The sequence below is a fragment of the Nocardioides dokdonensis FR1436 genome, assembly GCF_001653335.1.
GTDB lineage: Bacteria > Actinomycetota > Actinomycetes > Propionibacteriales > Nocardioidaceae > Nocardioides > Nocardioides dokdonensis.
On record NZ_CP015079.1, the window covers coordinates 1,760,801 to 1,815,757 of the forward strand.

Below are 54,957 nucleotides of genomic sequence, written 5' to 3' on the forward strand. Positions count from 1 at the left end.
CAGGCTGTCCAGGCACGCCGGGAGGTAGTCGGCGACGTCGTAGACGGGCACGACCACGCTCAGCAGCGGCGCTCGCCGCCCGAACTTCATGGGTGCCACGCTATCCAGGACGGGCGCTGCGGCGTGGGCGGGGATAGCATCGCCTCCCGTGAGTGACCAGCCCGCAGCCCAGTCCGCCACCCCGGCCGCAGCCCAGGCCGACGCCTTCGCCGTGCCCGCCGACCCGGATCCGGCGAGCTACCCCCGCAAGGTCCTCTTCGTCGCCGGGGCGGGTCGCTCCGGCACCAGCACGATGGCCGGGCTGATGAAGATCCTGGGCCTGCACGTCCCGCAGCCCGAGGTCGAGCCCGACGAGACGAACCCCAAGGGCTTCGCCGAGCCGGCCTGGGCCGTCGAGCACCACACCCGCCTGCTGCGCGAGGCGATGGTGCAGGTCAGCGACTCGCGTCCCGACGCCTGGTTCGAGACCGGCCGCGTCTCGGCCCGGGAGCCGGAGCGGATCGCCACCGCCGAGTGGCTCGAGGGCCACTTCGCGGTCAACCCCGAGCTCGTCGTCAAGGACCCGCGGCTGAGCTGGTTCCTCTCGCTGTGGCGGGTCGCGGCCATCCGCTGCGACGCCACGCCCGTCTTCGCGACCATGCTGCGCCCGCCCTCGGAGGTCGTCGGCAGCAAGCAGAAGTACTACGCCAACCGCCTCGGCTCCGCGCACCTCGCGGCCTCATGGCTCAACATGCTGCTGCACACCGAGCGCGCCACCCGGGAGTCCGTGGCCGACGGCGGGCGCGTCTTCGTGCGCTACGGCGACCTGCTCGACGACTGGGTCAGGGCGACCAGCCACGTCGGGGAGACGCTCGGCCTGCAGCACATCGTCAACGCCAAGTCGGAGCGGATCCGCGACGGCCACCGGTTCGTCGACCCCGGCCTGCGCCGGGTCAGCGGCTCGCTGGAGGACCTCGGCCTGCCGAAGCGGCTGCACGACCTGACCGCGGAGACCTGGAACGAGCTCAACAAGCTCGCCGAGCCCGGCGGCGACCAGCCCGAGGTGCACCAGGCGCTCGACCAGATCCGCGAGACCTACGTCGACCTCTACGAGGAGTCGGAGGCGATCTCGCGCTCCTCGGTGGTGGCCGCCGAGCAGAAGTCCCGCCGCGGCCGCGACAAGAACGGACCGGCGCCGGCCGCATCGACCGCCGACCCGGCCCCCGAGGCGGGCTCCGCCGCCGACCGGATCCCGCACGGGCTGCGCGCCGCGATCCCGCCGAGCGTGCGGCGCGGGCTGCGCAAGGTCGCCGGGCGCGAGCGCTGAGCGCGCCGTGAACGCGATCCGCAACGCCGAGGGCCTCACGAACATCGAGGGCCACCACGACTTCGACATCACCTGGCCCTGGAACCGGCCCGGCGGGCTGCGCCCGGGCAGCACCGCGGTGCTGCGGGTCAAGGACGAGGCGCCGTCGCTGCCGTTCGTGCTGCCGCCGCTGCTGCGCGCGACCGACCACGTGATCGTGGTCGACAACGGCTCCACCGACGGCACCGCCGAGGTGGCGGCCCGCACCGCCGCCGACCTGGGGCTGTCGGCGAAGCTCACCCAGGCGTCGTACCCGTTCGAGGTGGCGCGCGCCGGTGCCGAGCACCTGGCGGCCCACGAGCTGTCGGTGCACTCGCTGTCGTACTTCTACAACTGGTGCTTCGCCCAGGTCGGCACCCGCTACTCCTGGAAGTGGGACGGCGACATGGTCCTGACCACCGAGGGCGAGGTGTCGATGGCCGACCTGACCTGGCAGGTGGGTGGGGTGCAGACGATCATCCGGGTGCCCCGCCACGGCCTCTACATCGAGGACGAGTCGCTGGCCTACCTCGACCTCGGGCTGCGCAACGCCGAGGAGTGGGGCTACCCCGTCGGCCCCGACTTCGTGTTCACCAAGGCCTTCGAGTGGGAGATCCGCTCGACCCCGGAGCACTGCCGGACCATGGGCCTGCCGCAGGGGCTGTGCGTGGAGCTGAAGTACCTCCACGGCGACGAGTTCGCGCACTGGACCGACCCGGCGTCCTTCGCGACCTCCTGGCGCAACCGCCGCAAGCGCCGCGAGTGGGCGGTCTTCCACGCGCTCAAGGAGGGCACCGTGCCGCCCGGCGTGCACGAGATCCGCGCCCCCGAGGGCGTGCACGTCGTCGACCACGTCACCCGGCACTGGCTCCCGCACGCCCCCCGCCCCCTCCAGGTGGGCTGACCCACCGCCGCTGCTCGACGTCGTTGGTCGAGCAGCGACGAGCGTCGTCGAGGAGCGTCGTCGAGGCCCGGTGACGGCCGCGCTCGCCGTACGCCGGACGGTCACGGGGTCTCGACGACACTCGAGCCTTCGGCCCTCCCTGCTCGACCAGCGTCCGCGGGTGGGTCAGGTCACACGCGGGTGGGTTACGCGGCGGCGCGTGGAGGCGTAGCGTTCTCGGCGTATCTGACGAGCACGACGTCCGGTACCCACACCGGCCCCCGAGCCACCGCTGCACCGCAGCACCGAGGAGGGGGTGGTCGGAGGGACTGGAACGAAAGGTTCTGATCATGTCTCTCCCCGTCTTCCGGGTGGGGGTCGTCGGCGCTGGACGCGTCGGCGCCGTCCTCGCCGCCCGCCTGCGCTCCGCCGGCCACGACGTCGTGGCTGCTGCCGGTGACTCCGACGCGTCGTTGCACCGCATCGCCACGCTGCTGCCCGGCGTCGCGAACGACAAGCCGACCGCCGTGGCCCGGGCCTGCGACCTGCTGCTGCTCACCGTGCCCGACGACATGCTCGCCAACGTCGTCAGCACCCTCGCCGGCGCCGGCGCGCTGCACGAGGGCCAGCTCGTCGTGCACACCTCCGGGCGCCACGGGCTCGCCGTGCTGGAGCCCGCCCGTGCGGCCGGTGCCCGCACCGCCGCGATCCACCCGGCGATGACCTTCACCGGCACCGCCCTCGACCTGGAGCGGCTCTCGGGGTGCGTGTTCGGGCTCACCGCCGACGACGCCGAGCGGGAGGTGGCCGAGCGCCTCGTCCACGACCTCGGGGGGCGCCCGATGTGGGTGCCCGAGCAGATGCGCACCCTCTACCACGCCGGTCTCGCGCACGGCGCGAACCACCTGGTCACCCTGGTCACCGAGGCGATGGAGATGCTCGCCGCCGCCGGTGCCGACGACCCGGCCGGCACCCTGCGCCCGCTGCTGGTCGCGGCCCTCGACAACGCCCTCGAGCACGGCGACGCCGCCCTGACGGGTCCGATCGTGCGCGGCGACCTGGGCACGGTGCGCGCCCACCTCGAGGACATCAGCGCCAACGCCCCGCAGACCAAGGCGTCGTACGTCGCCCTGGCGCGCGCGACGCTGGGCCGCGCGGTCACCGACGGGCGGATCGTGCCGCTGCGCGCGATGCGCATCCACGAGCTGCTCGACGAGCACGCCCACGACGACTCCACCGGCCACGCCACCGCCTCCCGGGTCACGTCGACCGGTCCCGCGGCGCAGCGGGACGTGCGGTGAGCGGGCCGACCCTCGTCCGCACCCGCCTTGAGCTCGCCGCCCACCTCGCCGCCGCCCGGCGGACGGGGGAGCGGGTCGCCCTGGTGCCGACGATGGGCGCCCTGCACGACGGGCACGCCTCGCTCATGCGCCTGGCCCGCGAGCGGGTCGGCGCCGGGCCGGTCGTCGTCTCGGTCTTCGTCAACCCGCTGCAGTTCGGCGAGGCCGCCGACCTCGACTCCTACCCCCGCACCCTGGAGGCCGACCTCGAGGTCTGCGCCCGCGAGGGCGTCGACGTCGTCTTCGCCCCGGGGGTCGACGAGGTCTACCCCGGCGGGGAGCCGCAGGTCACCGTGCACCCCGGCCCCCTCGGCGACGTCCTCGAGGGCCGCACCCGCCCGGGCCACTACCGCGGCGTGCTCACCGTCGTGGCCAAGCTCCTCGGCCTGGTGCGCCCCGACGTGGCGGTCTTCGGCCAGAAGGACTACCAGCAGCTGGTGCTGATCCGGCGGATGGTGGCCGACTTGTGCCTGGACGTCGAGGTCGTCGGCGCCGAGACCCGTCGCGAGGACGACGGCCTGGCGATGTCGAGCCGCAACGTCCACCTCGACCCCGAGCAGCGGCTCCAGGCCGTGGCGCTGAGCCGCGCGCTGGGCGCCGCCGCCGACCAGGCGTCGTTCGGCGCGAAGGTCGCCCTCGACGCCGCCCGCGAGGAGCTGCGCGACGCCGCCGGCGTCGACCTGGACTACCTCGAGGTCACCGACCCCGCCCTCGACGTCCTGCCCGACGACCCCGCTGCCGGCACCGAGGCGCGGGCCCTCATCGCGGCCCGCGTCGGCTCCACCCGCCTGATCGACAACGTCCCCCTGGTCCTCGGCGTCCCTGCCGCCGGGCCGGCCTCCTCGCCCTCGTCCACCGACCCCCACCAGGAGTGACCCCGATGCTGCGCACGATGATGACGAGCAAGATCCACCGCGCCACGGTGACCCAGGCCGACCTGCACTACGTGGGCTCGGTGACCGTCGACGAGGACCTCCTCGACGCCGCCGACCTGCTGGCCGGCGAGCTGGTCCACATCGTCGACATCACCAACGGCGCCCGCCTCGAGACCTACACGATCGCCGGCGAGCGAGGCTCCGGCGTGATCGGCATCAACGGCGCCGCGGCCCGCCTCGTGCACCCCGGCGACCTGGTCATCCTCATCGCCTACGGGCAGATGGAGACCGCCGAGGCCCGCGAGCACCAGCCGCACGTCGTCTTCGTCGACGGCGACAACAAGATCCTGGCCACCGGCTTCGACCCGGCGGAGACCTTCGAGGGCCCGGGCCTGGTGCGCGGCGACGTCACCGCGGGCCGCTGAGCCGGTCGACCCGCAGCCGGGTCCTGCCCTGCGACTAGCCTGACGCGATGCCCACCCCTCGCCCCGTACGCCGCGTCCCCGGCCGGCTTAGCGCGCCCGAGCCCGGCTGGACCACCTCGGCCGACGTCGTGGTCATCGGCTCCGGCATCGCCGGACTGACCGCGGCCCTGCGCCTCGAGGCGGCGCTGCCGCCCGGCGAGAAGGTCCTGGTCGTGACCAAGGACGTGCTCTCCGCGGGCTCGACGCGCTGGGCGCAGGGCGGCATCGCCGCGGCGCTCGGCCCGGAGGACACCCCCGAGCAGCACGAGCGCGACACCCTCGTCGCCGGCGCCGGCGGCTGCGACCTCGAGGCCGTGCGGGCCCTCGTCACCGAGGGTCCTGAGGCCGTGCGCGAGCTGATCGCGCTCGGCGCCCAGTTCGACCTCGACCCGCAGGGCGCCCTGTCGCTGACCCGCGAGGGCGGCCACCACCGCGACCGGATCGCGCACGCCGGCGGCGACGCCACCGGCGCCGAGATCCAGCGCGCCCTGGTCGCGGCGGTCGAGCGGGCCCCCGACATCGAGGTGATCCAGCACGCGCTGGCCGTCGACCTGCTGCTCGACGCCGACGGCGCCGTGGCCGGAGTGACCCTGCACGTGATGGGGGAGGGCCAGCGCGACGGCGTCGGCGCCGTGCGCTGCCGTGCGGTGGTGCTCGCCAGCGGTGGCCTGGGCCAGGTCTTCTCCCAGACCACCAACCCCGCGGTCTCCACCGGCGACGGGACGGCGCTGGCGCTGCGCGCCGGGGCGAGCCTGCGCGACCTGGAGTTCGTGCAGTTCCACCCGACCGTGATGTACCTGGGCCCCGACTCCGTGGGTCAGCAGCCGCTGATCTCCGAGGCGGTGCGCGGCGAGGGCGCCTTCCTCGTCGGGCCCGACGGGGACCGCTTCATGCAGGGCGTGCACCCGCTGGCCGACCTCGCCCCGCGCGACGTCGTCGCCAAGGCGATCATGCGCCGGATGCTCGAGACCGGGCTGCCGCACATGTGGCTCGACGCGCGCCACCTCGGCGGTCCCGAGGGCGCCGCCGCGTTCTGGGAGCGGCGCTTCCCCACGATCCTGGCCGTGTGCCGCTCGCACGGCGTCGACCCCGTCACCGACCTGATCCCGGTCGCGCCGGCCTGCCACTACGCCTCGGGCGGGGTGCGCACCGACGTGTGGGGCCGCTCCGACCTGCCCGGCCTCTACGCCACCGGCGAGGCGGCCTGCTCCGGCGTGCACGGCGCCAACCGGCTGGCCTCCAACTCGCTGCTCGAGGGCCTGGTCTTCTCCCGCCGCATCGCCACCGTGCTGCCCGCCGAGCTGCGGCCCTGGGCCGAGCCGGCACCCGACGGGCGCACCGCGGGCCTCGTCGCCAGCGGCGTACGCCGTGAGGTGCAGGAGGTGATGACCTCGCGGGTGGGCGTGCTGCGCACCGCCGCCGGTCTCGAGGAGGCCACGGCCCGGCTCGACGCGCTGGTCGAGCGCCCCGCGGACACCGTCGATGTCGCCGCCTGGGAGACCACCAACCTGCTGACCATCAGCGCCGCCCTCGCCGAGGCCGCGACCCGGCGCGAGGAGACCCGCGGGTCGCACTGGCGCGAGGACCACCCCGAGCGCGACGACGCCGACTGGGCCGGCCACCTCGACGTGGTGATGCGCGACGGGGTCGGCACCATCGAGTTCGCACCCGCGCCGGCGAGCGACGCCCTGGTGGAGCCGGACCCGCAGACCGACCCCCTGACCGACCCCCTGACCGACCCCCTGACCGACCCCGTGGAGGAGACCGCATGATCGCCCGCAGCTCGCTCGGCGACCTGCCGCGACCGCTCGTGGAAGAGCTCGCCGCGGCCGGCCTGGACCCGCGTGCCGTGCACGCCCACGTCGCCGACGCCTTCGACGAGGACCTGCCCGGCGGGGCGGTCGACGTCACCAGCGCGGCGATGCCGCCGATGGGCCACGCCGTGGCCGACGTGGTCTCCCGCGAGGAGGGCGTCGTGGCCGGGCTCGGCATCGCCGAGATGGCGTTCCGCTACGGGATCGGTCGCGACCTCGAGGTCCGCTCCCGGGTCCCCGACGGCACCCACGTGCGCCCCGGCGACGTCGTGCTCAGCGTGGCCGGCCCGGTCGCGGGCGTGCTGACCGCCGAGCGCACGGCGCTCAACTTCGCCTCCCACCTCTCCGGGGTCGCCACCGCGACCGCCGCCTGGGTCGCCGCGCTGGAGGGCACCTCCGCCCGGGTGCTCGACACCCGCAAGACGCTGCCCGGCTGGCGCTCGCTGCAGAAGTACGCCGTGCGCTGCGGCGGCGGGCTGAACCACCGGATGAGCCTGGTCGACCGCGCCATGGTCAAGGACAACCACGTGGTGGCCGCTGGCGGTGTGGTCGCCGCCTACGAGGCCGTGCGCGCCCGCTCGCCCGAGGTGCGCGTCGAGGTCGAGGTCACCGACCTCGACGAGCTGCGTGCGGTGCTGGAGGCCGGCTGCACCGAGGTGCTGCTCGACAACATGGACGACGAGACGATGGCCGAGGCGGTGCGGATCAGCGCCGGGCGGGCCACCCTCGAGGCCTCGGGCGGGCTGACGCTGGAGCGCGCCGGCGCGGTCGCCGCGACCGGGGTCGACTTCATCTCGGTGGGGGCGCTGACCCACTCGGTGCGCGTCTTCGACCTCGGCCTCGACTTCCGCGAGGGCTGAGCCGTGGTGCTGCTCGCGGCCGACATCGGCAACGCCCACACGGTGCTGGGGCTGCTCGAGCCGTCGGAGGGCGCCCCGGGCCACGAGGTCCTGGCGCACTGGCGCGTCGGCACCGACGAGCGGCGTACGGCCGACGAGTGGGCGGTGCTGCTGCGCGGGCTGCTCGGGCGCCAGACCTCCGAGATCGAGGGCATCGCGGTCTGCTCGACAGTGCCCTCGGTGCTGCACGAGTGGCGCGACATGCTCGCCTCGCACCTCGGCGACGTGCCCCGGGTCGTGGTCGAGCCGGGCGTGCGCACCGGCGTCCCGGTGCTCATGGACAACCCGCGCGAGGTCGGCAGCGACCGCATCATCAACGCGGTGGCCGCCGCCACCCTGCACCCCGGCCCCGCGATCGTCGTCGACTTCGGCGGCACCGCCACCACCTTCGACGTCGTGAGCGCCCGGGGCCAGTACGTCGGCGGCGCGATCGCCCCCGGCATCGAGATCAGCCTCGAGGCGCTCGGGCGGCGCGGCGCGCAGCTGCGCCAGGTAGAGCTGGCCCGACCCCGCACCGTGATCGCCAAGAACACCGTCGAGGCGCTCCAGTCCGGGATGGTCTTCGGCGCCGCCGCCCAGGTCGAGGGGCTGGTGCACCGCATGGTCGGCGAGCTCGGTGTCGCCGTCTCCGACGTGAGCGTGATCGCCACCGGCTACCTGGCCCCGCTGGTGCTCGAGGAGTGCTCCGTCTTCACCGCCCACGACCCCTGGCTGACCCTGCGCGGTCTCGGCCTGGTCTTCGACCGCAACCGCTGATCCCCCGCGGTGGGAGCCGGCCCGATGGGAATGCGGCGGCGACAATGCAAAGGGATTCGAGCTTTCTTTGCCGAGATCAGGTCTGCGATATCAGCATTGAATTGGAATCGCGTTGTCCTTTCTGACAAGATATCTTTGTTGGAAACGGGCTCGATCCGGTATTGCTGATCTCGAATGGGGAAACACATGGCACAGAAGGTCCAGATCATTCTCGAGGACGACCTCGACGGTTCCGAGGCGCACGAGACGGTGTCGTTCGCCCTCGACGGCACCTCCTACGAGATCGACCTGACCGAGGAGAACGCCGCCACGATGCGTGACGCGTTCGCCCGCTACGTCGGCCACGCCCGCAAGGTCTCCGGCACCCGTCGCAGCGGCGCGCGCCGCTCGTCGCCCAGCGCTGCCGGCGGCTCGAACGGATCGGGCTCCAACGCCAAGGAGATCCGGGAGTGGGCGCGCGAGCGCGGCATGGAGGTCTCCGAGCGGGGCCGCGTCAGCGCCGAGGTGCGCGAGGCGTACGACGCCGCGCACTGACCGACTGCGCCACCGCACTCCGACGGCCCCCCGGCGGGCTCCGGGCGACCCTGTCGCCGGGAGCCGCCCGGGGGCCGTTCGCTGTCAGCGGACGGATGACCGGGTGTAGGTGGGAACGCGTAGGCTGTTCGTGGGGTTGGAAGAAGTGTCTCCACCACCGGACGACCGGCGGGGAACCCCCACACAGCTTGAGGAGCGATGCCCATGTTCGAGCGGTTTACCGACCGAGCCCGTCGGGTGGTCGTGCTGGCCCAGGAAGAGGCCCGCATGCTCTCCCACAACTACATCGGCACCGAGCACATCCTGCTCGGCCTGATCCACGAGGGCGAGGGCGTGGCCGCGAAGGCCCTGGAGAGCCTCGACATCTCGCTGGAGGCCGTGCGCGCGCAGGTCGAGGAGATCATCGGTCAGGGCCAGCAGGCCCCGAGCGGTCACATCCCCTTCACCCCCCGCGCCAAGAAGGTGCTCGAGCTCTCGCTGCGCGAGGCGCTCCAGCTCGGCCACTCCTACATCGGCACCGAGCACATCCTGCTCGGGCTGATCCGCGAGGGGGAGGGCGTCGCCGCCCAGGTGCTGCAGAAGCTCGGCGCCGACCTCAACCGGGTGCGCCAGCAGGTCATCCAGCTGCTCTCCGGCTTCCAGGGCAAGGAGTCCTCGGCCTCGGCCGCTGCGGCCACCGCCGGTGGCGGCGAGGCGCCGTCGTCCTCGCTGGTCCTCGACCAGTTCGGGCGCAACCTGACCCAGGACGCCCGGGACGGCAAGCTCGACCCCGTCATCGGCCGCGACCAGGAGATCGAGCGGGTCATGCAGATCCTCTCGCGGCGCACGAAGAACAACCCGGTGCTCATCGGCGAGCCCGGCGTCGGCAAGACCACCGTCGTGGAGGGTCTGGCCGCCGACATCGTCAAGGGCAACGTGCCCGAGACGCTGAAGGACAAGCAGATCTACACCCTCGACCTGGGTGCGCTGGTGGCCGGCTCGCGCTACCGCGGTGACTTCGAGGAGCGCCTCAAGAAGGTGCTCAAGGAGATCAAGACCCGCGGCGACATCGTGCTGTTCATCGACGAGATCCACACCCTCGTCGGGGCCGGCGCGGCCGAGGGCGCCATCGACGCCGCCAGCATCCTCAAGCCGATGCTGGCCCGCGGTGAGCTGCAGACCATCGGTGCCACCACGCTCGACGAGTACCGCAAGCACCTGGAGAAGGACGCTGCGCTCGAGCGCCGCTTCCAGCCGATCCAGGTCGCCGAGCCGTCGATCGCGCACACCATCGAGATGCTCAAGGGGCTGCGCGACCGCTACGAGGCCCACCACCGCGTCACGATCACCGACCAGGCGCTGGTCTCGGCCGCGACCCTGTCGGACCGCTACATCTCCGACCGGTTCCTGCCGGACAAGGCCATCGACCTCATCGACGAGGCCGGCTCGCGCCTGCGCATCCGCCGGATGACCGCGCCCGCCGACCTGCGTGAGTACGACGACAAGATCGCCGAGGTGCGCCAGCGCAAGGAGGGCGCCATCGACGGCCAGGACTTCGAGGCCGCCGCTCGTCTGCGTGACGAGGAGAAGCAGCTGATCCTCAAGAAGGCCGAGCGCGAGAAGGCCTGGCGCGCCGGCGACATGGACGAGGTCGCCGAGGTCGACGAGGAGCTGATCGCCGAGGTGCTCGCCGTCGCGACCGGCATCCCGATCGTGAAGCTCTCCGAGGAGGAGTCCTCCCGCCTGCTCAACATGGAGGAGGAGCTGCACAAGCGCGTCATCGGTCAGGACGAGGCGGTGCGCGCGCTGTCGCGGGCCATCCGGCGTACGCGTGCGGGTCTGAAGGACCCCAAGCGCCCCGGCGGCTCGTTCATCTTCGCCGGTCCGTCCGGTGTCGGTAAGACGTGGCTGTCCAAGTCGCTCGCGGAGTTCCTCTTCGGCGACGAGGACTCGCTGATCCAGCTCGACATGAGCGAGTTCAGCGAGAAGCACACCGTCAGCCGGCTCTTCGGTTCCCCTCCGGGCTACGTCGGTTACGAGGAGGGCGGCCAGCTCACCGAGAAGGTGCGCCGCAAGCCGTTCTCCGTGGTGCTCTTCGACGAGGTCGAGAAGGCGCACCCCGACATCTTCAACAGCCTCCTGCAGATTCTCGAGGAAGGCCGTCTGACCGATTCCCAGGGTCGGGTCGTGGACTTCAAGAACACCGTCATCATCATGACCACGAACCTCGGTACCCGAGACATCGCCAAGTCCGTGCACCTCGGTTTCAACCAGGGTGGTGACGCCGCGGGGTCCTACGAGCTGATGAAGGGCAAGGTCCGCGAGGAGCTCAAGCAGCACTTCCGGCCCGAGTTCCTCAACCGTGTCGACGAGACCATCGTCTTCCCGCCGCTCTCGCGCGACCAGATCGTGCACATGGTCGACAACATGATCGCGTCCGTGGAGCTGCGGCTGCGCGACCGTGACATGGCCCTCGAGCTGACCCAGAAGGCCAAGAACCTCCTGGCCGACCGCGGCTTCGACCCGGTCCTGGGTGCCCGACCGCTGCGCCGCACGGTGCAGCGCGAGATCGAGGACACGCTCGCCGAGAAGATGCTCTTCGGTGAGGTCGGCCCCGGTCAGATCGTGCTCGTCGACGTCGAGGGCGAGGGGGAGGCCGCGGCCTTCACCTTCAAGGGCCAGAAGGTCGCAGCCCTGCCCGACATGCCACCGCTCGAGGTCGCTGGTGCGGTCGAGGGCCCGGACGACGACACCGGCCCGGCCGACGTGCCCAAGGGCGGCCCCGTCGCCGAGTGAGGCACTGCTGCTCCAGCTGAGTGCCCCGGACCCGTGGGGTCCGGGGCACTCGTGCGTCCGGGGCCGTCACCGGGACGTCATGCGTCTGGCGGCGATGGACGTCCCGCCCGCATGACGTCCCGCGGGCCGAGCCGGACCGGTCAGGGCAGCGCGTAGACGTCGGGTGCGACGTGGGCCGCGAGCCCGTCCTCGACCAGCCCGGCCAGGCAGCGCACCCGCTGCGACTCCGGGCTCCAGGCCGCCTCCAGCGCCGAGCGGTGCACGGGGCCCTCGCTCTCGCGCAGCACCGCCATCAGCCGGCCGCGGCACTGGCGGTCGGTGCCGGCCCAGGCCTGGGTGCGGCGCGGCGGCCCGTCGTACGCCGGCCGGCCGGCCAGGCGCCAGGCGCACAGGTCGGCGACGGGGCACTCGCCGCAGCGGGGTGAGGAGGCGGTGCACACGAGCGCGCCCAGCTCCATCACCGCCACGGCCCAGGTGGCCGCGGTGGCCGGGTCGTCGGGCAGCAGCCCGGTGGCCGTCTCCCGCTCGGCGCGGGTCACCGAGGTCGACGCCAGCTCGACACCCTGGCGGGTGCGGGCCAGGACCCGGCGCACGTTGGTGTCGAGCACGACGTGGCGGCGACCGAACGCGAAGCTGGCCACCGCGGCGGCGGTGTAGTCGCCGACCCCGGGCAGCCCGATCAGGTCGGCGTACTCGGAGGGCACCTCGCCACCGTGCTCGGCCACGATCGCCACCGCGGCGCCGTGCAGCCGCAGCGCTCGGCGCGGGTAGCCCAGCCGACCCCAGGCGCGGACCGCCTCGCCGGTGGGTTCGGCGGCCAGGTCGGCCGGGGTCGGCCAGCGCTCCAGCCAGGCCTGGTGGACGGGCAGCACCCGGGCGACCGGGGTCTGCTGCAACATCAGCTCCGAGACCAGCACCGACCAGGGCGAGGCCTCGGGCCGGCGCCAGGGCAGGTCGCGCTGGTGGGCGTCGTACCAGTCCAGGACCGGGGTGTGCAGCTCGCTGGCGGGCATGGTGCGCTCATTCTCGCCGGTGCCTCGGAGCGCCTCAGCGCCAGCCCCGGTCGGGCTGGCTAGATTGCGCCCATGAGCATGACCCGGGGATCCCACGCGCCCGCGGTCTACTGGCGACGCCGGGTGGTCGTCCTGCTGGTGGCCCTCGTCCTCGTCTTCGGGACGGCCCGGCTGTTCGGGTGGGGTTCCGGTGACGAGGCCCCGGAGCAGGCCGTGCAGAGCGCCGCCGCCATCGACACCGACCAGGGCGCCGGCGAGAGCGCTGCGGGCGGTTCGTCGCTGCCCACGAGCGACGCCGCCGACGCCCGGGGCGGGAAGGTCACGGGCCAGGGCAAGGGCAAGAAGGGCAAGGGCAAGAAGGACGAGCCGGCCGCGCTGCCGCAGCCGCAGGGCGTGTGCCTGCCCAGCGACGTGCGGGTGAAGCCGGTGGTCGAGGACGCGGTCGCGGGGCGCCAGGTGAGGATCGCCCTCGAGCTGCAGACCCAGGATGCGATCGCCTGCACCTGGGAGGTCTCGCCGCGCCAGGTGACCCTGAAGATCTCCTCCGGACCGGACGAGATCTGGACGAGTCGGCAGTGCCCGCGCGCGGTGCCCACCCAGGAGGTGGTGCTGCGCAGCGCGAGCACCACGTCCGTCGACGTCGTGTGGAGCTCGCGCCGCTCCGACGAGGGGTGCAGCCGGTTGACCGAGTGGGCCCTGCCGGGCTTCTACCACGTCGCGGCGGCCGCGCTCGCGGGCGAGCCGCGCGACGTGCAGTTCGAGCTCGAGGCCCCGGTCGCGCCCACGATCACCGCCGCGCCGGAGCCCGAGCAGAAGGACACCAAGGGCACGAAGAACAAGAACAAGAAGAAGAAGCAGCCCTAGCCCTGGGCGCGTCCCAGCAGCGTCTCGTCGAGGTGCTCGAGCAGGTCGCGCGGCGTGTCGTGCACGCTGGCCGCACCGGCCTCGAGCAGCTCGGCGGTGCTGATCCCACCGGTGCGCAGCCCGATGCAGGGCACCCCGGCCCGGCCGGCGGACTCCACGTCCCAGACCGTGTCGCCGAGCATCACGGCTCGGTCGGCGTCGACCGAGCGCAGCGCGAGGTCGACCAGCTCCGGGGCCGGCTTCGAGGCGTCGGCCTCCTCGCCCGCCACCCGGTCGTGCAGCAGCGCCGCGCCGCCCTCGACGAGATCGAGCAGCCGTTCGCTCAGCTCCTTGTCGGCCGAGCTCGCCAGCACCAGGGTGAACCCGCGCACCCGCAGCTCCTCGAGCAGCTCGGCGGCACCGTCGGTGGCCACGATCTCGTGGAACCGCTCGTCGAGCCGCTCCTGGTGCCGCGCGCGCACGTCGTCGCCGACGGCCTTCTCCACCGACTCACCGGCCACCGCGGTGACGAGCCGGTCGCCCCCCATCCCGATGGTGCGGTGGATGTGGTGCGCGGGCACGTCGACGCCGACGTCGCGGAAGGCGGCGCGCCAGGCGGTGGTGTGCTGGTAGACCGAGTCGACGAGGGTGCCGTCGAGGTCCAGGACGACCGTGTCGACACGGGTTCCTGTGGACATGGGGCTCCTTGGGGTGCGAGGGGGACCCTGCCACCGTGACACGCGGCGCAGGCCGACAACTTCACCCCGACGGGCGTGGGTGCGCCGGGGCGGGCTTCGTATCGTGCGTCCATGGCCAAGGACACCAGCGACCAGGACCCCGGGCCCAGCGTCAAGGACGACGAGCTCTACGAGAAGCTCCGCGACGAGGGCAACAGCAAGGAGAAGTCGGCGCGCATCGCCAACGCAGCCGCCGCGTCGTCGCGCTCCGAGGTGGGCTCGCGAGGCGGTTCCTCGCCGGCGTACGAGGAGTGGACGGTCGAGGAGCTCCACGAGCGCGCTGCCGAGCTCGAGATCGAGGGCCGCTCCACCATGGCGAAGGACGAGCTCATCGAGGCGCTGCGCGAGCACTGAGGAGGACGGTGGCCCGCGCCGCCCGTCCAGCCCGCTAGAAATCTGGGTCAAAACCTCACCTGAGCAGGTGAAAGACCACTGCCGGGACGAGCGTGGTGACTGGTTCCCGGGTACGGTCGGGGGGTGTCCAACTCTCGACCCGTGCGGGTGGCTCTCATCGACAACTTCGAGGTGTCGGTCGCGGGTCTGCGGGCGCTGCTCGCCCCCTTCTCGGGTCGGGTCACCCTGCTCGAGCTGCGCACGGCGATGAACAAGCCGTCCGCGGTCGACGTGATCCTCTACGAGCCGGTGCGTCAGTCGCCCACCAGCCAGGCGATGCTGCGCGACCTCGTCCGCGCCTCGCAGAAGCAGGCGGTCGTCTACTCCTGGCGCGACCAGGACGGGGCGCTGCGCGGCTCGTTCGCCGGTCACCTCTCCAAGGCGCTGCCGGTCGCCGACCTCGTCTCGGCTCTCGAGGCCCTGCACGACGGGGGAGAGGCGACCGTACGCCGCCGGATGCCGGCCGACCCGGGCCCGCTCAGCATCGTGGCCCGCTCCTCGGTCGAGGACTTCGAGCTGACGCCGCGCGAGGCCGAGATCCTGGCCCTGGTGACCCAGGGCCTGACGAACTCGGAGATCGGCGCGCAGCTCTACCTGAGCATCAACTCGGTCAAGACCTACATCCGTGCCGCCTACCGCAAGATCGAGGTGACGCGTCGCGCCCAGGCCGTGGCCTGGGGCATGGAGCACGGTCTCGCGCCGCTCAGCGAGCACGAGCTCGTCCCGGGCTGAGGTGCCGTCGGCCACCACCGAGTCGGGTGCGTCACACCGGTCGGAGAAAATCGGGAACTGCGCCCGATGGGTCCCGAGCCTTGTTAGCCTCTGCCACGAACGTCCGAGGACTCACTCCTCGACCGGGTGAAGCATCACCAGCGCCGGGTGATTCGGTACGTGAGCCCGCAGCCCTCGAGGCAGCGGCCCAGGCGATGGGGCCCCGACCCTAACGGGGCCCCATCGTGCTGGTCAGCCGCGTCGCGGCCCAGCAGTCGGTGCCTGCACAGGACCTTTCCCCGCGGGGAGCGTCCTAATCCTCCAGTGGTGCACGCGCGGTGCTCTCGCTGCCGACATGGGCAAGGACGTGGGCCGGATGGTCACCGGCATCGAGCGATCGGTGGGCCCCGTGGGACTCGAACCCACAACCAAGAGATTAAAAGTCTCCTGCTCTGCCAATTGAGCTAGAGGCCCGGGGGTTCCACCCTCTGATCGACAGAACCCTCGACGGGATCGAACCTCCGACCGGGAGCCTACTGGCCCCAGCGCGGTGGTCTCAGGAGGGCCCTCGTGAGGTCCACGGCCTGCGCCATCGAGGCCCGTTGGGGGTGCAGGCTGCGGCTGCTTCGACTCAGCCTCCACACTTCTCGCACCTGCGGATCAGTGGTCGTCGAGTCGGACGAGACCGGTCAACCACTCCTTGCGCTCGAAGAGTGCCAAGCGGGCTCCGGTCGAACTGGCACTCTCGACCGACGCGCCCGCGCATCACGGTCCCTACGCTCGTGGCGAGCCAAGGAGGCCACCATGCCCAGGATCGAGCCGCTGCGTCGCGAGGACCTTCCCCAGCACGCCCGCACCTTCGCCGCCGTCGAGCAGGCGCTCGGCGTGCTGCCCAACAGCACCCTGACGATGGCTCGGTGGCCGGAGCTCATGGAGGCCTTCGCGAGCCTGAACGCCGTGATCATGGGCAGCGGGCGGGTCAGTCCCGTGCTCAAGCAGATGGTCGCCAGCATGGTGTCCTCGGCTGCGGGGTGCAGCTACTGCCAGGCCCACACCTCGCACGTGGCCGAGAAGCGCGGGGCCGACGAGGAGAAGCTCGCGCACCTGTGGGAGTTCGAGACCAGTGAGCACTTCAGCGCGGCCGAGCGGGCGGCGCTGCGGGTGGCGCACGGTGCCGGCTGCGTCCCGAACGCGGTCACGGACGAGGACATGGCCGCGCTGCGGCAGCACTTCAGCGACGACGAGGTCGTGGAGCTGGTCGCCGTGATGGCGAACTTCGGCTTCCTCAACCGGTGGAACGACACCATGTCCACCGAGCTCGAGCGCTCGCCGCTGCTGTGGGCGCGCGAGAAGCTCAGCGGCGCCGGCTGGGAGGCTGGCGCCCACGCACCGGCCGAGGACGACCTGACGCCCTGACGGCGCCCGGACCCTCCCGAGCGCGCGTGTGGTCTGATCGGACCCCTGGCCGGCGGTCGTCGCCGTGTCGCCCCACACCCGGAGGAGCCACAGACATGAGCGACCCCCTGCTCGTCGAGCGCGACGGCCACGTCGAGACCTGGACCATCAACCTCCCGGAGACCCGCAACGCGATCTCCGGTCCGGACGTGGTCGAGGCCTTCATGACCCACACCGCGCGCGTGGACCGCGACGACGACGTGCGCTGCATCATCCTCACCGGTGCCGGCTCTGCCTTCTCCGCCGGTGGCAACGTGCACGAGATGGCCGAGCGGCGCGGGATGTTCTCGGGTGCGCCGTACGAGCAGCGCAACGGCTACCGCCACGGCATCCAGCAGATCCCGCTGGCGCTGCGGCGCTGCGAGGTGCCGATGATCGCGGCCGTCAACGGTCCCGCGGTCGGGGCCGGCTGCGACCTGGCGATGATGTGCGACCTGCGCATCGCCTCGGAGAAGGCGTTCTTCGCCGAGTCCTTCGTGCAGCTGGGGATCATCCCCGGCGACGGCGGCGCCTGGTTCCTGACCCGCGCGATCGGGCCGGCCCGGGCCGCGGAGATGGCGCTCACCGGTGACCGGGTCGACGCCGCGACCGCGCTGGAGTGGGGCATGGTCTCGCGGGTCACCACGCCCGAGGACCTGATGGACGCCGCGCGCGAGCTCGCGCAGCGGGTCGCCAAGAACCCCACGCACGCCACCCGGATGGCCAAGAAGCTGCTCCAGGAGTCCCAGCAGCGCGACCTCGAGGGCGTCCTCGAGCTGAGCGCGGCGATGCAGGCGATCGCGCACCACACCCAGGCCCACACCGACGCGGTGCAGGCATTCGTGGAGCGCACCCGGCGCTGAGGCTGCGGGTCGCGCGACACGGAGGCCTCCAGCGCTCATGATGAGCGGGTGACGTCCTCATCTCCCCGCCGTGCGGTCGCCTTCGTGGCCGCTCTTGCGGTCTCGGTGCCCCTGCTCGCCTCGCTGGCCGTCGCGCCGGCCGTCTCCGTGGCCCCACCGCTGGCCCCACTGCTGGCACCGCCAGGGGTCGGCGCCGCGGCCTCGGCGCCTCGAGCGGACCTGCCGCGGATCCGCTGGCGGGACTGCGGCCGTCGGATCGACTGCGGTCGGGTCGACGCGCCGCTGGACTACGACAAGCCGGACGGTGCCACCGTCGGGCTGAACCTGCTGCGGGTCCGGGCGCGCAAGCAGGCCCGCCGCGTCGGCGCGATCTTCGTCAACCCCGGCGGACCCGGCGGGGCCGCGGCCGACTTCGCGCCGTACGCCGCCTCGCAGATGTTCGACCGCAAGATCCGCAACCGCTTCGACGTCATCGGGATCGACCCGCGCGGGGTCGGCGGCAGCCAGGGGCTGTACTGCCGCGGGCGCAGCACCGCCTCGTACCCGGCGTTCGCCTTCCCGGACACCCGCCACCAGATCCGGGTGTGGCGGGCCTTCGACGCGGCCGAGCATCGCCTGTGCGCCGGGAAGCGGATCGTCGACCACATGAGCACCGCCGACACCGCTCGCGACATGGACCTGGTGCGCCGGATCCTGGGCGACGAGCAGGCGAGCTTCTACGGCGCGTCGTACGGCTCGGTGCTGGGCGCGACCTGGGCGTCGATGTTCCCCGACACCGTCCGCGCCGCCGTGGTCGACGGCGTGCTCGACCCGGTCGCGTGGACCACCGGGCGCGACCTCGCCGACGGCACCCCCGGCTCCAGCCTGCCGAGCAGCGGCCGGCTGGGCAGCGAGGTCGGCGCCCGCGAGGGCCTGGCCGCCGGGCTGGCCGAGTGCGACGCGGCCGGTCGACAGGACTGCAGGCTGGCCGGCGACGCGCTCGCCCGGTGGGACGCCGTCGCGGCGCGGCTGCGCTCCGACAAGCAGGCAGCTCGCGCGATCGGGTTCTCCTACTCCGACTTCGTGGGCACGACCCTGGGGCTGCTGTACGGCGGCGACCTCGACCTCATCGCCAGGATCACCTTCCGCGCGGAGAAGCAGCTGGCGCGCACCGCCGGGCGCCCGGCGACCGGCGAGCCCGCCCAGGGCGACGGTTCGCTGCGCCGGCTCGTGCGGGAGGCCCGCCAGGACCTGGCCGACTCCCCGTTCCCCGGCCCGTACGCCGCCAGCGGTGCCGCCCGCCGTCCGGCGAAGCGGCTCTACGTCGACGGCAGCTTCCACGGGGTGCTGTGCACCGACGGGCTCAACCCCACGGACCCGCAGGCCTGGGTCGAGAACGCCGAGCGCACCCGCGCCGCGGGCGGCGCCGACTTCGGTCCGCTGTGGAGCTGGGCCTCCTCGGCCTGCGCGGGGTGGCCGGGCTCGGCCGCGGACGCCTACCGGGGTCCGTTCGAGATGCCCGACGCGCAGCGCCTGCTGCTGGTCAGCAACCGCTACGACCCGGCCACCCCGCTGTCCGGGGCCCTGGCGCTGCAGCGGCTGATGCCGGGCTCGCGCCTGGTGGTCACCCAGGACACCGGTCACGTCGCCACCGGCACCAACAAGTGCGCCACGGCCGCGGTGCGCGACTTCCTGCGGACCGCCCAGGCGCCGGCCGAGGACGTCGCGTGCGGGCGTTCGCGGTCGCCGTTCTGACGTCCAGGCTCCCGCTATGAGCAGCCCGACGTCGCGCTGTGGGGGACTTTCCACAACCCGACCTCCGCGATTGCTTGCTTGCGGGGGTATCCGGGGTAGTGTGGCGCTCAGCAACAAGATGCAAGTTCCAGCAGGTAGACGCCAGCGGAGTTTGTGATCCATCGGCGTTTCAGCTTGCACGGGTCCTGCCAAGGTCAAAGCAAGTCGGAGCGACGTTTCACCGCATCATGTTGTCGGGCTGTCGATCAGACGGTCCTCGCTTTGACTAAGGAGTACCAAGCACATGGCACAGGGCACCGTTAAGTGGTTCAACGCCGAGAAGGGTTTCGGCTTCATTGCGCAGGAGGACGGCGGCGACGACGTCTTCGTGCACTACTCGGCGATCCAGACCCAGGGCTACAAGTCCCTGGACGAGAACCAGAAGGTCGAGTTCGACGTCACGCAGGGCCCCAAGGGCCCGCAGGCTGAGAACGTTCGCGCCGTCTGATCAGGACGTCACCGACCTTGCGTCGGTAGCACCACAGCGAGGCCCCACCCGGCAACGGGTGGGGCCTCGTTCTGCGTGGGGGAGTGCTGGACCGCTTCCTGAGTTTTGATGGAGAATCTGCCCAGTCGGGTTTGATCCGCCGCGACGTCGGGCACTCTTGTGCCGGTGGACATCAATGAGCTGAGCGGGGGAAGAGTGCACGATCAGTTCGACGTGTCGCTCGAGGACTCCGACCTGCTCGGAGAGGTCGAGCTCACGACCAATCTCATCATCGCCGCCTCGGAGTCCGAGGAGCACCTGAGCGAGATCGAGATCGACGAGATCCTCGGCGTCCCGGAGCCCCGCGACGCCATCTGAGGCACGCCCGCCCCGGTCGGGTGCGGGCGTACCGGCATGCCCTTGCGCATATACGGTAGGGGGGTACCCTATGGAACATGGCCGATCACCAGCACGGGTACCTGCACCGCAAGGACGACTACCTCGCACGGCTGCGCCGCATCGAGGGCCAGGCCCGCGGGCTGCAGCGGATGGTCGAGGAGGAGCAGTACTGCATCGACATCCTCACCCAGGTCTCGGCCATGACCAAGGCCCTCCAGTCGGTCTCGCTCGGTCTCCTCGACGAGCACATGCACCACTGCGTCGCCGACGCCGCCCGCCAGGGTGAGGACGAGGGGCGCGCCAAGATCGACGAGGCCGTCGCCGCCATCACCCGACTCGTGAAGTCCTGAAGGAGCACCCATGAGCACCCACACCAGCACCTGGACCGTCACCGGCATGACCTGCGGCCACTGCGTCGCCTCCGTCACCGAGGAGCTGAGCGAGGTCGCGGGCGTCGAGTCCGTCGACGTCACCCTGGAGACCGGCGCGGTCGTCGTGACCAGCACCGGGCCGCTCGAGCGGGCCACCGTCGAGCAGGCCGTCAGCGAAGCCGGCTACACGCTCCAGTCATGACCACGACCCCCGCTCCCACCCAGCACCCGACGGACCGGCAGGGCGACGTCGAGCTCGCCATCACCGGCATGACCTGCGCCTCGTGCGCGAACCGGATCGAGCGCAAGCTCAACAAGCTCGACGGGGTCGACGCCACGGTCAACTACGCCACCGAGAAGGCGCACGTCGTCTTCACGAGCGCCATCAGCACCGACCTGCTGCTCGACACCGTCGCCAAGGCCGGGTACGCCGCCACCGTGCCGGACCCCGCCGCCGACCACGACGAGGCCGCCGCCCACGCCGAGCTCGACGCGCTGCGGCGCCGACTGGTCGTCTCCGCGATGCTGGCGGTGCCGGTGATCGCGCTGGCGATGGTGCCGCCCTGGCAGTTCGACCGCTGGGCGTGGGTCTCGCTGGTGCTGGCCACCCCCGTGGTGGTGTGGGGTGCCTGGCCCTTCCACCGCGCCGCGGCCATCAACCTGCGCCACGGCACCACGACCATGGACACCCTGGTCTCGGTCGGGGTGAGCGCGGCCTACCTGTGGTCGGTCGTGGCGCTCGTGTTCGGCGAGGCGGGCATGCCGGGCATGACGCACGAGTTCTCGCTGGCCCTCCAGCGCGGCGACGGGCTCAGTGACGTCTACCTCGAGGTGGCCGCCGGCGTGACGACCTTCCTGCTCGCGGGACGCTGGTTCGAGAAGCGCTCCAAGCGGCGCGCCGGCGCCGCGCTCGAGGCGCTGCTGACCATGGGCGCCAAGGAGGTCGCGGTGCTGCGCGACGGCGTCGAGACGCCGGTGCCCGCCGAGCAGCTGCGCGTCGACGACGTCTTCGTGGTGCGACCCGGCGAGAAGGTCGCCACCGACGGCGAGGTCGTCGAGGGCGCCTCCGCGGTCGACGTGTCGATGCTGACCGGCGAGCCGGTGCCGGTCGACGTCGGGCCGGGCGACACCGTCACCGGAGCCACCGTCAACACCAGCGGGCGCCTGGTCGTGCGCGCCACCCGGGTCGGCGCCGACACCCAGCTGGCCCAGATGGCCCGGCTGGTCGAGCAGGCCCAGCAGGGCAAGGCGCAGGTCCAGCGCCTGGCCGACCGGGTCTCCGGGATCTTCGTGCCGGTGGTCATCGTGCTCTCGCTGCTGACCCTGGCCGGGTGGCTGCTCAGCGGCGCCACCACCACGACCGCCTTCGCGGCCGCCGTCGCGGTGCTGATCATCGCCTGTCCCTGCGCGCTGGGCCTGGCCACGCCGACCGCCCTCATGGTCGGCACCGGCCGCGGCGCGCAGCTGGGCATCCTGATCCGTGGGCCCGAGATCCTCGAGTCCACCCGCCGCGTCGACACGATCGTGCTCGACAAGACCGGCACCGTCACCACCGGGCGGATGAGCCTGGTCGACGTCGTCGCGCACGGCGCCACCGACGACGAGGTGCGCCGCGTCGCCGCCGCGCTGGAGCACGGCTCGGAGCACCCCATCGCCCGGGCCGTGGCCGAGGCCGCCCCGCGCGCCGAGCACCCCGAGGTGAGCGGCTTCGCCAACCGCGAGGGCCTCGGCGTGGTCGGCGACGTCGCCGGGCGTCGTACGCTCGTGGGCCGCCCGGCACTGCTCGAGGCCGAGGGGCTGGTCGTGCCGACCGAGCTCGCCGAGGCGCTCGACGCGGCGCAGGCCCAGGGCCGCACCCCGGTGCTCGTCGGCTGGGACGGCGCCGCCCGCGGCGTGCTCGTCGTCTCCGACACCGTCAAGCCCACCTCCGCGGCGGCCGTGGCCCGGCTGCGCGAGCTCGGCCTCGAGCCGGTGCTGCTGACCGGCGACCACGAGCGCGCAGCGCGGGCGGTGGCGGCCGAGGTCGGCATCACCACCGTCGTCGCCGACGTGCTGCCCGCGGGCAAGGTCGACGAGGTCCGCCGCCTCCAGGAGTCGGGCCGGGTCGTGGCGATGGTCGGTGACGGGGTCAACGACGCCCCCGCGCTGGCCCAGGCCGACCTCGGCATCGCGATGGGCACCGGCACCGACGTCGCCATCGAGGCCGCCGACCTGACCCTGGTCAGCGGTGACCTGCGGGTCGCCGGCGACGCGGTCGCGCTGTCGCGGCGCACGTTGAGCACCATCCGCGGCAACCTGTTCTGGGCGTTCGCCTACAACGTCGCCGCGCTGCCCCTGGCCGCGCTCGGGCTGCTCAGCCCGATGATCGCCGGCCTGGCGATGGCGCTGTCGTCGGTGTTCGTGGTCTCCAACAGCCTGCGGCTGCGCCGCTTCCGCTCCTCGATCGCCTGAGGCCGCGCCGCCGGTGTACCGAGCGGTGAGCTGGCAACCGGATCCCGCCTCCGGATGGTTGCTGGCTCACCGCCGCCGCGCTGCCGCTCCGCCGGGCGGTGAGCTGGCAACGGGAACCGGTCTGCGGATGGTTGCTGGCTCACCGCTCCGCTCTGGCCCGCGCGGGCGAGCGGGGGTCAGCAGGTCGCGAGCAGCACCGGCCCCGAGGACAGGTCGCTGACCACGTAGGCGCCGTCGACCGGGGCCAGGTCGAGGGTGACGGTGCGCTGGTCGGCGCTGACCTCGTCGACGGTGAACCGGTCGGAGAAGTCGCCGCCCTGTCCCGGCGCCGGGCCGGCGGCCAGCGTCGCGCGGGTGTCGGCGTTGGTGCGGGCCTGCTCCTCGGACTCGAAGCCCAGGCCGACCCGCAGGTCCAGCGGGGCGTCACGGCCGGCGTCGTCCGCGGCCGGGAGCAGGGCGAGCACGAACCCGGTCACCGGGTTGACCGACCCGGCCTGGGCCAGGAGCTCGTCGGCGGCGGCCTGGTCCGAGGCGCCGGCCTGCCCCATCGACAGGGCGCCGCACGCCTGCTCGCCGGTCATCAGCACCGCGCTCAGCGGCTGGGTCGGCAGGGTGTCGAGCACGTCGGTGACGCCGGCGGCCGTGGGCTCGTGCTCCTCGGCGGCCTCCTCCAGAGCCTGCTCGAGGTAGCGCTGGGTGTCGCTGGTGAGCACCAGCGAGCGCTCCTCGTCGAAGGCGATGAACTGCAGCGTCGGGGTGCCGGTCAGCCCGCTGCCGGCGTTGAGCCGCGCGAGGACCTCCTCGCCGCCCTCCCAGACACCGTCGGGGGAGTCAGGGCGGGTGTAGCCGACGGCCTCGAGGCGATCACCGAGGGCGTCGGTGTCCGCGTCCTCGCCGAGCCCGACGAGCTCGAGGGCCCCGAGGTCCGACTGGGCCAGCAGCTCCCACTCGATGTCGAGCGGCGACCAGCCGAGCGCCTGCTCCAGCAGGGGCGCCGACTCCACCAGCCCCGAGGTCGACGTCAGGTCGGCGTCGAAGCCCGCGTCGACGAGGCGGCGCACGGCGTCGGGGCCGGAGCCCTCCACCCCGAGCCGCTCGCGCACGCCGGCCCAATCGGTCCAGGTCCAGCGCTGGGTGTCGGCGGGGGCCAGCGCGACGGCCCGCTCCAGGTCGGTGTCGGGCCCGCGCCACCAGCGGGCGGCGCCGGCCAGCACCGCGATCACCAGCAGCGTCAGGGCCACCACGACGACGGCGACGACCAGGGGACGGACCCGCCGCTGGGGGCTGCTGCTCGGCTCGGCCACAGGGGTGGTGCTCCTCGTCGGGTCGTCGGTGGTGTGAGACTACGGGCATGGCAGCCGCCCCGAGCCTGACCCGTGACGTCCATGCTGCGGGGGCCGTGGTCTTCCGGCCCGGCCGTGAGGTGCTGCTGGTGCACCGCGAACGCTACGACGACTGGTCCTTCCCCAAGGGCAAGGTCGACCCGGGCGAGCACCCGGTCGCCACCGCCGTGCGCGAGGTCGAGGAGGAGACCGGCCTGAGGGTGAGCCTGGGTCGCCCGCTGCCGTCCCACCGCTACCCGAACGCCAGGGCGATGAAGACCGTCCACTACTGGACCGGTCGCGTGGTCGGTGCCGACGACGTGAGCGGCTTCGAGCCCAACGCCGAGATCTCCGACGTGCGGTGGGTGCCGGTCGACGAGGCCGCCGCGCTGCTCAGCTACGAGCGCGACCAGGCGCTGCTGCAGACCGCACGAGCCAGCCGCAGGCGCACCCAGGCCCTCGTCGTCCAGCGCCACAGCCGCGCCTGCGCCCGCTCGGAGTGGACCGACGACGACCGGCTGCGCCCGCTGGAGAGGCCCGGGCTCCTCCAGGCCGAGGCCCTGGGCCCGCTGCTGGCGGCCTACGACGTGCGCCGGCTGGTGACCTCCCCGGCCACCCGGTGCCGCGAGACCCTGGCGCCGTACGCCGCCACGGCCGGGGTCGACCTCGAGCCCCTCGAGGAGCTCACCGAGGAGGCCGCCACCGGGCGGGGCGGCCCGGCCGCGGTGGCTGCCGCGGTCACGGGCCTGGTCGACGACCTGCACGCCGGTCGTCGCGGGATCGTGCTGTGCACGCACCGGCCGGTGCTGCCGATGGTCTTCGAGGCGCTCGGCGTCGACGACCCCGGGCTGGCGCCGGGCGAGATGGTCGTGGTGCACCTGCGCCGGGGGCGCGTGCTGGCGACCGAGCAGCACCTGCCCCACTGACCTGTCCCGACCGCCTGGGCCCACGACGAGGAGGCGTGACGTGGACCACAACTCGTCGCCGAACCGGTGTTGCGGGTTCACCGCCTGTTCACCATCGCCCGCTGGTCCGGTCACCTGGACTGCTTAGCGTCCCTCCTGTCCTTAGAACATGAGACTTCAGGAGAAGATGAAGTGACGAGCACTTCTATCCGCCGGGCAATCGTGCCCGGTATCGCCGCCCTGGCCCTCGCCCTGTCGGCCTGTGGGGCCGCCAACGAGCAGAGCGGAGCCGCCGACGCAGGCGGCGAGCTGTCCGGCACCCTCGCCGGCGGCGGTGCCTCGACCCAGCAGGCCGCCATGGGCGCCTGGGCGGTCGGCTTCCAGGGCACCCACCCCGACGTGACCATCGAGTACGACCCCATCGGCTCGGGCGGTGGCCGCGAGAACTTCATCAGCGGCGCCTTCCCGTACGCCGGCTCCGACGCCTACCTCAGCGACAACGAGGGCGAGCTGTCCGCGGCGACCGAGCGCTGCAGCGGCGACGTACCGATCCAGGTGCCGAGCTACATCAGCCCGATCGCGGTGGCCTACAACCTGCCGGGCGTCGACGAGCTGCACCTCTCGCCGCAGGCGCTGGCCGGGATCATGGCCGGCACGATCACCGAGTGGGACGACCAGGCGATCGCCGCGGACAACGAGGGCGTCGACCTGCCGGCCGAGCGCATCAACGCCGTGCACCGCTCGGACGAGTCGGGCACCACCGAGAACTTCACCGACTACCTCACCACCGTCGCCCCCGACGAGTGGGACGCCGGCGTCGTGGAGACCTGGCCCACCGAGTACGGCGGCGAGGGCGCCAAGGGCACCTCCGGTGTCGTGCAGACGGTGGCGAACTCCGAGTTCTCGGTCGGGTACGCCGACGCCAGCCAGACCGCCGACCTGGGCAAGGCCCTGATCGGGGTCGGCGACGACTTCGTCGAGCCGTCCGCCGAGGCCGCTGCCAAGATCCTCGAGGCCTCGCCCGAGGCCGAGAACGCCAGCGACACCGCGGTGATCTACGACCTCGACTTCGCCACCGAGGAGGCCGGCACCTACCCGATCGTGCTGACGTCCTACCTGATGGCCTGCCAGACCTACGACGACGCCGCCGACGGCGAGCTCGTCAAGGCCTTCATGGAGTACGTCGTCTCCGACGAGGGCCAGGACCAGGCTGCGGCGGAGGCCGGCTCGGCGCCGCTGTCGGACACGATCCAGGAGCAGGCGCTCGCGATCATCGAGAGCATCGGCTGAGCTTCGTGACCGAGGCTTGCACCACGACGTGGTGACGCGGGGCCCGGGACCGTCCACCATGGTCCCGGGCCCCGTGCCCACGCCCGGCACGATCCCCGCACCAGACCAGGAGACCCACCCGTGGCGATGACCACAGAGCCCCGCGCCGACGCGGCGGCGACGCCGCTCGACCAGTCGACCGGTCGTGTCGGCGACGCCGTGTTCGCCGGCCTGGCCCGCGGTTCCGGGCTGCTGATCATGATGGCCCTGGCCGGGGTGGCGATCTTCCTGGTCGTCCAGGGCTCCGGGGCCCTGGGCAGCACCGGCGACGCCGTCTACGGCAAGGACAGCATCTGGGCCTACGTCTGGCCGCTGCTCTTCGGCACCCTGCTGGCCTCGGTGATCGCGATGGTCATCGCCGCGCCGCTGGCGATCGGGGTGGCGCTGATCATCTCCCACTACGCGCCGCGACCGATCGCGAAGACGCTGGGCTGGCTCATCGACCTGCTCGCCGCCATCCCCTCGATCGTCTACGGCCTGTGGGGCATCAACTTCGTCGCGCTCAACCTGGTGCCGGCCTACGACTGGCTGATGCGCTGGTTCAGCTGGCTGCCGTTCTTCGAGGGGCCGGTGCCCAACTCCGGGCGCACCATGCTGACCGCCGGGATCGTGCTCGCGGTGATGGCGCTGCCGATCATCACCGCGATCTGCCGCGAGGTCTTCGCCCAGACCCCGAAGATGCACCAGGAGGCGGCGCTCGCCCTGGGCGCCACCCGCTGGGAGATGATCCGGATGACGGTCTTCCCCTACGCCCGCTCCGGCATGATCTCCGCGGTCCTCCTCGGCCTGGGCCGCGCGCTCGGCGAGACGATGGCGGTGGCGCTGGTGCTGGCGCCCAGCCTGCTGGTCTCCTTCAACCTCATCACCGCCGAGTCGAGCTCCTCGACGATCGCGGCCAACATCGCGCTCAACTTCGGCAACGCCTCGGGAGCCAAGATCGAGACCTTGATCTTCACCGGGCTGGTCCTGTTCATCATCACGTTCGCCGTCAACTTCCTCGGCCGGGCCGTCGCGACCCGCGGCGTGGCGAAGGGCTGATCACCATGAACGACACCACCACCCCGCTCGAGGACGTCTCGCACGTCCCGCACACCTCGATGCCCCTGCAGGGCGCCCAGCTGCCCCGCTACGCGCCCGCCCTGGCCGCCGTCATCGCCCTCGGCATCGGCGCGCTCCTCGCGCTGCTGGCCGGCTTCGGGCCGGTCGCGGCGCTCAGCGTGGCCTGGCTGCTCCTCGCGGTCGGGCTGCCCGCCTGGTCGCGAGCCGTCGAGGGGTCCCGCAAGGCCGCCGACCGGGTCGCCGGCGTGCTCGTCTGGTCGGCCTTCGCGCTCGCGATGATCCCGCTGGTCTCGCTGGTGTGGACCGTGGTCACCAAGGGCCTGCCGATCCTGTCCAGCCAGTTCTTCCAGAACTCGATGCGCGGCATCCTCGGTGAGGGCGGCGGCATCTACCACGCCATCGTCGGCACCCTGATCATCACCGCGCTCGCGACCGTGATCTCGGTGCCGATCGGGGTGCTGACCGCGATCTACCTCGTCGAGTACGGCAAGGGCTCCAAGCTCGCCCGGGTGATCACCTTCCTGGTCGACGTGATGACCGGCATCCCCTCGATCGTGGCCGGCCTCTTCGCCTACGCCCTGTTCGTGATCTTCTTCGGCCCCGGCGTCCGGATGGGCTTCGGCGGCTCGGTCGCCCTCTCGGTGCTGATGGTCCCGATCGTGGTCCGTGCCGCCGAGGAGATGCTCAAGCTGGTGCCCGACGAGCTGCGCGAGGCGGCGTACGCGCTCGGGGTGCCGAAGTGGCGCACCATCGTCAAGGTGGTCCTGCCGACCGCCGTGGCGGGCATCGTCACCGGCGTCACCCTGGCCGTGGCCCGGGTCGCCGGCGAGACCGCGCCGCTGCTGGTGATCGCCGGCCTGACGACCGGCACCAACTTCAACCCGTTCTCGGAGCGGATGGCGACCCTGCCGGTCTACATCTTCTACGCGGTCACGGAGCCGGGCATCTACGACGAGGAGATGACCGCCTACGCCTGGGGCGCCGCCCTGACGCTGGTGACCCTGGTGATGCTGCTCAACGTGGCCGCCCGTCTCATCGGCGGCCTCTTCGCCCCCAAGACCGGCCGCTGACCCGGCCCGCCGCGCCAGCCACTCGACCGACCCACACCTCAAGGACACTGTTTCTCATGGCCAAGAGCATCGACGTCTCCGACCTGAACATCTACTACGGCGACTTCCTCGCCGTGGAGGGTGTCAGCATGACCATCAAGGCGCGCTCGGTGACGGCCTTCATCGGCCCCTCGGGCTGCGGCAAGTCCACGTTCCTGCGGTCGCTGAACCGCATGCACGAGGTCATCCCCGGCGCCCGCGTCGAGGGCAAGGTCATGGTCGACGGGCAGTCGCTGTACGACGCCTCGGTCGACCCGGTGGCCGTGCGCCGCCAGATCGGGATGGTCTTCCAGCGCCCCAACCCGTTCCCCACGATGTCGATCTACGACAACGTGCTCTCGGGCAAGAAGCTCAATGCCAAGCGGATGAAGAAGTCCGAGGCCGACGACCTGGTCGAGAAGTCGCTGCGCGGCGCCAACCTCTGGACCGAGGTGAAGGACCGCCTCGGCAAGCCCGGCATGGGCCTCTCCGGCGGTCAGCAGCAGCGGCTGTGCATCGCCCGCGCCATCGCGGTCGAGCCGCAGGTGCTGCTGATGGACGAGCCGTGCTCGGCCCTCGACCCCATCTCGACCTCCGCGATCGAGGACCTCATCCACGAGCTGAAGTCCGACTACACGATCGTGATCGTCACCCACAACATGCAGCAGGCCGCCCGCGTCTCCGACGACACCGGCTTCTTCAACCTGCGCGCCACCGGCGAGCCCGGCCAGCTGGTCGAGTTCAACCCCACCCGCAAGATGTTCACCAACCCCGACAACGAGTCCACCGAGGCCTACATCTCCGGTCGCTTCGGCTGATCCTGACGTTCCGCACCGCGACACGCCGACGGGGCGTACGGAGCGTCAGGACGGCGCCTGTGGAGAGCCGGCCCCGAGTGGCGCCGCACCTCGCGGGGCCTCTACGTGCCGGCGTACGTCGACACGACCCCGGCGCAGCGGGTCGCGGAGGTCGGAGTGCTGCTGCGGGGGACCGCGGCGGTGACCGGGTGGGGGGCCCTGACGTGGCGCGGAGCCCGCTGGTTCGACGGCCTCACGGTCGACGGGACGCCGCTCCCGGTCCCGGTCGTCGCCCCGACCCGGCGACTGCGCCCGCAGCCCTGCCTCGAGCTGCACGAGGAGCGGCTCCCCGCCACCGACGTCGAGTGCCGCGACGGGCTGCGCGTGACGACCGCGCTCCGGTCGGTGGTCTCGGTGCTGCGGCACGCGGGCGACCTCGACGCCGCGGTCTCGGCGCTGGAGATGGCCTACTGCAACGACCTCGTCTCGCCCGACGAGGTGGCCGGGTGGCTGGCGGCGCACCCCGGCGTCCCGGGAGTCGTGCAGGCCCGTGCCGCGCTCGACCTGGCTGACCAGAACAGCTGGTCACCGATGGAGTGGACGCTGCGGCGGCTGTGGACCGAGCGGTTCGGGTCGGCGCGCTTGCTGACCAACCGCCCGGTCTTCGACCACAGCGGTCGGCACGTCGCCACCCCGGACGTCATCGACGCCGACACCGGGGTGTCGGGCGAGTACGACGGCGTGGCCCACCACGGTGGTGCCCGCAGGGCCAAGGACCTGCGCCGCGAGGCGGACCTGCGCCGGGTCGGTGTGGAGCCGGTGGTGATGGTCGCCGCCGATGCGCACCGACGGACCGCGTTCTGGGCCCGCCTCGAGGACGCCTACGCGCGGGCGCGACGTACGAGCGCCAGCGATCGGGCCTGGACCCTCGAGCCGCCGCACTGGTGGCGCAGCACCCACACCGTCGACCTGCGCCGCTCCCTGGAGGGCACGGAGCGCGAGGTGTGGCTGGGCGGACGGTCGGCCCGCCCGTCGTCCTGACGATCGTGACGCCGGCACGGCGTGTCGCGGTGCGGAACGTCAGGACGATCAGGGCAGCTGGAAGACGTAGCGGCAGATCCAGTAGAGCGAGGCCGCCATCAGGCCGGCGGCGGGGAAGGTGAGGACCCAGGCGGCGACGATGGAGCGGGCCACACCCCAGCGCACGGCGGAGAACCGCTTGGTGGCGCCGGCGCCCATCACCGCGGAGGTGATGGTGTGGGTGGTGGAGATCGGGGCCTCGAAGACGAACGCGGTCGTGTAGAGCACGCCCGCGGCGACGGTCTCGGAGGCGAAGCCGCGCGCAGGGTCGAGGGCGATGATGCGGCGGCCCAGGGTGCGCATGATCCGCCAGCCGCCGGCCCAGGTGCCGGCCGAGATGGCGGCGGCCGCGGCCAGGATCACCCAGACGGGCAGGCCGTCGTCGGCGGCGTAGTACCCACCGGTGACCAGGGCCAGGAAGATCACGCCCATCGTCTTCTGCGCGTCCTGCAGACCGTGGCCCAGGGCCATGGCGGCCGCGGAGAGGGTCTGGGCGATGCGGAAGCCGCGCTGGGTGCGGTGCGGGTTGCGGCGCCGGAAGATCCACATGATGGCGACCATCAGCACGAAGGCGGCGGCGAAGCCGAACAGCGGCGAGGCGACCATCGGCAGCAGGATCTTGTCGACGATGACGTCCCACTTCACCGCCGACCCCGACGCGATCGCGGCGCCGACGAGGCCACCGATCAGCGCGTGCGAGGAGGAGGAGGGCAGGCCGTAGTACCAGGTCAGCAGGTTCCAGGCGATCGCGCCGAGCAGGCCGGCCATCACGATGACCAGCCCGTGCGTGCCGGCGGCGGGGGAGATCACCGAGCCGACGGTGTTGGCGACCTCCTGGCCCAGGAAGGCGCCGATGAAGTTCATGACGGCCGCCATCGCCAGCGCCACCCGCGGCGTGAGCGCCCGGGTGGAGACCGAGGTCGCGATGGCGTTGGCTGCGTCGTGGAAACCGTTGGTGTAGTCGAACACCAGGGCCACCACGACGACCGCGATGACGATCGCGAGAGTCAACTCAGGACTCCTTGACCGCGATCTGCTCGACGATGTTCGCGACCTTCTCGAACGCGTCGATGGAGCCCTCGAGCGCCTCGGCGATGTCCTTGAGCTTCAGGACCTCCATCGCCTTGAACTCGCCCGAGAAGAGGTTGGCGATGATCCGGCGGTGGTTGCGGTCGCCGGCGTTCTCGAGGCGGTTGATCTCGATCCAGTACTCGCCCAGCGACTGCATGGAGCGCAGCCGCGGCATCACCGCGGCGGTGAGCTCGGCGCAGCGCTGCAGCAGCTCGACCTGGTCGAGCAGGGCCGCGGGCAGCATCTTGGGCTCGTAGAGCAGCACCATGTCGACGACCTCGTCCATCATGTCCATCACGTCGTCGAGCCCGGAGGCCAACGAGTAGATGTCCTCGCGGTCGAACGGCGTGACGAAGGTGCTGTTGACCAGCTTGACGATGGCGTGCGTCGTCTCGTCGGCCTGGTGCTCGGCGTCACGCATGCGCTGCGCGATGGCCTCCTCGTCGGCGCCCTCCGCGAGCATCTCGGCGAGCAGCCCGGCACCGACGACGAGGTGCTGGGCGGCTTGGGTGAACTGGTCGTAGAACGTGGTCTCGACCGGACGGAAACGCAGTCCCACGGGTGATCTCCTGCTGAGGCGACGAGCTGGGCCGCGGAACAGACTAGGGCCCTGGCGTCCCGGTGACGAATGAGCGACCGGGAGGTGTGGCGCAGACGACCTCCGGGTGAACGCGCTCAGCCGGCGGCGATGGTGTGCCGGCGCCTGCGCTGACGCTCGATCAGCGCCTCCTGCAGGTGTACGCCGCCGCCGTTGCGCGTCCAGTACCCGTCGCTGCCGAGCTCCCACGCCTGGGTGTCGGGGTCGAAGGCCAGGTCGAGCAGCTCGCGGACCAGCTCGATGCACGCGGGGTCGGGCAGGCGCACCAGCACCTCGACGCGCCGGTCCAGGTTGCGGTGCATCAGGTCGGCCGAGCCGATCCAGGCGACCGGGTCGCCGCCGTTCTCGAACCAGAACACCCGGCTGTGCTCGAGGAACCTGCCCAGCACCGAGCGCACGGTGATGTGCTCGGAGAGCCCGGGCACCCCCGGGCGCAGCGCGCAGGTGCCGCGCACCAGCATCTCGACCGGCACCCCGGCCTGGCTGGCCAGGTAGAGCGCGTCGATGACGCCCTCGTCGACCACCGAGTTGGCCTTGATCCGGATCCGGGCGGGGCGGCCGGCACGGTGGTGGCCGATCTCGCGGTGCACCTGCTCGACCAGCCCGGGCCGCACGGCGTCCGGGGCGACCAGCAGCTCGTCGTACGAGGCGTTGCGCGACCAGCCGGAGAGGTTGTTGAACAGGTGCGCGACGTCCTCGCCGATCTTCTCGTCGGTGGTGATCAGGCCCAGGTCCTCGTAGGTGCGCGAGGTCTTGGGGTTGTAGTTGCCGGTGCCGATGTGGGTGTAGCGGCGGATGCCGCCCTGGCCCTCGCCCTCGTCGCGCACGACCATGGACAGCTTGCAGTGGGTCTTGAGCCCCACGAGCCCGTAGACGACGTGGCAGCCGGCCTGCTCGAGCTTGCGGGCCCAGCGGATGTTGGCCTGCTCGTCGAAGCGGGCCTTGATCTCGACGATCACCAGCACCTGCTTGCCGGCCTCGGCGGCGTCGATCAGGGCGTCGATGATGGGGGAGTCGCCGGAGGTCCGGTAGAGCGTCTGCTTGATGGCGAGCACGTGCGGGTCGGCGGCGGCCTGCTCGATGAAGCGCTGCACCGAGGTCGCGAACGAGTCGTAGGGGTGGTGCAGCAGCACGTCGTGGCGGCGCGCGGCCTTGAAGACGTCGACGGGGGCGGCCGACTCGACCTCGGCGAGCAGCTTGTGGGTGGTGGGCACGAACGCGGGGTACTTCAGCTCCTCGCGCCCGATGTCGGCCAGCCCGTGCAGCCCGCGCAGGTCCAGCGGACCGGGCAGGTGGAAGACCTCGTCGCGCGTCACGCCGAGCTCCTCCATCAGCAGCTCCAGCACCGTGGGCGCGATGGACTCCTCCACCTCGAGTCGCACCGGCGGCCCGAAGCGGCGGCGCAGCAGCTCCTTCTCGAGCGCGGCGAGCAGGTTCTCGGCGTCGTCCTCCTCGACCTCGAGGTCCTCGTTGCGGGTGACCCGGAAGCTGTGCACCTCGAGCACCTCCATGCCGGGGAACAGCTTCTTGAGGTGCTCGCGGATGACGTCCTCGAGCGGCACGAAGCGGTGGTTGCCCAGCGGCACGAACCGGCTGAAGCTCGGCGGCACCTTGACCCGCGCGAAGTGCTCCTTGCCGGTCTTGGGGTTGCGCACCATCACCGCGAGGTTGAGCGAGAGCCCGGAGATGTAGGGGAAGGGGTGCGCGGGGTCGACGGCGAGCGGGGTGAGGACCGGGAAGATCCGGTCCTTGAACATCCGCTTGCACTGCTTCTGCTCGTCGCGGTCCAGGTCGTCCCAGCGCACCAGCTCGACGCCCTCCTCGGCCAGGGCGGGCACGATCTCGTCGCGGAACAGCGCCGCCTGGCGCTCGCTGAGGTCGCGCGCGGTCGTCCAGATCCGCTCCAAGACCTCGCGCGGCATCAGCCCGGAGGCGGCCCGGACCGCCAGGCCGGTCGCGATGCGCCGCTTGAGACCGGCGACGCGGACCATGAAGAACTCGTCGAGGTTGCTGGTGAAGATCGCCAGGAAGCGCACCCGCTCCAGCAGCGGCAGGTCGCGGTCCTCGGCCAGCTCGAGCACCCGCTGGTTGAAGTGCAGCCACGACAGCTCACGGTCCAGGAACCGGTCGTCGTGGGCCTGCACCGCGGCCAGCGCCTCCTCGTCCGGCACGTACGGCGCCTCGTCGTCCCCGGGCCCCACGAGGCCCTCGAGCTCCTCGAGGGCGGTGGGGTCCTCGGCCACGTCGGGCGCGTCGACGGCGGCGGTGTCGGGAGGAACGGCAGGCATGGGGCCAGTGTGGCACCGCCAGGTGAACGCAGAGGGCCGGACAGGGGACCGGACGGGGCGCTAGTTTGGAGGCCGTGACCTTCTCCCGTGTCCGCCACGTCGTCGAGCGGTCGGCCCTGCGTGGCCTGACCGGCCTGCCCGGGGTGGTGCAGCGCCGGGTCGGGCGGCCGGTGGTGCGCGACACCCAGACCCTCGCCGACGACGTACGCCTGATGCTGGCGCTGCAGCGCCTGGCCCGTGAACCGGCGGTCGAGACGCTGCCCGTGGCGCAGGGCCGGCGCGAGCTGAACCGCCAGACCGCCCTCGTCGCCGGCGACGACCAGGTCGCCGAGGAGCACGACCTGCGGGTCGGCGACCTGGCGGCGCGGCTCTACGTGCCGCAGGCCTGCCAGGGCCCGGGCGCCCACCCGCTGCTGCTGTTCTTCCACGGCGGCGGGTTCGTGTACGGCGACCTGGCCAGCCACGACGCGCCGTGCCGGCTGCTGGCGCAGGAGGCCGGCGTGCGGGTGCTGTCCGTGGACTACCGCCTGGCGCCCGAGCACCGCTTCCCGGCCGCCCACGACGACGCGCTGGCGGCGTACCGCTGGCTGCTCGAGCACGCCGACGAGGTCGGCGCCGACACCGCGCGGCTGGCGGTCGGTGGGGATTCCGCCGGCGGCAACCTGGCCGCGGCCACCGCGCTGGCGGCCGCCGAGGAGGGGCTGCCGCTGGCGCTGCAGCTGCTGGTCTACCCCGGCACCGACGCACTGCGCGACACCGAGAGCCTGCGGCTCTTCGGCGACGGCTTCTACCTGACCCAGGGCTTCATCGACCTCGCGGCCGACGCCTACTACCCGCAGCTGTCGGAGGAGGAGCGCCGCGACCCGCGGATCTCACCCGTCTACGCCGACCTCGCTCCCGCGGTCGCGGCGCGGCTGGCCCCGGTGTTCCTGTGCACCGCCGGGTTCGACCCGCTGCGCGACGAGGGCGAGGCGTACGCCCGCCGGCTCGAGGAGGCGGGGGTGGCGGTCGAGCTGCGCCGCTTCGAGGACCAGATCCACGGGTTCCTCAACATGACCGGCGCGGTCCGCTCGTCGCGGGCCGCGGTGGTCGAGGTCGCGCACCGGCTCAGCGCGGGTCTGGCCTGATCTCTCCGGCCTGGAGACCCGGGCGCCAGGTCCGCAGCGCGGCCAGGAACTCCTCGGCGTCGACCAGGTCGGCGGTCACCGCGACCGGCGGCAGGGTCTTGCGGTGGAAGAGCACCTGCCAGTCCCGTGACCCGGGCTCGCCGACGACTTCGATGTCGGTGGCCGGGTTGGCCGCGTCGAAGCGGTGGTGGGCGTCGCCGCTGACGATGTCGACCATGCCGGCCTCGTCGATGCTGGCGCGACCGGTCGAGCGCAGCGAGCGCCACGCCACCAGCACCAGGAGCGCCGTCAGCAGCGCCGCCCCCAGGACGAGGGGGTCGCCCGGGCCGGTGCCCAGCGCGACCCAGACCCCCCAGGTGGCGGCGACGGCGGCGAGCAGGGCGGCCCCGACCCCGACTGCGCGGCTCCCGGTGCGGGGACGCGGGGCCGAGGTGTGGCCCGACCGGCCGGAGGCGGGTCGCTCCCGGACCGACGTCCGCTCGTCGGCCAGCTCCACGGCGAGCGCCGCGGCGCGCTCCTCGGCGACCAGCCGCTCGGCCATGGCGGTCTCGACGAGCTCGGCGTGGTGGCGCACCGAGGCCTCGACGGCCTGGCGGTCCACCGAGCGGGCGGCAACGGCCTGCTCCGCCTCGGCCCGGGCGGCGATCGCCTCGGCGGCGGCCCGCTCGGCGTCCTCGCGGGCGCCGACCGCGACCCGCAGCAGCTCGTCGTGCTCGCGCGCGGCCGCGGCCATCTGCTCGAGGACGTCGATGGTGCGCTGCTCGGCCTCGTTGCGCTCGCGGGCCGCCTGGGCGGCCAGCTCGGCGTGCCGCTGGGCGTCGGCCTCGGCGACGGCCCGTGCCTCGGCGGCCTCCTGGGCGGCCTGCTCCGCGGCGGTGCGGGCCTCGTGCGCCTCGTGGGCGAGCCGGGCGTGCTCGCCGGCCACGGCGTCGGCCTGGGCGCGGGCCTCGTGCGCCTCGCGGGCGGAGTCGGCGTGCGCGCGGGTCTCGTCCCGCGCCTGTGCCAGCGCGGTGGCGGCCTGCTCGGCGGCGGCACCCTGCGCGGCGGCGGCTTCGTGGGCGGCGGTGGCGGAGTCCTGCGCCTCGCTCAGGCGTACGGCGGCCGCCTCGGCCGCCGCCTCGGCGCCGGTGCGCCCCTGGTGCGCCTCCTCGGCGAGCCGGGCGTGCTCGGCCGCGGCGTCGTCGGCGACCCGGCGGGCCTCGGCGGACTCCTGGGCGGCGGCCTCGGCCGCGGCCCGCGCCTCGTGCGCCTGGGTGGCGAGCTCCGCGTGGGTGCGGGCCTGCTCGTCGGCCTCGCGGCGGGCCTGGTGGGCGGTCTCGGCCTCGACGGCGGCCGCGGCGGCCGCCTCGTGCGCGTGCTGCTCGGCCTGGGCGGCCTGGGCAGCGCCCTGGGCCTGCTCGTGGGCGGTGGTCTCGGCGCCCTGGCGCGCGGTCTGCGCGGCGAAGGCGGCGGCGGACGCGGTCAGCGCGGCCTCGTCGGCGGAGGTGCGGGCGGTGTGCGCCTCCTGCGCGAGCCGGGCGTGCTCGGCGGCGGCCTCGTCGGCGGCGGCGCGGGCGGCGGCGTGCTCGGCGGCCACCCGGTCGGCCTCCTCGCGGGCGGCGGCCTGGGCGGCGGCGGTCTCCTCGGCGGCGGTGCGGGCCGTCGCGGCGGTGGTGGCCGCCTCGTGCGCCTCGCGGGCGGCGGCCTCGGCGCGCTCGCGCTCGGCGAGGGCCTCGTCGGCCAGCCCGGCCTGGACGCGTCCGGCCTCCTCGGCCTCGAGCCGCGCGGCCCGGGCCTGCTCGGCCTCCTCGGCGCGCTCGCGGGCGGCCTCCTCGGCGGCGGTGCGGGCCTCGTGGGCGAGCCGGGCCAGGTGCGCCTGCTCGGCGGCCGCCTCCTCGGCCCGGGTGCGTGCCTGTGCGTGCTCGGCGGCGGCCCGGTCGGCCTCCTCGCGGGCGGCGGCCTGCTCGGCGGCGGCCTCCTCGGCCGCGGTGCGCGCCTCGGCGGCGGCGCCGGCCCGCTCCTCGGCCTCGCGGGCGGCGTGCTCGGCGTTCTCGCGGTCGGAGTGCGCGTGCGTGGCGGCGTCGCCGTGCGCGGTGGCGATCTCCTCAGCCGTGCGCCGCGCGGCCATGGCCTCCTCGGCGGCCTGCGCGGCCGCCGTGGCGGCGCTCGACGCCTCCTGCTGGGCCGCCAGCGCCTCCGCTGCCGCCTCGGCCTGGACGCGGGCGGCCTCCTCGGCCTCGGCGCGCCGCTCGGCGGCCTGCCGTGCGGTCTCCTCGGCCTCACCACGCAGCCGGGCCTGCTCCTCGGCGTCGTGGGTCGCCTCGAGGGCGGCCCGCTCGGCGGCCGCACGCGCGTCGGCGCGCTCCTGCGCCGACTCCTCGGCGCGCGCCCGGGCCTCCTCGGCGGCCCGGGCCGCCTCCTCGGCGGCCGAGCGGGCGGCGTACGCCTCCTGGGCGGCGGTGGCGTGCTCGGCCGCGGCCCGGTCGGCCTCGGCGCGCGCCCGCAGCGCGTCGCGGGCGGCCTCCTCGGCGGCGAGCCGCTCGGCGGCCTGCTCGACGGCCGCCTGCTCCGCGGAGTGGCGCAGCGAGACGGCCCGGTCGGCGGCGGCGGTCTGGGTGGCGACGCGCTGCTCGAGCTCCTCGAGCGTGGGCGCGGGCGGCTGGTCGGCCTGCTGGTCGGTCTCGACGGTGGTCGTGGCGGAGCGACGCAGCCAGCGGCGGGGCTCGGGCGGGGGCTGACCGGGAGTGCTCATGATGGGCTAGTACACCAGCGCCTGGACGTCGTCGCCGAGGATCTCCTCGGCGAACACCGCCGCGCCGGCCATCCGCACGCCCGGCGCCAGGTCCTGCTCGGTGATCCCGCGTCGTGCGGCGCACTGCGTGCACACCGTCACCCGCCCGGCTGCCAGCACCACCTCGAGCAGCTGGGCCACGGGGGTCGCGTGCTGCAGCCCGAGGTCCGGCCCGCCGGTGGCAGCGCCGTACGCCGCGGCGTCACCGGTCAGCCACAGCGAGACGTCCGCGCCGGCCGCGGTGGCCGCCGCGGCGACCGTGAAGGCCTGGTTGGACCGCTCCGGGTCGCCAGCGGCACAGGTGACCTTGATGACGAGGGGGCGCATGGGAGCAGCCTATGGTGGAGGGGTGCCGATCGAACTCCCGCCCAACCTCCACCTGAACTGTGCCCCCCTCGTCTGGCTGCTCGGCACCTGGACCGGCAGCGGCAAGGGCGACTACCCCGGGATGGAGCCCTTCGACTACCAGCAGGAGCTGGTCTTCCAGCAGGACGGACGCCCCTTCCTGCACTACTTCGCGCGCTCCTGGATCGTGGACGCCAACGGCGAGAAGGTGCGCGACGCAGCCCAGGAGACCGGGTTCCTGCGCTGCCCCGAGCGCGGCAAGGTCGAGATGGTGCTGGCGCACAACACCGGCATCTCCGAGATCTGGTACGGCAACGCCGAGGACGGCAAGATCGAGCTGCACACCGCCGGGGTCTCCTTCACCGAGTCGGCCCGCGAGGTGACCGGTGGCCACCGGCTCTACGGCAACGTCGAGGGCGACCTGCTCTACGCCTACGACATGGAGGCCACGGGCCACGAGCTCCAGCCGCACCTGTGGGCGCGGCTCAAGCGGACCTGAGTGCCGTGAGCGACGACGACCTCCGGGCGCGCCTCGCCGGCAGCGGCTTCCGGCTCACGCCCCAGCGCGAGCTGGTGCTGCGGGCGGTCCAGGAGCTGGGCCACGCCACGCCCGACGAGGTCCTCGCCGAGGTGCGCCAGCACTCCTCGGCCGTCAACATCTCCACCGTCTACCGCAACCTCGAGGTCCTCGAGGGGCTCGGGCTGGTGCGCCACGCCCACCTCTCCGACCGGGCCCCGACCTACCACTCCGTCACCGACCACGAGCACTTCCACCTGGTCTGCCGCGAGTGCCGCCGTGTGGTCTCGGTCGAGGCCGCGGTCGCCTCCGGGCTCACCGACCGCCTGGCCGACGAGCACGGCTTCACCGCCGACATCGGCCACCTGACCGTCTTCGGGCACTGCGCCGACTGTGCTCCTGAGGAGGACACCCCATGACCATCCCCACCCCCACGAACCAGCCCAGCCCCCTGCTCGCCCTGCCCGGAGCGGTCGCCGGCAACGGCGTCGACGCCCCCGTCGCGGCCCACTACGGCTCCTTCAACACCGAGCAGCGCACCCTCGAGTCCGGCGAGGGCTTCGTCGACCTCTCGCACCGCGACGTGGTGCGCATCGAGGGCCCCGACCGGCTCACCTGGCTGCACTCGCTGACCACGCAGCACTTCCTCGACCTCGCCCCGCAGGCGTGGACCGACGCGCTGGTGCTCTCCCCGCAGGGCCACGTCGAGCACGCGTTCAGCGGGTACGACGACGGCGAGGCGTTCGTCGCCCACACCGAGCCCGGTGCGGCGCCGGCGCTGCTGGCGTTCCTCGAGAAGATGAAGTTCATGACCCGCGTCGAGCTGAGCGAGGTCACCGACACGCTGGCCGTGACCTGGCGCGCCTCCTCCAGCGGCACGACGTACGAGCTGATCCCGCGCGACCAGCTCGAGGCGTACGCCGCTGCCGCGGGCCCCGCCTGCGGGCTGTGGGCCTTCGAGGCGCTGCGGATCGCGCGCGGCGAGCCGCGGCACCTGCTCGACACCGACGCCCGCACGATCCCCAACGAGGTCGGCTGGATCGGTCCGGCGGTGCACCTGGACAAGGGCTGCTACCGCGGCCAGGAGACCGTCGCGCGGGTGCACAACCTGGGTCGCCCGCCGCGCCGGCTGGTGCTGCTGCACCTCGACGGCACCGAGAACCGGCTGCCCGAGCGGGGCGCCGAGCTGCGCCACGGCGAGAAGGTCGTCGGCTTCGTCGGCACCTCCGCGCGCCACCACGAGCTCGGCCCGATCGCGCTGGCGATGGTCAAGCGCAACGTGCCGGTCGACGCCACCCTCGAGGTCGACTCGATGCCGGCGGCGCAGGAGGTCGTGGTCGACCCCGAGGTCGGGCTGCACTTCCGCTCCAAGCTGCGCTGAGCCCCGCCCGCCCCCGCCCGCTTTCTTGACCGGCTCTCACCCGTGGGGAGGGCGTGAGGCCGGGCACGGCCGGGCACGGTGGACGCATGAGCCAGACACCAGGAGCAGCACCCGGACCGCACGACGACGTCGACGCGCTCTCGACGCCGCAGCTGATGTCGCGGCTGTCGCAGCAGACCTCCGAGCTGGTCAGCGCCGAGCTGCGCCTGGCCAAGGCCGAGATCCAGGAGAGCGTCAAGCACGCCGGGCTGGGCGTCGGGATGCTCGGCAGCGCCGGGGTGCTGACCTGGTTCGGCTTCGGGACCCTGGTCGCGGCCGGCGTGCTGGCCCTCGACGTCATCCTGCCTTCCTGGGCCGCGGCCCTGTCCGTCGCCGCGATCCTCTTCCTGGTCGCCGGAATGCTGGGCCTGTCCGGCAAGAAGCAGGTCGACCAGGTGACCCCGGCGGTGCCGGCCACCCAGGCCAGCGTCCAGCGCGACGTCGAGACCGTGAAGGAGGCCCGTCGTGGCTGACCCCCAGGACAAGCAGACACCCGAGCAGATCGAGGCGGAGATCGAGCGCACCCGCGAGCGGCTCGGCGAGACCATCGAGGCGCTCGGCGCCAAGGCGGACGTCAAGGGCCGAGCGGCCCACCGGGCCCGGTCGGTGCGCGAGCAGCACGGCACGGCGCTGGTCGCCGGCGCTGCCGGGGCCGTGGTGCTCGCGGTCGGGCTCGTGCTGTGGCGCCGCCGCCGATGAGCGGGACCGCCCAGGTCGCCGACCGCCCGGTCGATCCCGACCATCCCGCGAAGCCCGACTCGCCCGACGACCTCACCGGCCGGTCGTGGAAGTACGTGCTGCGCAAGACCGCACGTGAGTTCGGCAAGGACCAGTGCACCGACCTCGCCGCCGCGCTGACCTACTACGCGGTGCTGGCGCTCTTCCCGGGGCTGCTGGCGCTGATGAGCCTGGTGGGCCTGCTCGGTCAGGGCCAGGAGTCGGCGCGCACGGTCCTCGGGATCATGCGTGACGTCGGCATCACCTCGGTCGCCGACACCCTCGAGCCCACGCTGGTCGACCTCAGCCGCAGCAGCGGCGCTGGGCTCGCGCTGGTCGTCGGGCTCGCGGCCGCGCTCTGGTCGGCCAGCGGGTACGTCAACTCGTTCGGCCGCGCCATGAACCGCATCCACGAGGTCGACGAGGGCAGGCCGGTCTGGAAGCTCCGGCCGGTGATGCTGCTGATCACCCTGGTCCTGGTCCTGCTGGCCGCCTCGGTGCTGGTGGCGCTGGTGCTGACCGGTCCCGCGGCCGAGGCCGTCGGCTCGGCGATCGGGCTGGGGGACACCGCCGTCCTGGTGTGGAGCATCGCCAAGTGGCCGGTGCTGGTCGCGGTCGTCGTGCTGATGGTGGCGATCCTCTTCCACAGCACGCCCAACGTGCAGCAGCCGAAGTTCCGCTGGATCTCGGTGGGGGCGGCGCTGGCGATCCTGGTGTGGGCGCTGGCCTCGGTGGCGTTCGGGTTCTACGTCGGCAACTTCTCCAGCTACGACAAGACCTACGGCTCGCTGGCCGGCGTCATCGTCTTCCTGCTGTGGCTGTGGCTGACCAACCTGGCGCTCCTCTTCGGCGCCGAGCTCGACTCCGAGCTCGAGCGGGCCCGCGAGCTGCAGGCGGGGCTGCCCGCCGAGGAGCAGCTGCAGCTGCCGCCGCGCGACACCCGCAACATCGAGAAGGCCCAGGACAAGCACGAGGAGGACGTGGCCGTGGGGCGGGCCCTGCGTGAGAGCCACGGCCGCGAGGACGACCCCGACGAGGTGGGTGACTCCGACCCAAAAGGCCGCAGCAGCACCCCGACGACGAAGGAGACCCGATGAGGCACGAGGAACGCACCAGCACGTCGGCCAAGCTGCTCTACCGCCCGATCGGGCTGACCAGCTCGATCGTGGCCGGCATCGCTGCGGGGCAGGTGTTCAAGCAGGTGTGGAAGCGGGTCAGCGCCGGCGAGGGAGCCGACGCGCCGAGGGCCCTGGAGTCGGAGTACTCGATGAAGGAGGTCCTCGCCGCGGCCGCCGTGCAGGGCGCGATCTTCGCCGTGGTCAAGGCGCTGGTCGACCGCGGGGGTGCCCGGGCGTTCCAGCGCGCCACGGGTGAGTGGCCCGGGGACTGAGGTGCGGCGGTACTGACGAGTAGGACGTGTCAGTAAAGGGACTTAGGCTTCTTCCTGCCGCTGCATCCCACTGTCCCTGAGGCTCCGCCTCTGATCTCGCGAGGACTCCCGTGATCCCCCCCGCTGCCAGCGACCGTGCCACTGCTGAGTCCACTCCGGGCCAGGAGCAGCATGACGCCTGGGCTGCTGCGCCGGTCTTCCGCCGCTACGTCGGCGACGCCGGGGCGCAGGTGCACCTCTACGAGTGCGGCTCGTCCGAGGCGACGCCGGTGGTCCTGCTGCACCGCAGCGGCGCCAGCGCGGAGACGTGGCTCGCGGTCGGGCAGCTGGGTTCGTGGGACGTCCGCCTGCTGGCCCCCGACCTGCCGGGCTGCGGCCAGTCCGACGCGCTTGCCGATGTCCCCGCCGACGACGAGCCGGGGGCGGTGGCGGCCCACCTGCTGGGGGCGCTGCGCCGCACCGAGCACCGCCCGCTGCTGCTGGTGGCCGAGATGGACGCCATCTGCGTGGCGGTCGAGATGGCGCGGGCCGAGCCCGCCTCGACGACCGGCGTGGTCCTGGTCGCGCCCTCCGTCACGGCGGGGCACGCGGCGCTCGAGCAGCTGCGGCTCGTGGACGTGCCGGTCTGGGTCGCGGTCGGGCGGGAAGCCGAGCCGGGGCTGCGGTCCACGACGACCGAGGTACCGGGGGCCCGGTGGCTGCTGCTGCCGGGAGTGGGCTCGGACCCGGTCAGCGAGTCACCGGACCTGGTGCTCGACCTGGTGCACGGCGCGGTCGCCGAGGTGGCCCGCAGTGCGGATCAGAGCGACCGGCGGTACATGACGTGCGTGTCCTCGGCGGCGTGCGAGAACCCCAGCTTGTCGCGGTAGACGCGGATCGCCGCTGCGTTGTCGGACTCCACGTAGAGCAGCACCTCGGAGACGCCGAGGTCGGCGAGGTGGTGCAGGCCGGCGAGCGTGACGAGGCGGCCGAGGCCGGCGCCCTGGGCGTCGGGATCGACCCCGACGACGTACACCTCACCCAGCGAGCGCGAGTGCTGCTTGGTCCAGTGGAAGGCGAGCAGCCGCCCGTCGCCGTCGGGGGTGGCCTCGACGGCGAGCAGCAGCCCCTCCGGGTCGAACCACGACTCGCCCATCCGCTCGGCCAGGTTGGCGGCGTCCATCGCGCCCTGCTCGGGGTGGGCGGCGAAGGCGGCGGCGTTGACGCGCAGCACGTCGTCGGCGTCGGCGTCGGTGTAGGCGCGGATGCGCACGCCGGCCGGCGGGCGCAGCGGCGGCAGCGCCAGCGACGTACGCCGCCGCATCACCCACAGCTCGCGCACCCGCTCGAAGCCGTTCTGCTCGGCCAGGCGCCGGGCGGCGGGGTGGTCGGCGTGCGACCACGCGTCGAGCGCGGCGCCGGAGCCCAGCTCGTCGAGGAGCCGCTTGAGCAGCGAGCGGCCCAGGCCCGTGCCGCGGGCCTCGGGGGCCACGACGAGGGAGAGCTGGTCGTCGACGAGCAGCGCGACGGCGTCACCGTCGACCCAGGAGCGGAACCGCTCCGGGTCGCGCAGCGCCATGAGTGTGGCCTCGTCGAGGGGGGCCGCAGCGTCAGCGGCCTCCGAGAGCGCGGCCACCCGTTCGATATGGCGGGCGTCCTGCAGGGAGTCCATCCACCCAACGTAACGGTCGCGCCTCAGCTGCTGGTGGCCACGGTCCGGGCGTCCGCCTCGGCGCGCGCGTCCTTGGCCGGCACCACGAAGCGGTAGCCGACGTTGCGCACGGTGCCGATGAGGGTCTCGTTCTCGGGGCCGAGCTTGGCGCGCAGGCGCCGCACGTGGACGTCGACGGTGCGGGTGCCGCCGAAGTAGTCGTAGCCCCACACCTCCTGGAGCAGCTGCTGGCGGTTGAAGACGCGCCCGGGGTGCTGGGCGAGGTGCTTGAGGAGCTCGAACTCCTTGAAGGTCAGGTCGAGCGGACGCTTGCCGATGCGCGCGGTGTAGCTCTCGTCGTCGACCACCACGCCGCCGGAGCGGATCAGGTGCGACTCGGGGTCGTCGGCGTCGCGACGGGCGCTCAGACGCCCGATCGAGATCCGGATCCGCGCCTCGAGCTCGGCGGGCCCGCTGGTGTGCAGGACGACGTCGTCCATGCCCCAGTCGTGGCCGACGACCGAGAGCCCGCCCTCGGTGACCACGAGCAGGACGGGCTGGTCGCTGCCGGTGGTGCGGATGAGCCGGCACAGGTCGCGGGCGTGGGCGAGGTCCTGGCGGCCGTCGACGAGCACCAGGTCGAGGTCGGCGGCCTCGAGCAGTGCGCTGCCGGTGGAGGGCAGGATGCGGACGTGATGACCGAGCAGGCCCAGGCCGGGCAGCACCTCGGCAGAGGACTGCAGGGCGTTGGTCAGCAGCAGGATGGTGCTCACGGCGGGTCCCTCCGGTGTGCGGGGGACCAGAACACAACGTTGGGCTCCGGTCGGTGATCCGGGTTGAATGGTACCCAAGTGGTCCGGCGGCGACAGAGGAGTTCCAGCGTGAGCGAGAACCAGGTGGTGCACGTGCACTACTGGGCAGGGGCCAAGCACGCGGCCGGCACGGGCTCCGACACCCTCGAGGTGAGCGGTCCGCTGCCCCTGAGCGACGTCGTACGCCGCGCGGTCGCGCTGCACCCCGGCACCGACCTGGAGCGGGTGCTGGGCATCTGCTCGGTGCTGGTGGGCGAGGAGCCCGTCGGCACCCGCGACCCGGACGCGGTGGTCGTGCGGCCCGGCTCGGTGGTGGAGTTCCTGCCGCCCTTCGCGGGCGGCTGAGTCGCGGTCGGGCGGCTCGTGCGACGTCCGGCCGCTGGACCCGTCTAGACCTGTGCTCGCGCGTCTTCGCAGGTCAGCGGGGGTGTGAAAACCCGTCGGGGTATTCGATGAGACCCACGTCACTGCCCGGTGGGGTATTCGTTGCTCTGGTGAGCCCGCGAGGGTCGCGGCTCGGAGGAGGGTCTCTCATGCTCAAGACGATCAAGGTGCTGGTGACGCTGGTGGCGTCCCTGGCGCTCGTGCTCGGCTTCACGGCCAGCGCTGGTGCCAGTGCGGGTGCCGGCGCCGGCAGCAGCGCGTCCGGCGCCTCGGCGTCCAGCGCCGCGCGGGCCGACTGCGCCGAGGAGCGCGCCGCCGTCAAGGCCGCCGACCGCAAGGTCGCCAAGAAGGAGCGCAAGCTCGCGAAGGCCGACCGCCCCGGCAAGACCAAGCGGGCCCAGAAGCAGCTGCGCCGCGCCGAGCGCAAGCAGGCGCGCGCCGGGCTGGCGCTGGCGCAGTGCCAGGCCGGCGGTGGCACGGGTGGCCCGGAGCAGCCGGCCACGAGCCCGATCCAGGCCCTGTGCGACGCGGGTCTCCCACAGGCCGCGTGCGACGCGTTCCCGAGCCTGCCCGGTGGCGGCAGCGGCGACGGCAGCGGTGACAGCCCGATCCAGGCGCTCTGCGACGCCGGTCTGCCCCAGGCCCTGTGCGACGCCGCGACCGGTCCCGCCGGTCCGGGCGGCGAGAGCCCGATCCAGGCCCTGTGCGACGCCGGTCTGCCCCAGGCGATCTGCGACGCCGCCTCCGGCGGCATGCCCGACCTCCCCGGCCTGCCGGACGTCCCGGGTGCTCCCGGTGGCGGCGGTGACAGCCCCCTGCAGCCGCTGTGCGACGCGGGTCTCCCGCAGCAGCTCTGCGACCTGTTCGGCGGCGGCCTGCCCGAGCTCCCGGGTGTCCCCAGCCTGCCCCGCGCAGCCTGATCGCTGATTGAGCTCCCACGGACGGCCGCCCCCTCGGGGGCGGCCGTTCTGCGTTGCGGCGCACCCCGGAGCTCGGCGTCAGCGCGGGGCTCGGCGCCGGCGGGTGAGTTCCCAGCCGCGGTCGGGGTGGTGTCGTAGCTGCCAGGTGGGGTCGTGGGTGCGGTGGTGGTGCCAGGAGCAGAGGGGGATGGCGAGGTCGAGGTCGGTGTCGCCGTGGTGGGACCAGGGGATGAGGTGGTGGATCTCGGTCCAGGCGAAGGGTCTCTGGCAGGTGTCGATGGCGCAGGTGTCGTGGGTCAGGGCGAGTGCTTTTCGTTGGTGGTGGGTGTGCAGTCGTCGGGTGCGGCCGAGGTCGAGTGGCGCTGACTCCGAGTTGAGGATGGCGGGGACGAGTCCTGCTTCGCAGGCGAGGCGGCGCAGGTCGCCGGCGGCGGTGCGGGTGCCGGTGTCGAGCTTCGCGGTGCCGCTCTCGGCTGGGCCTTTCCAGTCGGGCCAGGTGGTGGGGTCGAGGTCGCCGGTGGCGGCGAGGTCGCGGGTGAGGTCGTCGGCGGTCATGGTGACCAGGAGGGTGATGGCGTTGGCGCCGGTCCAGCCGTCGGTGGGCAGGTGCTCGATGAGCTCGCACAGGGCGTGGCCTGCGAGCTCCCAGCCGGAGAGGCCGTGGCCTTCTCCGGTGGGGGCGGAGCGGTCGTGGCCGGAGATGTGTTCCCCGTCGGGGCCGGTGCGGGCCTTGTTGAGTCGTCGGGGTGCGGAGAGGGTCTCGAGGGCGGTGCGCAGCAGGGAGCCGTGGAGCTCGGGGATCGTGAACTTGCCGGAGTAGGTGCCGTCGCCGTTGTCGTGCAGGGCGAGGTAGGTCTCGTGCTTGGCGCGGCGGGATTCGCGTCCGAGCATGATGGCTTCGTGGCGGTCGGCGAGGTCGCGGTCGATGACCTCGAGCATCCGGCGGGCTGCTTGGCGCAGTCGTTTGGCGTTCATCGGGCGCCCTGATCGGGTGCCGATGCCGGTGGCCTTGCCCACGAGGATCTCCTCGGCGACGGCGAGCTGCTCAGGAGTGGTCTCGAGGGGCGCCTGTTCGGCGGCGTTGACGATGATGCGGACCTGGCGGGTGGTGATGGCGCCGGTGGCGTAGGCGGTGCGGGCGTGGTGGTACTTCTCGCCGAGCAGGGCGGCGATGCGGACCCCGCCGGCGTGCACCTCGCGGGTCTCCCCGGTCAGGGCGGCGGCCCAGGCGTCGGTGCCGGTGGCGGCGGCGTGGTCGGCGACGTGGCGTCGTTCGGCCTCGGCGAGGACCTGGCCGGTGAGTGCGGCGGCTTCGGCCTCGAGGGCGGAGAGCTGTTGCAGCAGGGGTGCGAGGTCGTCCTCAGGTGTGGCTTCCAGGCGCGTGGTCCGGGCGGTGGCCATGGCCTCCCGGGCGGCCAGCACCCCGGCCAGCACGCCGGCCCAGCTCCCGGCCGTGTCAGGGCTCGCACTACTGCTCGCACGCACCCCGGTCGCCGGGGCGTCGGCCCGGTCGGCGGTGGGGTGCTGGAGCAGCGTCATGGCCCTATTCTCCCACCGCCGGGACCAGTTGTCGAACACCAGTTCGAGTCTGTGGATGAGGTGGTGGAGGGTCGCGGACCCGCTGAGAGGCGGCCCCCCCGCCGTGGGTGGGGCCGCCTCTCGAGAAGGGTCGGTGGGGCTGATCAGCTCTCGATCGCCTGGGTCTCGCGCTCGGGCGAGGTGGAGCCGACCTGGATCTTGCGGGGCTTGGCCTTCTCGGCGACCGGCACGAGCAGGCGCAGCACGCCGTCGTCGTACGTCGCCTCGATGCGCTCGAGGTCGAGGTTGTCGCCGAGCACGAGCTGGCGGCTGAAGGCGCCGGTCGGCCGCTCGGAGGCGAGTCGCTCCCAGTCGCCGTTGGGGCTCACGCGCTCGGCCCGCACGGTGAGGACGTTGCGCTCGACGTCGAGGTCGATGCTGTCGCGGTTCACGCCGGGCAGGTCCAGCTCGATGATGAACTGGTCGCCCTGGCGCCAGGCGTCCATCGCCATGGTGACGGGCCGGTTGGTGGTGCCCAGCAGCTGCTGGGTGAGGCGGTCGAGGTCGCGGAAGGGGTCGGTGGTGCGCAGCAGCATGGCTTCCTCCTTGCTCGTCGAAGGGTGGTGGAGTGAGTGGGTGGCGGTCTGCGTAAGTCCGCCGATCTGTATCAATGGATACAGGTTTGTTGTAACTCGGCATCTAGGTCAGAATCAAGCCCGAAGACTGAGAAGTGGCTGAGAAGTCAGCACCGGTGTGGCGGAGGTGGCGGATGAGCGGGCGAGGGCGAGGCGTGTTCGCGATCTCGGTGGCGGCCGACATGGTGCGCATGGAGGTGCAGAACCTGCGCGTCTACGAAAGGCGCGGCCTGCTCACCCCGGAGCGCACCGGCGGCGGCACTCGGCTCTACAGCGAGGCCGACATCGAGGTCCTGCACCGCATCCGCCAGCTGCTCGCCGAGGGCTTGAACCTGGCCGGTATCGCCCGGGTCCTGGTGCTCGAGGAGGAGGTCCGACGGCTGCGCGAAGGTGTCGTGCCACCCGACTGAGGAGTGAGAAATTCTCGGCTCACCCCCGTCAGGTGGCGGTTTGACGGTGTTTGCTGGTTAGGGTGCGGTGAACGACGGACCCCAAGACGAGCAACATGATGAAGGAGAACTGCATGAACAAGGGAGAGCTTCGCGAGACCGTGGCCAAGGAGACCGGCCTGACCGGTGCCGACGCTGAGCGCGCCGTGGACGCCGCTCTGTCGGCGATCGTGTCGGCTGTGGCCAAGGGCGAGCGCGTGAGCATCGCCGGTTTCGGCACCTTCGAGCCCCGCGAGCGTTCGGCGCGTGAGGGTCGCAACCCGCAGACCGGCGAGACCATGCAGATCGCCGCGACGACCGTCCCCGGCTTCAAGGCCGCGGCCGCGTTCAAGAAGGCCGTCGCCGGCTGATCCAGCCACTGACGCCACGAGGGCCGGGTTCCGCTGATGCGGAGCCCGGCCCTCGTCGTTGGGGGGTGGTGGTGCCTCTCGTCAGGCGGCGTTCCTCACCAGGATCGGCCGCTGCGGTGCGCGGCGTACGGGCGCCGGCTGCGGACGGCGGCGGAGCAGGTGGCCGACGGCGATGCCGCCGGCGAGCGAGGTGGCCGTCCAGAGCAGGACGATGAGTGCGGTCGTGACGATCATGGGCTCTCCCTGGGGGGTGGGGATCCGCTCAGTCTCTGCGGGGGTGGGTCGCGCCGTGGTGCTTGGGGGGATGGCGCCACCATCATGCTGGTCCCATCGATGGTGCCGCACCTCACCCTGAAGTGAAAGTCCTCACTGTCACTTTTTTCGGAATGCGCCGCGCCTGTCGGCTGTTCTGCCCGCGTGCCCACCGGACTGTGGATCGCCCTTGCGGCGGTCGTGATCGCCCTCGCCTTCGGCGCCTACCGCGCCGCGACCGACGGGCGCTTCCGCGGCACCCACGCCCTGAGCGCCTCCGGTCCGGACGTCGAGGGCGCGGCTCGCCCGGTGGCGGACGACGCTGCTTCGGTGCCGGGGACGCCCACCGCGTGGGACGAGGTGCTCGCCTCGCTGCCCGAGGCGGGGCTGGGGGAGCGGGCCACGTTCGTGCAGTTCTCCTCGGCCTTCTGTGCCCCCTGCCGCGCGACTCGACGCACGCTCGGCGAGGTCGCCGAGCTGGTGCCCGGCGTGACGCACCTGGAGATCGACGCCGAGCTGCACCTCGACCTCGTACGCCGCCTCGACGTGCTGCGCACCCCCACCACGCTGATCCTCGACGCGGCCGGCCGCGAGGTCACCCGCGCCTCGGGAGCGCCGCGCAAGGAGACCGTGCTGGCGACGCTGGACTCGGTCGTCGCTGACTGACCCGTTTGGGGCCGCGGGCCGTCGGTGATGATGCGCTCATGAGCTCAGCCCACGCGACCGGTCCGATGGCCCACCAGTTCGTGCAACGGGCGCGCGAGCTCACCGAGGGCACGCCGTACACGGTGAGCGCGACCGAGAAGGGTTTCGACGTCACGCTCGACATCGTCGACGCCCAGTGGTTCGGGTTGTTCAACAAGGCGGGGCTGAAGCGGGTCTTCACCCACCACGTCGTCTTCCACGGGCCGGACCTGTACTCGATCACTGACGAGTCGCGCCGGGTGAGCTGGACCGCGGGCGTGCCCTCGACCGTGGGCGGCGAGGTGTCGTACGGGCGGATCATCCAGTTCGGCGCCCAGAAGGTCTGGGCCTTCGACGAGCACGGCTCGTTCGGGGTGCAGGCCGACTACCGCTTCCACTCCGAGGAGGGACGCGACCTGATCACGGGGGTCGCCCAGGAGCTCGGGCTCAGGAGCCGGCGCGGCGCGGCCGAGCGGATCGCGCTGGTGATGGCGATCATCGGTGGCGGCGGAGCGATCGTCACGGGGATCGTGCTCGTGGTCCTGCTGCTGCTCGGCGCGTTCTGAGGCCCGGCCGGTCGTCAGTCGTAGGAGACGAGCTGGGGCTGGGCGGTGCGGACCTGCAGGTCCTCCGCGGGGCTGGTCATGGTCACCGTGCCGTCCACGTCCCGCCACGGCCCGCTGCCCAGCCGCCACCGGGCGCCCCACGTGGTCGTGAGCTGGAGGGTGACGCTGCCGGCCTCGGTGTAGCGGTGCGAGACGTACTGGTCCATCGGCACGCCCTTCGCGTACGCGCGGCCCGGATCGGTGGTCGTCATCGACTCGCCGTCGCCCAGGGCCCAGGTGAAGGTGGTGGGAGTGATGTCGAACGTGATCTGTCGCCCCAGCAGCCGCACGCTCTCCTGGAACGGCTCGGCCTGGGTGTGCAGGATCGTGTCGAAGTTGACCAGGGTCTCGCCGTCCGGCGGTTGGATGTTCAGCGGCGCCTCCGGCAGCGGGATGCGCTTGAAGGCCTCCAGGATGCGGCCGGGGGTCAGAATGGGTGCGGTGGTCGCTGCTGGGTCGCCTGGCTCGACGCACGTCACTCCCGAATAGGCGGTTGATCCACTGGGCAGCGTCGCGGTGACTGTGTGCATGATTCCGTCGGAGCCGCAAAGGAGTGGCCCTTCGCATCCGAAGGCTGTCGGTTGCACAACGCCGTCGTCGCGCTGGCAAATCGGGTCGACGACGTAGGTCATTCCATTGCTCGAGCCGCCCGCGGCAGGAGACAGCGAACTGGCCGACCCGTAGGCGTCTGTCGTTTGGGTGGCAGCGGCGTTGAACGAGTCGGTTGCATCGCTGCCGGCCACGGTCGGGCCCGCGGGGTCGTCACCGCTGGCTGCACCAGCGCCAACGACCAAGAGCAGGAGGATGGCAGCGGCAGTCCTCATTCGGTGATGTCCAACCGAGTCATCTGCCACCGTCCTGAGTTCCACGCGATAAAGGCGATGAAGCCTGCTCGTCCACCGCTATTTCGTTGCGGCTTGCTGTCGGCGGTTTTGCGCAGGATTTGTGGAGCTTGATCGACGCTAATCGGTAGGACGGACTCGGCGGCCGGGCTGTTGAGAGGTTCGCCGAATTGTGCAACCCGCCAGCCTTTAGTTTCGACTGACCCTCCGGCTCCGTAGATCTGGTCGATAAGCTTCATAAAATTGGAGCACGTTTCGCAATCAGGGCTACTGAGGCGGCTGAGTTCCTCTGTGTCCCCACCTGATCTGGCCTTGTTGAAAACGTCCACCCAGTGCTCGACGAAAGCCACCGCCCCGTCGTCGGTCTTCTTCTCCCACTCCTCCTTGGCCGGCGCAGCGCTCTCGCTGGGCGATGGACTGGCGGAGGGGGTGGGGTCGGCGACCTTCGGCTCCGGGTCGTCACCGCTGCAGGCGGTGAGGGCGAGGAGCAGCGCGGCGGCGTACGCGAGGTGTCGTCTCATGTGTCAGCTTTCCCGAGAGTGCGCCCCAGTACGGTCCGGGGGCGCCTTGTCACGGTAAAGGCCTACCCAGTTCTGGGCCAGTGCTCACCTGCGGTCTGTGGACAACGCCGAGCAACCGATGCGATCCGAGCCCCGGTCGCCGAACTGCTGACCAAAGGCAGTGTCATCACCGCGCTCTGAGCGTGAGTGAGCCGCCGCGTGCCGGGCTTTGCTCAGCAGTTTGGCAAGCCAGGTTGGGCTCCTGGGCTCCTGGACAGCGCCGAGCTGGCGTGGCGGTGAGCCAGCAACCCTCGGCGACACGACTTCGGTTGCCAGCTCACCGCCCCAGCGCGGCGGCCGGCAAGAGAGCGACAAGAAAGCTAGGGCAGCAGGTAGTCGACCGAGTCCTCGACGCCGGTCGCGAGGCGGGCGGTGTCGACGCGGACCATGTGCTCGATGACCTGCTCGAAGGTGACCGAGGGCGTCCACCCCAGCTGCTCGCGCGCCTTGGTCGGGTCCCCGACGAGGTCGACGACGTCGGCGGGGCGCATGAAGGCGGGGTCCTGGCGCAGGTACCCCTCGCTCGAGCCCAGCCCCGCCGCCGCGAACGCCACGTCGAGAACCGCCGAGAGCGGCCGGGAGGTGCCGGTGGCGACGATGAAGTCCTGCGGCTCGTCGAGCTGCAGCATCCGGTGCATCGCCACCGCGTAGTCACCGGCGAACCCCCAGTCGCGCCGTACGTCGAGGTTGCCCAGCACCACCTCGTCGCGCCGACCGAGCGCGATCTCGGCGACCGAGCGCGTGATCTTGCGGGTCACGAACTGGCCGCCACGCAGCGGGCTCTCGTGGTTGTAGAGCGTGCCGGTGGCCGTGAACAGCCCGTACGACTCGCGGTAGTTCACGGTCAGGTGGTGCGCGAAGGACTTGCTCGCGGCGTACGGCGAGCGCGGGTGGTGCGGGGTGTTCTCGGTCTGGGGCTGCTGGTCGGAGATGCCGAACATCTCCGAGCTCGACGGCTGGAAGAACCGCGGCGACCAGCCGTGCCGGTCGCGGAACGCGACGAGCTCCTCGAGCATCCGCAGCACCGCCAGCCCGTTGGTCTCCGCGACCACCTCGGCGTGCCCCCACGACGCACCCACCGACGAGAAGCCGGCCAGGTTGTAGATCTCGTGCGGTTGCAGCCCCTCGAGCACCGCCGCCCAGCCCTCGTGGTCGCGCTGGTCGAGGTCCACCAGCTCCACCCCGTCGAGGTAGGCGTATGCGCGCCCCAGCGTCGAGGGCGCCCACCGGCTGCCCGGGCGCAACGTCCCGACCACGTGGTAGCCCAGGGAGAGCAGGTGCCGGGCCAGGTAGACCCCGTCCTGGCCGGCCACCCCCGTCACCAACGCCGTACGCCGCCCGCTCGCGGTTGCGGGGATCGGCTGGGGATCGGTGGGGGTGATGGGGTCCATGGCGCGACGACCCTATCGGCCCGCGGGTCCCGACTCGTGCCCTTCACGGTGACCCAGGAGTCACGCTGAGGGGCACGACGCCGGCCCCGGTGCTGCCGGCACTACCCCAATGTGGGTAACCCCGTCGGCTTCCGCACTCGCGCCGGCGGTGGGGATGTTTCCTGTGGGACATGAACCTGCTGCACCGTGTACCCGCACCTACTTGTCCCTCGTGCGGTCATCCGTCCCTGGGCACGGTGCAGCAGGTCCTGGAACCTCTCGTGTGGTCGCGGCGCTGCTGCCACGTCCTGGTCGAGGACCCGTGGTCCTACTGGGGCGGCGACGAGTGCGGCTGCGAGTCGGCCCAGCACCACAAGCGGCACGAGCTGCGCGACGCCCTCAAGCGCTGGGGCCACGTCGCCCACCTCGACCGGCACATCCGGCCGAAGGTCTGACCCGGCCGGCCGGGTTGATTCGGTCAGTCGGAGCTGCCGGTCGGCTCCTGGGCTCCGGTCGGCGCAGCGTCCACGTCGTCCACCTCGGTCACGTGCCTGAGGCTCTGCAGCCCGGCGGCCTCGGCCAGCCCGCTGAGGAGGCTCAGGGCCGCTGCCCGGGAGTCGTCGAGCTCGTCGAACGACTTCGGCAGCGACGCGAACACCTGGAGAGCGCCGTCCGCACCGGCCTCGATCCACACCCGTTCGACGCCGGCGTCGACGAGGACCTGCTCGATCGCCGTGAGCAGAGCGGACTGCAGAGCCAGGGGGGCGTCGGGGTGCATGGAGAGCAGAGCGCGGCCGTCGGGGGTGGTCACACCGGATCAACGCCCGACGCAGCGAAGGGTCACGAATCTCACCATTCAATACTGGCATCCACACAGTGAGACGCGGGGCGGAATCAAAGAACTGTTGCGCCTATTGTCACCTATATGTCCACCACTTGGCTCACGAAGCGACGCGCAGTCGACCACTGCCGCACTCGCTCGAGCCTGTGTCGGATGACGTGACGGCGCTGCCTTTCATTTTGCTCCTCTGAGCTACGTGCAGC

61 protein-coding genes and 1 tRNA gene (1 of these 62 running past the window's edge) are annotated in these 54,957 nt (G+C 72.6%); 43 read left to right on the forward strand and 19 right to left on the reverse strand.

Annotated features, from left to right (window positions below; all coding sequences use genetic code 11):
* Positions 1-90: the start of a glycosyltransferase family 2 protein gene (locus I601_RS08310; protein WP_068108130.1), read on the reverse strand. The gene continues 1,017 nt to the left of window position 1, outside the view; the window shows 90 of its 1,107 coding nt (coding positions 1-90); the start codon lies at positions 88-90; the stop codon falls past the left edge of the window.
* A 58-nt stretch (positions 91-148) separates the two neighbouring features.
* On the opposite strand from I601_RS08310, the gene I601_RS08315 reads away from it, so the two are divergent.
* The 10 genes from I601_RS08315 (at position 149) to I601_RS08360 (ending at position 11,664) form a co-directional block, all read left to right on the forward strand.
* Entirely contained in the window at positions 149-1,306 is a 1,158-nt protein-coding gene (locus I601_RS08315) for a sulfotransferase family protein (RefSeq protein ID WP_068108132.1), read from the forward strand.
* A 7-nt stretch (positions 1,307-1,313) separates the two neighbouring features.
* Positions 1,314-2,228, forward strand: a complete 915-nt coding sequence (locus I601_RS08320; protein ID WP_068108134.1) for a glycosyltransferase — start codon at positions 1,314-1,316, stop codon at positions 2,226-2,228.
* 329 nt (positions 2,229-2,557) lie between these two features.
* Positions 2,558-3,508, forward strand: coding sequence for a Rossmann-like and DUF2520 domain-containing protein (locus I601_RS08325; protein ID WP_084527348.1), 951 nt, complete (start codon positions 2,558-2,560; stop codon positions 3,506-3,508).
* Positions 3,505-4,422 carry a pantoate--beta-alanine ligase gene (gene panC / locus I601_RS08330; RefSeq protein ID WP_068108136.1) on the forward strand — a complete coding sequence of 306 codons (918 nt, stop codon included), beginning with the start codon at positions 3,505-3,507 and terminating at the stop codon, positions 4,420-4,422. Before I601_RS08325 ends, panC begins: the two co-directional genes overlap by 4 nt.
* Positions 4,423-4,427: 5 nt before the next feature.
* Entirely contained in the window at positions 4,428-4,847 is a 420-nt protein-coding gene (gene panD / locus I601_RS08335) for an aspartate 1-decarboxylase (RefSeq protein WP_068108138.1), read from the forward strand.
* 47 nt (positions 4,848-4,894) lie between these two features.
* Positions 4,895-6,658 carry an L-aspartate oxidase gene (locus I601_RS08340; RefSeq protein ID WP_068108141.1) on the forward strand — a complete coding sequence of 588 codons (1,764 nt, stop codon included), beginning with the start codon at positions 4,895-4,897 and terminating at the stop codon, positions 6,656-6,658.
* Positions 6,655-7,560: a carboxylating nicotinate-nucleotide diphosphorylase gene (gene nadC, locus I601_RS08345; RefSeq protein ID WP_068108146.1), complete on the forward strand. Its 906-nt coding sequence runs from the start codon at positions 6,655-6,657 to the stop codon at positions 7,558-7,560. The genes I601_RS08340 and nadC overlap by 4 nt, the downstream gene beginning before the upstream one ends.
* Before the next feature lie 3 nt (positions 7,561-7,563).
* Positions 7,564-8,355 (forward strand): type III pantothenate kinase, encoded by a 792-nt coding sequence (locus tag I601_RS08350; RefSeq protein ID WP_335582186.1) that lies wholly within the window; start codon positions 7,564-7,566, stop codon positions 8,353-8,355.
* A 186-nt stretch (positions 8,356-8,541) separates the two neighbouring features.
* Complete coding sequence (locus I601_RS08355) at positions 8,542-8,889, forward strand: histone-like nucleoid-structuring protein Lsr2 (protein WP_068108147.1); 348 nt, start codon at positions 8,542-8,544, stop codon at positions 8,887-8,889.
* Positions 8,890-9,093: 204 nt separating this feature from the next.
* A complete protein-coding gene (locus I601_RS08360) occupies positions 9,094-11,664 on the forward strand; it encodes an ATP-dependent Clp protease ATP-binding subunit (protein ID WP_068108148.1) in 2,571 nt (856 codons plus the stop codon).
* A gap of 140 nt (positions 11,665-11,804) precedes the next feature.
* Here I601_RS08360 and I601_RS08365 read toward each other — a convergent pair whose 3' ends face one another.
* Positions 11,805-12,677: an HhH-GPD family protein gene (locus I601_RS08365; protein WP_068108149.1), complete on the reverse strand. Its 873-nt coding sequence runs from the start codon at positions 12,675-12,677 to the stop codon at positions 11,805-11,807.
* Positions 12,678-12,749: 72 nt separating this feature from the next.
* Here I601_RS08365 and I601_RS08370 point away from each other — a divergent pair, with 72 nt between their 5' ends.
* Positions 12,750-13,541: a hypothetical protein gene (locus tag I601_RS08370; RefSeq protein WP_157519977.1), complete on the forward strand. Its 792-nt coding sequence runs from the start codon at positions 12,750-12,752 to the stop codon at positions 13,539-13,541.
* Here the strand turns inward: I601_RS08370 and I601_RS08375 are convergent.
* Positions 13,538-14,218, reverse strand: a complete 681-nt coding sequence (locus tag I601_RS08375) for an HAD family hydrolase (RefSeq protein WP_068108151.1) — start codon at positions 14,216-14,218, stop codon at positions 13,538-13,540. The two genes, I601_RS08370 and I601_RS08375, sit on opposite strands and share 4 nt — an antisense overlap.
* Positions 14,219-14,329: 111 nt before the next feature.
* On the opposite strand from I601_RS08375, the gene I601_RS08380 reads away from it, so the two are divergent.
* Both I601_RS08380 and I601_RS08385 read left to right on the forward strand, forming a co-directional pair.
* Positions 14,330-14,611, forward strand: a complete 282-nt coding sequence (locus I601_RS08380; protein ID WP_068108162.1) for a DUF7218 family protein — start codon at positions 14,330-14,332, stop codon at positions 14,609-14,611.
* A gap of 123 nt (positions 14,612-14,734) precedes the next feature.
* A complete protein-coding gene (locus tag I601_RS08385) occupies positions 14,735-15,382 on the forward strand; it encodes a helix-turn-helix transcriptional regulator (RefSeq protein WP_068108164.1) in 648 nt (215 codons plus the stop codon).
* 380 nt (positions 15,383-15,762) lie between these two features.
* Here I601_RS08385 and I601_RS08390 read toward each other — a convergent pair.
* A tRNA-Lys gene (locus I601_RS08390) sits at positions 15,763-15,835 on the reverse strand.
* Positions 15,836-16,165: 330 nt separating this feature from the next.
* Between I601_RS08390 and I601_RS08395 the strand changes: the two genes are divergently transcribed.
* The 8 genes from I601_RS08395 (at position 16,166) to I601_RS08425 (ending at position 23,079) form a co-directional block, all read left to right on the forward strand.
* On the forward strand, positions 16,166-16,777 hold the full coding sequence (locus tag I601_RS08395) for a carboxymuconolactone decarboxylase family protein (protein ID WP_068108166.1): 612 nt from the start codon (positions 16,166-16,168) through the stop codon (positions 16,775-16,777).
* A 95-nt stretch (positions 16,778-16,872) separates the two neighbouring features.
* Positions 16,873-17,658 carry a crotonase/enoyl-CoA hydratase family protein gene (locus I601_RS08400; RefSeq protein WP_068108168.1) on the forward strand — a complete coding sequence of 262 codons (786 nt, stop codon included), beginning with the start codon at positions 16,873-16,875 and terminating at the stop codon, positions 17,656-17,658.
* Between the two features lie 48 nt (positions 17,659-17,706).
* Positions 17,707-19,392, forward strand: coding sequence for an alpha/beta hydrolase (locus I601_RS08405; RefSeq protein WP_084527352.1), 1,686 nt, complete (start codon positions 17,707-17,709; stop codon positions 19,390-19,392).
* A gap of 283 nt (positions 19,393-19,675) precedes the next feature.
* A complete protein-coding gene (locus tag I601_RS08410) occupies positions 19,676-19,879 on the forward strand; it encodes a cold-shock protein (protein WP_068108172.1) in 204 nt (67 codons plus the stop codon).
* A 195-nt stretch (positions 19,880-20,074) separates the two neighbouring features.
* A complete protein-coding gene (locus tag I601_RS21350; RefSeq protein WP_169834675.1) occupies positions 20,075-20,236 on the forward strand; it encodes a hypothetical protein in 162 nt (53 codons plus the stop codon).
* A gap of 77 nt (positions 20,237-20,313) precedes the next feature.
* Positions 20,314-20,607: a metal-sensitive transcriptional regulator gene (locus I601_RS08415; RefSeq protein ID WP_068108174.1), complete on the forward strand. Its 294-nt coding sequence runs from the start codon at positions 20,314-20,316 to the stop codon at positions 20,605-20,607.
* Between the two features lie 10 nt (positions 20,608-20,617).
* Positions 20,618-20,830, forward strand: a complete 213-nt coding sequence (locus I601_RS08420) for a heavy-metal-associated domain-containing protein (protein WP_068108176.1) — start codon at positions 20,618-20,620, stop codon at positions 20,828-20,830.
* Entirely contained in the window at positions 20,827-23,079 is a 2,253-nt protein-coding gene (locus I601_RS08425; protein WP_068108178.1) for a heavy metal translocating P-type ATPase, read from the forward strand. The genes I601_RS08420 and I601_RS08425 overlap by 4 nt, the downstream gene beginning before the upstream one ends.
* 176 nt (positions 23,080-23,255) lie before the next feature.
* On the opposite strand, the gene I601_RS08430 is transcribed toward I601_RS08425, so the two are convergent.
* Positions 23,256-24,383: a hypothetical protein gene (locus I601_RS08430; protein WP_068108180.1), complete on the reverse strand. Its 1,128-nt coding sequence runs from the start codon at positions 24,381-24,383 to the stop codon at positions 23,256-23,258.
* Positions 24,384-24,430: 47 nt separating this feature from the next.
* Here I601_RS08430 and I601_RS08435 point away from each other — a divergent pair, with 47 nt between their 5' ends.
* The 6 genes from I601_RS08435 (at position 24,431) to I601_RS08460 (ending at position 30,620) form a co-directional block, all read left to right on the forward strand.
* Positions 24,431-25,327: an NUDIX hydrolase gene (locus I601_RS08435; protein WP_068108182.1), complete on the forward strand. Its 897-nt coding sequence runs from the start codon at positions 24,431-24,433 to the stop codon at positions 25,325-25,327.
* A gap of 171 nt (positions 25,328-25,498) precedes the next feature.
* Entirely contained in the window at positions 25,499-26,596 is a 1,098-nt protein-coding gene (gene pstS / locus I601_RS08440) for a phosphate ABC transporter substrate-binding protein PstS (protein WP_068108184.1), read from the forward strand.
* 126 nt (positions 26,597-26,722) lie between these two features.
* Positions 26,723-27,673 carry a phosphate ABC transporter permease subunit PstC gene (gene pstC / locus I601_RS08445; RefSeq protein ID WP_068114599.1) on the forward strand — a complete coding sequence of 317 codons (951 nt, stop codon included), beginning with the start codon at positions 26,723-26,725 and terminating at the stop codon, positions 27,671-27,673.
* Positions 27,674-27,678: 5 nt separating this feature from the next.
* Positions 27,679-28,764, forward strand: coding sequence for a phosphate ABC transporter permease PstA (gene pstA / locus I601_RS08450; RefSeq protein ID WP_068108185.1), 1,086 nt, complete (start codon positions 27,679-27,681; stop codon positions 28,762-28,764).
* Between the two features lie 56 nt (positions 28,765-28,820).
* Positions 28,821-29,600: a phosphate ABC transporter ATP-binding protein PstB gene (gene pstB, locus I601_RS08455; RefSeq protein ID WP_068108187.1), complete on the forward strand. Its 780-nt coding sequence runs from the start codon at positions 28,821-28,823 to the stop codon at positions 29,598-29,600.
* A 105-nt stretch (positions 29,601-29,705) separates the two neighbouring features.
* Positions 29,706-30,620: a hypothetical protein gene (locus I601_RS08460; protein WP_068108189.1), complete on the forward strand. Its 915-nt coding sequence runs from the start codon at positions 29,706-29,708 to the stop codon at positions 30,618-30,620.
* 48 nt (positions 30,621-30,668) lie between these two features.
* Here the strand turns inward: I601_RS08460 and I601_RS08465 are convergent, their stop codons facing one another.
* From I601_RS08465 to I601_RS08475, 3 genes are all read right to left on the reverse strand, one after another.
* Positions 30,669-31,670, reverse strand: a complete 1,002-nt coding sequence (locus tag I601_RS08465) for an inorganic phosphate transporter (RefSeq protein ID WP_068108191.1) — start codon at positions 31,668-31,670, stop codon at positions 30,669-30,671.
* Position 31,671: 1 nt separating this feature from the next.
* Entirely contained in the window at positions 31,672-32,289 is a 618-nt protein-coding gene (locus tag I601_RS08470) for a DUF47 domain-containing protein (RefSeq protein ID WP_068108196.1), read from the reverse strand.
* 116 nt (positions 32,290-32,405) lie between these two features.
* Positions 32,406-34,616, reverse strand: coding sequence for an RNA degradosome polyphosphate kinase (locus I601_RS08475; protein ID WP_084527353.1), 2,211 nt, complete (start codon positions 34,614-34,616; stop codon positions 32,406-32,408).
* 74 nt (positions 34,617-34,690) lie between these two features.
* On the opposite strand from I601_RS08475, the gene I601_RS08480 reads away from it, so the two are divergent.
* Entirely contained in the window at positions 34,691-35,743 is a 1,053-nt protein-coding gene (locus tag I601_RS08480; protein ID WP_068108198.1) for an alpha/beta hydrolase, read from the forward strand.
* On the opposite strand, the gene I601_RS08485 is transcribed toward I601_RS08480, so the two are convergent.
* Together I601_RS08485 and I601_RS08490 are read right to left on the reverse strand one after the other, a co-directional pair.
* Entirely contained in the window at positions 35,724-38,474 is a 2,751-nt protein-coding gene (locus I601_RS08485) for a hypothetical protein (RefSeq protein ID WP_068108200.1), read from the reverse strand. The two genes, I601_RS08480 and I601_RS08485, sit on opposite strands and share 20 nt — an antisense overlap.
* A 6-nt stretch (positions 38,475-38,480) precedes the next feature.
* Positions 38,481-38,840, reverse strand: coding sequence for a DsrE family protein (locus I601_RS08490; RefSeq protein WP_068108202.1), 360 nt, complete (start codon positions 38,838-38,840; stop codon positions 38,481-38,483).
* Between the two features lie 22 nt (positions 38,841-38,862).
* On the opposite strand from I601_RS08490, the gene I601_RS08495 reads away from it, so the two are divergent.
* The 8 genes from I601_RS08495 (at position 38,863) to I601_RS08530 (ending at position 43,771) form a co-directional block, all read left to right on the forward strand.
* A complete protein-coding gene (locus I601_RS08495; protein ID WP_084527354.1) occupies positions 38,863-39,357 on the forward strand; it encodes a heme-binding beta-barrel domain-containing protein in 495 nt (164 codons plus the stop codon).
* Between the two features lie 5 nt (positions 39,358-39,362).
* On the forward strand, positions 39,363-39,794 hold the full coding sequence (locus I601_RS08500) for a Fur family transcriptional regulator (protein WP_068108208.1): 432 nt from the start codon (positions 39,363-39,365) through the stop codon (positions 39,792-39,794).
* Positions 39,791-40,756 (forward strand): CAF17-like 4Fe-4S cluster assembly/insertion protein YgfZ, encoded by a 966-nt coding sequence (ygfZ, locus tag I601_RS08505; protein ID WP_068108211.1) that lies wholly within the window; start codon positions 39,791-39,793, stop codon positions 40,754-40,756. The genes I601_RS08500 and ygfZ overlap by 4 nt, the downstream gene beginning before the upstream one ends.
* 86 nt (positions 40,757-40,842) lie before the next feature.
* Complete coding sequence (locus I601_RS08510; RefSeq protein WP_068108214.1) at positions 40,843-41,268, forward strand: phage holin family protein; 426 nt, start codon at positions 40,843-40,845, stop codon at positions 41,266-41,268.
* Complete coding sequence (locus I601_RS08515; RefSeq protein ID WP_068108216.1) at positions 41,261-41,494, forward strand: DUF3618 domain-containing protein; 234 nt, start codon at positions 41,261-41,263, stop codon at positions 41,492-41,494. Before I601_RS08510 ends, I601_RS08515 begins: the two co-directional genes overlap by 8 nt.
* A complete protein-coding gene (locus tag I601_RS08520; RefSeq protein WP_084528068.1) occupies positions 41,491-42,609 on the forward strand; it encodes a YihY/virulence factor BrkB family protein in 1,119 nt (372 codons plus the stop codon). The genes I601_RS08515 and I601_RS08520 overlap by 4 nt, the downstream gene beginning before the upstream one ends.
* Positions 42,606-42,902, forward strand: a complete 297-nt coding sequence (locus tag I601_RS08525) for a DUF4235 domain-containing protein (protein ID WP_068108222.1) — start codon at positions 42,606-42,608, stop codon at positions 42,900-42,902. Before I601_RS08520 ends, I601_RS08525 begins: the two co-directional genes overlap by 4 nt.
* A gap of 110 nt (positions 42,903-43,012) precedes the next feature.
* Positions 43,013-43,771: an alpha/beta fold hydrolase gene (locus tag I601_RS08530; protein WP_068108225.1), complete on the forward strand. Its 759-nt coding sequence runs from the start codon at positions 43,013-43,015 to the stop codon at positions 43,769-43,771.
* On the opposite strand, the gene mshD is transcribed toward I601_RS08530, so the two are convergent.
* Positions 43,702-44,553: a mycothiol synthase gene (mshD, locus tag I601_RS08535; RefSeq protein WP_068108228.1), complete on the reverse strand. Its 852-nt coding sequence runs from the start codon at positions 44,551-44,553 to the stop codon at positions 43,702-43,704. The two genes, I601_RS08530 and mshD, sit on opposite strands and share 70 nt — an antisense overlap.
* Before the next feature lie 23 nt (positions 44,554-44,576).
* Positions 44,577-45,305, reverse strand: a complete 729-nt coding sequence (locus I601_RS08540) for a response regulator transcription factor (protein ID WP_068108231.1) — start codon at positions 45,303-45,305, stop codon at positions 44,577-44,579.
* Between the two features lie 108 nt (positions 45,306-45,413).
* On the opposite strand from I601_RS08540, the gene I601_RS08545 reads away from it, so the two are divergent.
* Positions 45,414-45,689, forward strand: coding sequence for a MoaD/ThiS family protein (locus tag I601_RS08545; RefSeq protein WP_068108234.1), 276 nt, complete (start codon positions 45,414-45,416; stop codon positions 45,687-45,689).
* A 188-nt stretch (positions 45,690-45,877) separates the two neighbouring features.
* Entirely contained in the window at positions 45,878-46,648 is a 771-nt protein-coding gene (locus tag I601_RS08550) for a hypothetical protein (RefSeq protein WP_068108236.1), read from the forward strand.
* Positions 46,649-46,726: 78 nt separating this feature from the next.
* Here the strand turns inward: I601_RS08550 and I601_RS08555 are convergent, their stop codons facing one another.
* Together I601_RS08555 and I601_RS08560 are read right to left on the reverse strand one after the other, a co-directional pair.
* Positions 46,727-48,187 (reverse strand): HNH endonuclease signature motif containing protein, encoded by a 1,461-nt coding sequence (locus I601_RS08555; RefSeq protein ID WP_068108239.1) that lies wholly within the window; start codon positions 48,185-48,187, stop codon positions 46,727-46,729.
* A gap of 143 nt (positions 48,188-48,330) precedes the next feature.
* Entirely contained in the window at positions 48,331-48,762 is a 432-nt protein-coding gene (locus I601_RS08560) for an Hsp20/alpha crystallin family protein (protein WP_068108242.1), read from the reverse strand.
* A gap of 194 nt (positions 48,763-48,956) precedes the next feature.
* Here I601_RS08560 and I601_RS08565 point away from each other — a divergent pair, with 194 nt between their 5' ends.
* Entirely contained in the window at positions 48,957-49,211 is a 255-nt protein-coding gene (locus I601_RS08565) for a MerR family transcriptional regulator (protein ID WP_237089585.1), read from the forward strand.
* A 98-nt stretch (positions 49,212-49,309) separates the two neighbouring features.
* Positions 49,310-49,600, forward strand: a complete 291-nt coding sequence (locus I601_RS08570; protein WP_219633554.1) for an HU family DNA-binding protein — start codon at positions 49,310-49,312, stop codon at positions 49,598-49,600.
* Between the two features lie 81 nt (positions 49,601-49,681).
* Here I601_RS08570 and I601_RS21130 read toward each other — a convergent pair whose 3' ends face one another.
* On the reverse strand, positions 49,682-49,834 hold the full coding sequence (locus I601_RS21130) for a hypothetical protein (RefSeq protein ID WP_157519979.1): 153 nt from the start codon (positions 49,832-49,834) through the stop codon (positions 49,682-49,684).
* Between the two features lie 183 nt (positions 49,835-50,017).
* Here I601_RS21130 and I601_RS08575 point away from each other — a divergent pair, with 183 nt between their 5' ends.
* Together I601_RS08575 and I601_RS08580 are read left to right on the forward strand one after the other, a co-directional pair.
* Positions 50,018-50,518: a thioredoxin family protein gene (locus I601_RS08575; RefSeq protein WP_084527355.1), complete on the forward strand. Its 501-nt coding sequence runs from the start codon at positions 50,018-50,020 to the stop codon at positions 50,516-50,518.
* Between the two features lie 38 nt (positions 50,519-50,556).
* Positions 50,557-51,102 carry a hypothetical protein gene (locus I601_RS08580; RefSeq protein WP_068108246.1) on the forward strand — a complete coding sequence of 182 codons (546 nt, stop codon included), beginning with the start codon at positions 50,557-50,559 and terminating at the stop codon, positions 51,100-51,102.
* Positions 51,103-51,116: 14 nt separating this feature from the next.
* On the opposite strand, the gene I601_RS08585 is transcribed toward I601_RS08580, so the two are convergent.
* The 3 genes from I601_RS08585 to I601_RS08590 all read right to left on the reverse strand — a co-directional run bounded on the left by I601_RS08585 (position 51,117) and on the right by I601_RS08590 (position 53,934).
* A complete protein-coding gene (locus tag I601_RS08585) occupies positions 51,117-51,671 on the reverse strand; it encodes a hypothetical protein (RefSeq protein ID WP_157519981.1) in 555 nt (184 codons plus the stop codon).
* A gap of 290 nt (positions 51,672-51,961) precedes the next feature.
* A complete protein-coding gene (locus I601_RS21135) occupies positions 51,962-52,504 on the reverse strand; it encodes a DUF6318 family protein (RefSeq protein ID WP_157519983.1) in 543 nt (180 codons plus the stop codon).
* Positions 52,505-52,863: 359 nt separating this feature from the next.
* Positions 52,864-53,934: a GDP-mannose 4,6-dehydratase gene (locus tag I601_RS08590; protein ID WP_084527356.1), complete on the reverse strand. Its 1,071-nt coding sequence runs from the start codon at positions 53,932-53,934 to the stop codon at positions 52,864-52,866.
* Between the two features lie 236 nt (positions 53,935-54,170).
* Here I601_RS08590 and I601_RS21140 point away from each other — a divergent pair, with 236 nt between their 5' ends.
* Positions 54,171-54,368, forward strand: coding sequence for a hypothetical protein (locus I601_RS21140; protein WP_157519985.1), 198 nt, complete (start codon positions 54,171-54,173; stop codon positions 54,366-54,368).
* A 23-nt stretch (positions 54,369-54,391) separates the two neighbouring features.
* On the opposite strand, the gene I601_RS08595 is transcribed toward I601_RS21140, so the two are convergent.
* The gene (locus I601_RS08595; protein WP_068108251.1) at positions 54,392-54,724 is read right to left on the reverse strand and encodes a hypothetical protein; all 333 of its coding nucleotides are present in this window, start codon (positions 54,722-54,724) and stop codon (positions 54,392-54,394) included.
* Between the last annotated feature and the right edge of the window lie 233 nt (positions 54,725-54,957).

What these genes read in the sequence shown, in the direction of transcription:
- I601_RS08325 (WP_084527348.1), top strand. Translation starts at nt 2,558, where the DNA reads ATGTCTCTCCCCGTCTTCCGGGTGGGGGTCGTCGGCGCTGGACGCGTC.
- panD (WP_068108138.1), top strand. Translation starts at nt 4,428, where the DNA reads ATGCTGCGCACGATGATGACGAGCAAGATCCACCGCGCCACGGTGACC.
- I601_RS08340 (WP_068108141.1), top strand. Translation starts at nt 4,895, where the DNA reads ATGCCCACCCCTCGCCCCGTACGCCGCGTCCCCGGCCGGCTTAGCGCG.
- nadC (WP_068108146.1), top strand. Translation starts at nt 6,655, where the DNA reads ATGATCGCCCGCAGCTCGCTCGGCGACCTGCCGCGACCGCTCGTGGAA.
- I601_RS08355 (WP_068108147.1), top strand. Translation starts at nt 8,542, where the DNA reads ATGGCACAGAAGGTCCAGATCATTCTCGAGGACGACCTCGACGGTTCC.
- I601_RS08360 (WP_068108148.1), top strand. Translation starts at nt 9,094, where the DNA reads ATGTTCGAGCGGTTTACCGACCGAGCCCGTCGGGTGGTCGTGCTGGCC.
- I601_RS08365 (WP_068108149.1), bottom strand. Translation starts at nt 12,677, where the DNA reads ATGCCCGCCAGCGAGCTGCACACCCCGGTCCTGGACTGGTACGACGCC.
- I601_RS08370 (WP_157519977.1), top strand. Translation starts at nt 12,750, where the DNA reads ATGAGCATGACCCGGGGATCCCACGCGCCCGCGGTCTACTGGCGACGC.
- I601_RS08375 (WP_068108151.1), bottom strand. Translation starts at nt 14,218, where the DNA reads ATGTCCACAGGAACCCGTGTCGACACGGTCGTCCTGGACCTCGACGGC.
- I601_RS08380 (WP_068108162.1), top strand. Translation starts at nt 14,330, where the DNA reads ATGGCCAAGGACACCAGCGACCAGGACCCCGGGCCCAGCGTCAAGGAC.
- I601_RS08395 (WP_068108166.1), top strand. Translation starts at nt 16,166, where the DNA reads ATGCCCAGGATCGAGCCGCTGCGTCGCGAGGACCTTCCCCAGCACGCC.
- I601_RS08400 (WP_068108168.1), top strand. Translation starts at nt 16,873, where the DNA reads ATGAGCGACCCCCTGCTCGTCGAGCGCGACGGCCACGTCGAGACCTGG.
- I601_RS08410 (WP_068108172.1), top strand. Translation starts at nt 19,676, where the DNA reads ATGGCACAGGGCACCGTTAAGTGGTTCAACGCCGAGAAGGGTTTCGGC.
- I601_RS08415 (WP_068108174.1), top strand. Translation starts at nt 20,314, where the DNA reads ATGGCCGATCACCAGCACGGGTACCTGCACCGCAAGGACGACTACCTC.
- I601_RS08420 (WP_068108176.1), top strand. Translation starts at nt 20,618, where the DNA reads ATGAGCACCCACACCAGCACCTGGACCGTCACCGGCATGACCTGCGGC.
- I601_RS08425 (WP_068108178.1), top strand. Translation starts at nt 20,827, where the DNA reads ATGACCACGACCCCCGCTCCCACCCAGCACCCGACGGACCGGCAGGGC.
- I601_RS08435 (WP_068108182.1), top strand. Translation starts at nt 24,431, where the DNA reads ATGGCAGCCGCCCCGAGCCTGACCCGTGACGTCCATGCTGCGGGGGCC.
- pstC (WP_068114599.1), top strand. Translation starts at nt 26,723, where the DNA reads ATGACCACAGAGCCCCGCGCCGACGCGGCGGCGACGCCGCTCGACCAG.
- pstA (WP_068108185.1), top strand. Translation starts at nt 27,679, where the DNA reads ATGAACGACACCACCACCCCGCTCGAGGACGTCTCGCACGTCCCGCAC.
- pstB (WP_068108187.1), top strand. Translation starts at nt 28,821, where the DNA reads ATGGCCAAGAGCATCGACGTCTCCGACCTGAACATCTACTACGGCGAC.
- I601_RS08475 (WP_084527353.1), bottom strand. Translation starts at nt 34,616, where the DNA reads ATGCCTGCCGTTCCTCCCGACACCGCCGCCGTCGACGCGCCCGACGTG.
- I601_RS08485 (WP_068108200.1), bottom strand. Translation starts at nt 38,474, where the DNA reads ATGAGCACTCCCGGTCAGCCCCCGCCCGAGCCCCGCCGCTGGCTGCGT.
- I601_RS08490 (WP_068108202.1), bottom strand. Translation starts at nt 38,840, where the DNA reads ATGCGCCCCCTCGTCATCAAGGTCACCTGTGCCGCTGGCGACCCGGAG.
- ygfZ (WP_068108211.1), top strand. Translation starts at nt 39,791, where the DNA reads ATGACCATCCCCACCCCCACGAACCAGCCCAGCCCCCTGCTCGCCCTG.
- I601_RS08510 (WP_068108214.1), top strand. Translation starts at nt 40,843, where the DNA reads ATGAGCCAGACACCAGGAGCAGCACCCGGACCGCACGACGACGTCGAC.
- I601_RS08520 (WP_084528068.1), top strand. Translation starts at nt 41,491, where the DNA reads ATGAGCGGGACCGCCCAGGTCGCCGACCGCCCGGTCGATCCCGACCAT.
- I601_RS08525 (WP_068108222.1), top strand. Translation starts at nt 42,606, where the DNA reads ATGAGGCACGAGGAACGCACCAGCACGTCGGCCAAGCTGCTCTACCGC.
- mshD (WP_068108228.1), bottom strand. Translation starts at nt 44,553, where the DNA reads ATGGACTCCCTGCAGGACGCCCGCCATATCGAACGGGTGGCCGCGCTC.
- I601_RS08550 (WP_068108236.1), top strand. Translation starts at nt 45,878, where the DNA reads ATGCTCAAGACGATCAAGGTGCTGGTGACGCTGGTGGCGTCCCTGGCG.
- I601_RS08555 (WP_068108239.1), bottom strand. Translation starts at nt 48,187, where the DNA reads ATGACGCTGCTCCAGCACCCCACCGCCGACCGGGCCGACGCCCCGGCG.
- I601_RS08560 (WP_068108242.1), bottom strand. Translation starts at nt 48,762, where the DNA reads ATGCTGCTGCGCACCACCGACCCCTTCCGCGACCTCGACCGCCTCACC.
- I601_RS08570 (WP_219633554.1), top strand. Translation starts at nt 49,310, where the DNA reads ATGAAGGAGAACTGCATGAACAAGGGAGAGCTTCGCGAGACCGTGGCC.
- I601_RS21130 (WP_157519979.1), bottom strand. Translation starts at nt 49,834, where the DNA reads ATGATCGTCACGACCGCACTCATCGTCCTGCTCTGGACGGCCACCTCG.
- I601_RS08580 (WP_068108246.1), top strand. Translation starts at nt 50,557, where the DNA reads ATGAGCTCAGCCCACGCGACCGGTCCGATGGCCCACCAGTTCGTGCAA.
- I601_RS08585 (WP_157519981.1), bottom strand. Translation starts at nt 51,671, where the DNA reads ATGCACACAGTCACCGCGACGCTGCCCAGTGGATCAACCGCCTATTCG.
- I601_RS21135 (WP_157519983.1), bottom strand. Translation starts at nt 52,504, where the DNA reads ATGAGACGACACCTCGCGTACGCCGCCGCGCTGCTCCTCGCCCTCACC.
- I601_RS08590 (WP_084527356.1), bottom strand. Translation starts at nt 53,934, where the DNA reads ATGGACCCCATCACCCCCACCGATCCCCAGCCGATCCCCGCAACCGCG.